Below are 57,671 nucleotides of genomic sequence, written 5' to 3' on the forward strand. Positions count from 1 at the left end.
ACCCCCTCCTACTCGATTGTTATATTTGAATTCAGGTTCCTGTGCTTTTTCATTAAATGTCACGAATAAATCGTGATTATCAAAATACCATAAGTCCTTTTCTTCGATAAAGTAAGTAATTCCGTTTTTTTCGGTCTGCACTCCAGCGTCATGTGGCTGTTCATTCGAGACCCCTAGTGAAAATCCCTGCTGCACAGTGCTGCAGCCTCCATACCTTGCAAAAAAGCGGACATAGTCACCCTTTTTTAAGAGCATTTCTTCCTGATACCATTGGGCAGCCTGACCTTCGATATGTATGTTCATTTGAAATTCCTCCTCCTGGGTGATAGTCATATTATAGGCTAGTTTTTCCCTATGCGCGAATAAAATGTCTGCTTCATTTCTTTTTTGATGCCATGTCAGCATTCAACTAGCCCGGAAAAGATATTAAACCGCTTAATATCATAAATACGTTCATGGCCATATGCCATATGAAGGCAGGAAAGATGCTTTGGGATTTCACTGTGACGGCCGCGTAAAATATGCCGCCGACAGCAAACAGAAGACACAAAATAAATGAGTAGCCAAGCATCATATGAGAAAATCCAAATGCCAGCCCGGAAAAAAGAACTGCTGCCTTTTCTCCTGAAAGTTCAGCCATTCTGGATAAGATAATTCCTCTCCATAAGAGCTCTTCCATTAGTCCATTTACAATTGAGAAGCCAATCAGGAATATTAAAAAGTCCCTTGAAAACGAGTTATCTGCTGAAAAAATAGAATAAGCAAATGCGGCAAAATTAATTACGATAGCAATCATAAGAAAATGCTTTATTTTTATTGAATGGAAACCGCTCCATATGAATGGGAAAAATATGAGGGAATTCCAATCCGGTTTTTGCAGAAAGGGGATAGCCGTTTTATTAAACTTTATTGAAATATAGACCAGAATCAGGATCGGGATTACCAGAAGAAGCCTATTCAATATCAATAAGATATAGTATGGAAGGGGCAGTGCATCAAGCAGCTTATCGCCATAAAGAAACAAAAGGCTGCCTGTTAAGTATCCGGCAGTGGTCCAGGAAAAAACACGCTCCTGCTTTGAGAGAAACAATAAAAAAATGATAAGGCCAAACGAAAGAATGAAAGCGAAAGCGAAAAGCTTCACTTGAAAAAGCAATACGCCAGCGGTGAATACGCTTAGCTGCAAAAAAGGAAGAGATTTATTAACATAAGCGGTTTTCATATTCGAACCTCCCAGTATACAAAATATTTTACCATTCTTTACAAAAAAAAAGCGCTAATAAGCGCTTTACTGAACGTTTCCAGTCATATGTTTCATAATTTCGGCAAATTTGGACTCTGCATGTGGTAAACCAAAGCTGCCCGCATCCTCGAGCGGTACGATCCGGTAATTACTCAGCTGTTTATTGCTGACGTAGGTCGGGACGAATTCCGGATTGGTAAGTGTGATATCGACCCCGTTTTGGTCAATATATTTTGTAACCTCCACAGTGGCAAGCCCGCCTATATCTTTATAATCGCGCATCTGCCCGGATAAAAAATTGCCAAGCGAGTAAACGACCAATGACCGGCCGCCGTCTTTTCTGTCAATCCACTCCATAGGCTGCAGAACATGTGGATGGTGGCCGAAGATAATGTCAACACCTTCATTTACCAGAGTCTCAGCTAATTTCTTCTGCTCCTCTGTTGGCTGAAGCTGATATTCATTTCCCCAATGCATACTCATCACAACGACGTCAGCTTCGTCTTTAGCCCGGTTAATTTCTTTTTTTATGGCGGTTTCATCAATGAGATTAACGAGATATTCCTTACCTTCCGGAACAGGAATTCCGTTTGTGCCATAGGTATAAGAAAGATAGGCAACTTTAATTCCGTTTTTGCTGAGTATTTTCAAGGTTTGCTGCTCACGTGGTGTTCTGCTCGTTCCCACATGCGGCAATCCAATTTGATCCATATAATCCAGAGAGGCTTCCAAGCCCTTTACTCCCTTATCGAGTGAATGGTTATTGGCAGTTGAAACGATATCAACGCCTGCATCAATGAGGGCATTCCCCACTTCCTGAGGGCTGTTGAACATTGGGTAACTGGAAATTCCTATCTTTGGGCCGCCAAGAATAGTCTCTTGATTGGCAAGTAAGAGATCAGGCGTACTTAATAGCGATTTTGCATGTTCAAACATCGGGTTGAAATCATAGCCTGTTTTTGTTTTAGCATCATTATATACCCAATCATGAATAAGGATGTCTCCGATAGCTCCCAAGGTCACCCTTTCAATAAGGATTTTGTTGCCCTCGGCAGTTTCTCTGTTTTCAGCATGCAATTGAACAGGTTTGGCTTCAGCTGCCTCAGCCTTATATTCAGTGTGCATTTTATAGATTAAGAGACCCGAGCAAATTACTAATGTGGTACAGAAAAATGCAGATAACAGGAAGGCTTTGGTGTATTTCATCAAAATTATCCCCTTAATATGAAGCAGAATATATTAATAGTCTAATTTTAATATGAATTTTTGCATTTTTCATCATTTTTCTGCAATTTTCCCATTCAAATTCAATTTTTTTATTTGCTAAATGCCATAGGAAGTTCAATTGTAAAAACACTGCCTTGTGAAAGTGTGGAATGGACTTTAATTCTGCCTTTATGTTCCTCTATTATTTTCCGGCATATGGATAGACCGATGCCAGTCCCTTTTTCTTTCGTTGTATAAAATGGCAAAAATAATCTGCTGATCGTTTCTCCTGTCATTCCCGGTCCATTATCCTCAATAATGATTTGGATTTTCCGGCTGTTTGATTTGGCAGTCAGGCAAACCATTCCTTCTCCTGCATGAGCTTCTTCACATGCCTCCAGTGCATTTTTTATTAAATTAATCAGTACTTGCTTTATCTTATTAGAATCACCATAGATGGCGGGCTCTCCAGGACATAGGTTAACTGAAAGGTTTATATTTTTAATATTTGCCTGATTTTCGAAAGAAATCTTCATTTCCTGAATCAATTTGTTTAAGTCTATTTCCGTTTTCTTGTTTATTCCAGGTTTCGATGCATTTAGAAATTCATAAATCAGATCATTTGCCCTATTAATCTCATCAATCGCAATTTGGGCGTACTGTTCTTTGCCGATTTCAGTTAAATAAGGCTTTAAGAGCTCCATAAACCCTTTTACTGTTGTCAGCGGATTTCTGATTTCATGGGCTAATGCTGCTGCCAGCTGGCCGTCGCTTTCCAGGATTTTTCCTTCAGCTATTTTTAAATTCTTCATTTTTTCCTTTTCCATCTCATTATTCATCCTAACATTAGCGTTTTCGGCAAAATTTAAGCCTAAACTAATGTATGGCGAAAGATATCAATATATGTTCTTTTATGTATAAAGTTTATTCATGTTATTAATTAAAAAATATTTTTTAATCAAAATAAAAAACAGCAGATAAAAGGTCTGCTGTTTTGCATTTACGGCTGGTTTTCAGCCAAGCCATTTTATTTTGGGCTCGGTTTTGTCCCTGATTCGTTTAATGTTTGCCCTATGCCTGTAAATAACAAAGAATCCCAGGATAGAAACGACTATTATCAAGGGTATGTCACCTAGTACAAGTGCGTAAATGATAGATGCTGCTGCTGCCAGAATAGAGGATAAAGACACATACTTGGTTAGGTAAAGGCTTAAGAAGAAAACACCCAATAGGATAAGAAACATGAACGGTACGTAGGCTAATAGCACTCCGCCTGAAGTTGCCACTGCTTTTCCTCCGCGGAAGCCGGCAAACAGAGGATACATGTGTCCAATTACTGCAAAAATCCCGGCAATAAGGTGATGCATATCTGATCCAAAGAACAATGGCAGGGATGCAGCAAGGGTGCCTTTTAAGATATCAGCTATGGTCACGATCATGCCGGCCTTAACTCCAAGGGTCCGAAAAGTATTGGTACCGCCAAGATTTCCGCTGCCATGCTCTCGAATATCCATTCCATAAAAAAGTTTTCCTACAATTAAACCAGAAGGAATGGAGCCAAGTAAATAAGCTAAAATAATGATAATTCCATAAATCATAAGAACTCTCCTTCATACTTTCTATGTTAGTATATTGTACCATGTGAGCAAAGCAGCATACCATGTGCAATTAAAAAGTAGTCCAATTTATTTCTGAGGGGTGCTTCAAACTCTCTGGCTTGTGTTTGATATGTTTGACACCGGGTATACGTAGACTGTCACAGCAATCAAATCCAATTAAAGGAGAGATTCAGCATGGAACAAAATATGAATAACGTAAATGGACAAGCAGCAAATGTAGAGGGAAAGCTGGATAATATGGGGAGCGAAAAGAAAGATGAAATTCTTTCAAGCTTTGACGGATTTAAAGATTATTTAAGCGGAAAGGTTTCCATGGGACAGAAAATGGGCATGGATGAGGAGCAGCTTGCTAATACTGCTCAAAAGGTAGGCGATTATCTGGCTTCCAAAGAAGAACCGAGAAACCGTGAAGAAAAGCTTCTTCAGGAATTGTGGAAGGTAGGAACAGAAGAAGAAAAGCATAAGCTGTCTCATATGCTTGTAAAGCTTGTTGGCTAAAAAATATATATTAATGGCGAAGGCACCGGCCTTCGTCTTTTATTTTGCCTGAAAGCGCATAGATGAGTTTACAATAGTCAAAAATGGTCTATATATAGTTATCGCAGTCTAAGGAGCAGGGGGAGTCTTGGTGAAAAAGGTTCTGGGAAAAGTAAAAACAAAAAAGGTATGGATACCCATTTTGAGCCTTGTGCTGGTATTGGCAGCAACCATTATCTATCAATCCAATAAAACTTTGCCAAAGGGTCTTTCATTTGAGGGGGAAGTATATTCTGCAGAAGATGTTCAGTTCTTATACGATTTAACATATGAAAAAGAAAATGGCAAAAGAGAAAGTGAACAGCAGATCTTTCAGCGTATTATAGAAGCAGTTGACGAGGCAGAGGATTTTATAGTGATGGATATGTTTTTATTCAATAGCTTTAACGACGGTGATAAAGATTATCCTAATATTAGCGGTAAAATAACTGATAAGCTGATCGATAAAAAGCTTAGCCGCCCGAATATGGATATTACTGTGATCACAGATCGGATTAACAGCACCTATGGATCGCATGAAGTTCCGGAATTCCGGAAACTCAAAGAGAATGGCATAAATGTTGTTTATACTTCATTAGTTCCTTTAAGGGATTCAAATCCCATTTATTCGGCATTTTGGCGTGTGTTTATACAATGGTTTGGCCAGGGTGGAGAAGGCTGGCTGCCCAATCCGCTCGCAGAAAATGCACCTAAAGTGACATTCCGGTCTTATCTTGATCTTATGAACATAAAAGCAAATCACCGTAAAGTCTTTGTGACAGAAAAATCAGGGATTGTAACATCTGGAAATCCCCACAATGCCAGTGGATTTCACTCAAATATAGCATTTGAAGTAAAAGGGCCAATCTTAGGTGATCTCGTAAAAACCGAGCAGGCGGTGGCCGATTATTCAGCATCCGGCAAACTGGCAGATTTCAAGCCTGAAAAGAGCAACAAAACCGGCCCGCTTAAGGTCCAGGTACTGACTGAAGGAAAGATTTATAAACACATTCTGCAGGAAATTAATAAAGTTAAGAAAGGGGAAACCATCTGGCTTGGCATGTTTTATCTTGCTGACCGAAAAGTAGTTGATGCACTTAAAGAAGCAGCCGACCGGGGAGTTATAGTAAAAATGATCCTGGATCCCAACCAGAACGCTTTCGGATCTGAAAAAATTGGGCTGCCTAATATACCTGTTGCAGCTGAATTGGATAAACTAGGCCATGAAAACATAAATATCAAATGGTACAATACTGGATTTGAACAATACCATCCGAAAATCATGTATGTAACTGGCAAAGAAAAAAGTTTGATCATAGCTGGTTCAGCTAATTTTACAAAAAGAAATCTGGATGATTTAAACCTGGAGACAAATTTAAAAATCATTGCCCCAGCCCAATCCCAGGTTATAAGGGATGTTGACAGGTATTTTAATAAGCTTTGGAATAATAACGGTGCCATTTATACAAATAACTATTCATCCAATGAGAAAATGCCGGGGGTTAAATATATTACTTACAGACTGCAGAAGTTTACTCACTTTACAACATACTGACAAAAACATGAAACCTTTCTTATATAAATTCCGTTAATATAGGAGGGGTGAAATAATTGGAAAACATTTTAAATTTTCTTCCCATTTTTTGATAATTTCGTTACGATGAATGCAGGGGAGGAAAAGGAATGTATGAAATTGAAACAAGACCACAAAAGCCTTCCGCTAAAAAAATTATTTTTGCGGGGCTTTTGTTTGCTTTTACACTGATAACTTCGAGTGTCATCCTATTATTATATCCTTTTGCTTCAAAAGAGAAGGTATCTTACTTTAAAGGAGATCATCCGATTTTGTTTATGGGCAAACAAGCGGGAAATGCTTATATAGAAGGCAAAACGATCTACCTGCCGTTAACTTTTCTGCAGGAATTTGTTGACGAAGCTATTATTTTTGATGAACATTCACAATCTATCATTATTGCCACTACAAATAAAGTAGTGCAGCTGCCGTCTGAATCTTCGAGCTATTATGTGAATGAGAAACCTGTGAAATTTGACTTTTCTGTTGTTAAACAGATAGAAGGAAACAGGTATTTAGCGATTGAGCCCTTATTGGCTTTCTATCCAATAATTTATTCAATACTCTCTGATACAGGTGCAGTTTGGGTTAAAAAGAATGGAGAGACCTTTGCTGCCGGTAAAGTGCAGGAAAAAGATATTCGTGAAGAATTGCTCCGGCTGCGGACAAAAGCAAGCCTGGATTCTCCATATACGGCCACCGTATCTCCGAAAGAGAATGTATTTATAGAACAGGAAAAAGAAGACTACTATTTTATAAGAAAAGAAGACGGCAGAGCCGGCTATTTGAAAAAGAAATACATAAAAAAGGGAGAGAGAAAGGAGATAGCTATTTCTCTTGAAGAAGCAAAAAACACAGTGCCGAAAATGGAAGGTCCAATTCAGCTGACCTGGGAAGCTGTATATACAAAAAACCCGAATACTTCGAGCATCCCGAAGATGGCTGACGTGAATGTCATTTCACCAACATGGTTTGAGCTGGCGGACGGAAAAGGGGCTATCAAAAACCTGGGTTCGAAGGATTATGCAAAATGGGCCAAAAAACAGGGATACCAAATTTGGGGCTTGTTTTCAAATGCATTTGACCCTGAATTAACACATGAAGCTTTTGGTGTTTTTGAAACAAGGCAGAATATGATTCGCCAGCTTCTGCATTTCAGTCAATTATATGAATTAAACGGGATCAATCTTGACATTGAAAATGTTAATCCTGAAGACGGGCCTTTCATAACACAGTTTGTGAGGGAAGCCACTCCATATTTTCATGACGCAGGTTTAGTAGTGTCGATGGATATCACCTTCATTTCATCAAGCGGCAATTGGTCGGCTTTTTATGAAAGGGATAAGCTTGCCCGGATAGCAGATTACATGGTAGTCATGGCTTATGATGAGCATTGGGGCAGCTCTCAGGTTGCTGGAAGTGTTGCAAGCCTCCCGTGGGTGGAGAAAAACCTGAAACTTTTGCTAGAGGTTGTGCCCAATGAGAAATTAATATTGGGTGTGCCTTTATATACAAGATTATGGGAACAAAAATCAAATGGGGATGTTTCTTCCAAAGCCCTTTCTATGGGAAAAGTGAAAGAATGGCTCAGTCAAAATAAAATTACTCCGGTATACGATCCGGTAAGCGGGCAAAATTATGCGGAGCATTATTCAGAAAAAGATAAAGTCACATACAAAGTGTGGCTTGAAGATGAAATCTCACTGACAAAACGGGCTGAATTAGCAAAGAAATATCATTTGGCCGGTGTGGCAAGCTGGAGCAGGTACTTTGCTGATGAAACAGCCTGGTCTGCCTTAACTTTAACTAATAAGGAAGCAGCTAAAAAATGAAAGAAAGGCCGGAGAACATCCCGGCCTTATTTTTCTGCCTCGGCTTTAATGTGGCTAAAGGATTTTACGGAGAATAGACCTTTATCAGTTAATTTGAGTTCAGGGATAACTGGAAGCGCTAAAAATGAGAGCGTCAAAAACGGGTTGAATTCCATACTGCATCCGATTGTCATAAGTGCATGATTCAATTGGGATAAACGTGCATGGATAAATGAAGAATCCCGATCAGTCATGAGTCCTGCAATAGGCAGGGGCAGTTCGGCAAGAATTTTCCCATCCTGGACAACAGCAAGGCCGCCACTCATTGCTTCGGTATGCTTAATGGCAGCCAGCAAATCTTCATCAGAAGTGCCTGCTGCGACAATGTTATGGGAATCGTGGGCAACTGTTGAAGCAATCCCGCCTCTTGTAATCCCTAATCCCTTAACAATGCCAAGTCCAATGCTGCCTGTGCAATTGTGGCGCTCCACAACAGCCAGCTTTAAAAGATCACTTTGAGGATTTGGCTGGAAATATCCATCAATTGATTCTGTCTTTTCCACCAGGTGTCTGGTCACAATGCTGTTCGGTATAATGCCAATGATATTGCAGTCACCCTTGCCAATGCTAATACTTAAATCTTCATAGTTCAGGCTGCTGATTTTGACACTGTTCAAGATGGGTTCTGCAGGTGCAATTCTGTTTGGAACAGAATTCTTCATGGCCCCGTTTTCTGCAGCAAGTATTCCGCTCTTTAATACTTTATCAACCTTGATATTCCTGAGGTCATTAAGAAAAATCAAGTCGGCTTCATAACCGGGAGCAATAGCCCCTTTATCTTTCAGTCCGAAGCATTCTGCTGCATTCAGAGTAGCGATTTGTACCGCAAGGATAGGATCCATCCCTTCCTTAATGGCCATTCTGACATTATGGTCGATGCTGCCTTCATTGATCAGGTCATCCAGGTGCTTGTCATCTGTAACAAATAAACAGCGCCGTGCGTTTTGTTCGCTGACAGATTTGAGAAGTGACAATAAGTCTCTTGCTGCAGACCCTTCCCGCAGCATAACATACATCCCTTTCCGAATTCGGTCCAGTGCTTCTTCAGGAATGATGCATTCATGGTCTGTTCTTATGCCGGCAGCCATGTAAATATTGATTTCATCCGCATTAAGTCCTGCTGCATGCCCATCAATGCATTTCCCTTTGCTATAGGCTGCTTCCAGTTTTTTCAGCATATCATCAACGTTGTTCATAACAGCGGGATAATCCATAACTTCACCGAGCCCCAGCACTCTTGGGTGACTGTAATACTTTTCTAGATCCGTGTCACTGAGGGACGCGCCGGCATTTTCAAATGGAGTTGCAGGCACGCAGGATGGAAGCATAAAAAATACATCAAGCGGGATATCTTCCGAAGATTCCAGCATGAAATCAATGCCGTCAGTTCCGCTGACATTGGCTATTTCATGAGGGTCTGCAATCACAGTCGTTACTCCATGTGGGAGGACAACATTACTAAACTCGGCAGGAGTCACCATCGCCGACTCAATATGGACATGCCCATCAATAAAGCCGGGGGCGATATAGCTGCCCCCAGCATCAATAATTTCCTTGCCTTCATAGCTTCCTAAGCCAGCTATAAATCCATCGGAAATTGCTATGTCTTCCTCAATGATTTCACGTGTAAATACGTTTATAACTTTTCCGTTTTTAATAACCAGATCGGCAGGAGTTCTTTTGGCCGCCACATCAATTCTTTTTCGTAACGTTTCAATGGTAAGCTTCATTTGTACTCCTCGCTTTTTAAAAAATGGCCATCGTCAGATTAATGTCCGCCCATAATGAAATTAATAATAAAGGCAGCACTGACAAAATACATGATCCAATGGATTTGCTTATGCTTGCCTGTAAGAAGCTTGAGCAGTGTGTAAGAGATAAAGCCGAATGCCAGTCCCTGTGCGATACTGAAAGTTAAAGGCATGAGAACAATCGTTAAAAATACAGGAATAACATCCGTAAAGTCATCAAAGCTAATATGTTTTATTTCACTAAGCATTAAGGCGCCAACAAGAATAAGAATAGGCGCAGTGGCGACAGACGGTATGAAATAGATGAGCGGAGCAAAAATGAGCGAAAGGAAAAATAGTACAGCTACAGTTAAAGAAGTTAAGCCAGTGCGTCCGCCTTCCGAGATCCCTGTGGCGTTTTCCACATAAGCGTTTAAAGCAGTGCTTCCGAAGGCTGCACTTGCCATCGTTCCAACTGCATCTGCCTGAAGGGCACGATCCAGGTTTTCAATTTTTCCATTTTCATCTGTGAGGCCGGCTTTTCTTGATAATCCGATGAGGGTAGCTAAATTGTCAAATAATTCTACGATCGTAAAGGAAAAAATGACTGAGATGATGCCATATTTTACTGCTCCCATAATATCCATAGCTAAAAACGTCTCAGACATGCTAGGGAGATTGAGGGAAACGATGTCACCTACGGCTTTTGGATAGGCAATAAAGCCAACAATCATGGCTGCTGCACTTGTACCCAAGATACTAATAAGCAGGGCGCCTTTTACTTTCTTTGCCATCAGGAGGGCGGCAATAATTAATCCGAATAAGGCAAGAAGCGGTCCCTTGCTTGTGATGCTTCCCAGGCCGACAAATGTAGCTTCATTAGCGACCACAAGTTCTGCATTTTTCAACCCGATAAAAGCAATAAACAAACCAATTCCAACACCTATGGCTGACTTTAAGACATCCGGGACACCATCTACAATCTTCTGCCGGACTCCGGTAACAGTTAAAATTAAAAACACAATCCCCGATATAAATACAGCACCAAGCGCTGTTTGCCAGGAAAGACCCTGACCAAGTACAACTGTATAGGCAAAAAAGGCATTCAGCCCCATACCCGGGGCAACTGCTACAGGGAAATTTGCCCACAGTGCCATTAGAAGAGTACAGAAGACACTTGCGTAAATAGTTGCAGCCAATGCGGCTTCTTTTGGTATTCCTGCATCAGCTAAGATAATCGGGTTGACAAAGATGATATAACTCATTGTCATAAATGAAGTAATGCCTGCCAGTATTTCTGTCTTAACATTTGTGTTCCGTTCGGAAAGCTTAAAGAGCCGTTCTAAGAGGTTCGCATTAGAGGCAGGCGGAAGGCCCGACCCAAGATCCTTTTCAATCATCGACATGAAAGGTCACTCCTTATTCATGGTTAATGTTCATCCTGAGACACGAACTGACTTGACCATGGAATAGGCGGGAGATCTATTTTCTTGAGGTTAGATGGGTTCAATAAAAACATCCATAATTCCACCGCATATTCCGCCATCTTCATAAAACAGCCCTTTTGTTAAATCAACGCGCTTTTGAGTTGGGGTATTTGTTTGTATGACCTGAAAAGCCTTCTCAATTACTTCTGCTTCACCGCAGCCTCCGCCAATTGTTCCTTCGATTCTTCCGCAGGGGAACACAATCATTCGGCTTCCAGTTTTTCTTGGGGTAGAGCCCTTCGTGCGGATAATTGTAGCGAGTGCTGCTTTCTCACCTCCTTTCCTGATATCGAGGGTGCGCTTTATAAGCTGCATTTGGTCCATTTGCCAGCCCCCTCATGGAAACCCATTTTTGCAAATCTTTTAATTTGCGAACTTAAGGAATCTCCTGATTTTTGATTTTTCACTTTCAGAATTTCTGCCATGATACTGACTGCAATTTCTGCAGGAGTTTCAGCACCAATATCGAGACCCACAGGGGTGTATAAATTTTCAAAGCTTTCATCCGGAAAATCCCGCTGAAGTTCTTCAAATACACCCGAAATACGTCTTCTGCTGCCGATCATGCCAATATATCCTGCCTGACATTTCCTTTTTAAAAGTTCATCCAAACTGAGAACGTCATACTTATGTCCCCGGGTAAGAAGGAGAATATAAGTTTTTTCTGAAATGTCGACATGCCTGAAATAATCCAGATAGGATTGGCAAACCACTTCATTTGCATTTGGAAAGCGTTCTCTGTTTGCAAACTCTTTCCGATCATCTATTACTGTCACGAAAAATCCGAGCATACGTCCCATTTCTGCCACGGGTTCACACACATGGCCGGCACCGGCTACTATCATATGAAGAGGAGAAGGGAAGTACTCAGCAAAACATTCAACTAAACGATCCTTCCACATAAATCTCACAGTGCCGGACCGTTTTTTGGTGACCAGTTTATTGCAATGTACCAATAATAAATCCCTCACATCCAGGGGCAGAAGGGAGGCTTCAGTGCAGAAATCTCCGTCTGGCCATAATAAAGCTTTCACTCCAATGAGTTCTTCATCAGGATAATCTGTTATAGTCAGCAGAAATGTATCTTTCCGGTTTTTGATTGATTCTTCTAATCTGGCAAATAAACTGCGGCTCATCAATAGGATCACCTTGAGGATTGGACTTTTTGTTTTTTGAGATCTTTTAATGCATTAAACACTCTTTCTGGAGTAGCGGGCAGATGGCGGATTCTGGCTCCTGTTGCATCATATATGGCTGACATGATGGCAGCAATAATCGGAATCATCACCACTTCTCCGATTCCCTTCGCCCCAAAGGGCCCTGATTGTTCAGGCTCTTCTACCGGAAAGGTCTCAATCAAAGGAGTCTCTCGAATAGTAGGGATGATATAATCAGTGAAATTCCGCGTTTTATGATAACCATTTTCGATCAGTACATCTTCATAAAGGGTATAGCCGATGCCCATTACGGCTCCGCCTTCAGTCTGGCCCTCCAGCCCCTGCGGATTAATGACTTTGCCCGCATCCGGGATGGATACAACCCGCAGAACTTCTGTTTCACCTGTTAAAGTATCAACTTCCACCATCACTACATGTGTCAAATATCCGTATAAATGGTGGGGAGCACCGCCGGAACCTTTGATTTCTTCTTTTTCTTTCGGCAGGTAGAAGTGACCTTCTACTCTAGTTGCCTGATGATGATCATAAAGGTATTTATAGATAGACTTATAAGGTATGATCTCTCCATGGGCTGAAATATGGTTCGGTTTTAAATCAATTTGAGAAGAATCTAAATTCAGCATTTCAGCAGCAGTTTGAATAAGAAGCTCAGTCATCCTGGGTGCTGCTGCCGCAACAGCTCTTCCACCGGTATAGGTAGAGCGGGATGCAGTTACAGTACCGCCATCAAGTGTTTTTTGTGTATCACCTTGAACGATTTTAATATTGCTGATATCACAGTTCAGCATTTCAGCGGCTATCTGGGCATAGGCGGTGCTATTGCCTCCTCCGATCTCCTCGCATCCCACACCTACAAGGAATGTTCCATCCGGCAGAAGTTCAATAGAGGCGGCACCATAGTCAGGAAGGCCAATGCCCATTCCGATGCCATGAAAGGATGTTGCAACGGAAACTCCCCGTTTTTTCCATGGCTCACTTACTTCGGATTTATACTTTTCCCGGTTCTTCCACAGCTCACAATTCTCTGCTGTTTCCAGGGTTTTATAGGTGCCAACACTGGATTTCACAATATGGCCGACACTTGAAACCTCCCCCTGGTGATAGACATTTTTTTTGCGCAATTCGATAGGGTCCATTCCCAGCTTTTCTGCAATCATGTCCATATGTGTTTCAATTCCCATGCATACCTGATTGACGCCAAACCCTCTGAAAGCACCGGCAATGCCATTATTGGTATACACACAGAAGCCTTCGAGATCCACATTGGGAATTTTATAAGGGCCGCATGAATGTTCGATCGCCAATGCAATGACTGCCCCTCCAAGTGATGCATAAGCACCAGTATCTCCAATGGCTTTAACCTGATTGGCAAGAAGTGTCCCGTCTTTTTTAGCAGCGGTCTTCATCTGAACTTTAAAAGGATGCCTTTTTATACCCGCAATGACAGACTCTTCCCGGCTCAAATGGATTTTTACAGGCCGTCCCTTTGTATGCAGTGCAAGGAGGGCAAGGTATATTTGAACCGTGATCTCATCCTTCCCGCCGAAAGCACCGCCAATTGGGCTTGAAATGACTCTTATTCTTTCAGGATTATAAGCCAGGGACCTCGCAATTTGCATTCGATCGCGGTATGCGTATTGGCCAGGGCAGCGAATCGTTAGGAACCCTTCGTCATCCATTACCCCCCAGCCGCCTTCTGTTTCGATAAAAGCATGCATTTGCCGGGGAGAGTAGAAGGTATTCTCTACAATGATGTCAGCTTCCTCGAAGGCCTTCTCAATGTTTCCGTTATTAATTTTGACATGGCTGTGCAGATTGCCATCCGGATGAAGCTTCGGAGCAGAATCTGTCAGGGCATATTCAGCATCTGCGACAACCTCGATGGGCTCATAATCCACTTTAATTAAACTCAAAGCCTGTTCGGCGATTTCCAGTGTTTCTGCAGCTACCAGGGCTACAGCGTCCCCTGTGCACCGGACGACATCAGAACACAGAACAGGCTGGTCGGGAACCACAATCCCAAATCCATTAAAGCCGGGAATATCTTTATGGGTTAGTACGCATATAACACCAGGCAGATTTTTGGCTGCTTCAATATCAATGGAATTAATTTTTGCGTGCGGATACTCAGACCGCAGCACTTTGCCCCAAACCATATTGTCAAAATGGTAATCGGTCATATATTTTAATTCTCCGGTTACTTTTTCCGGGCCATCAATTCTTTTCACCCTTTTTCCAACCCATTTGGTGTTCACTGGTTATTCCACCTCCTGATTAAACGGTACAATCCTCTTTCTAATAAAGCGCTCGCCATATCCCTTCTATATGTAGCGGTTGCTCTTCCATCTGTGATAGGCATGACCTCTTTCCAGGCAATTTTGGCGATATTCCGGATTAATTCATCGTTAAGCGTTCCCAGGGGAAGCATAGATTCACACTTGCGTGCCCGGATAATAGTTGGTGCCACAGATCCGAAAGCGATTTTTCCTTCCCTGCATTTCAGATCCTGGTCCATTGTGAGTGAAATAGCAACATTCACAATGGAAATAGATTGTGCTTTGCGGGGTCCGAGCTTCTGGAAAATGCCTATTTCATTTGGTTTTTGCGGTTTTATGAGGATTTTTGTGATCATTTCATTTTCTTTTAAAACTGTCCTGCCGGGACCAAGGATAAACTCTTCGATTGGAAGGATTCGTTTATTCGACATAGAAGTGAGTTCAAGCCTTGCTCCAAGAACATACAAAGCCGGAAGGGTATCGCCTGCAGGAGAGGCAGTGCCAATATTGCCGCCGATGGTTCCCATATTCTGCATCTGAGTGGCGCCGACTTCCCTCGCTGCATCCACGAGAACATCCGCTTTTCTTTGCAGAAGCGGAGAATGAATAATATCCGTATGTGTGGTCAATGGGCCTATTTGAATACAATCTTCACTTTCATTGATATACCGCAGCTCATTTAAGTTTTTTATATTGATCCAAATCTCCGGCCGCCATTTGCCTTCCTTCATCCGGACTGCAGCATCTGTACCGCCTGCTATCAATCTATGAATCCTGCCTTCCTCGGATAGCTGCATCAGACATTCGGATAGAGAGGAAGGGGTAATCATGTCAATCTCTGAAACAAGCATCGGCTTACCTCCTGGTATATTTATTAAGCGCATTTATATAATCTTCCTGATGATTCAGGTTGAGATGAATCTGCTCATCTTCCACTGGCACCTCAAGGAGGAATTTTTCATGCTGCTGAATTACATGTCTCAAGCCCATTTTCTCTTCCTTTAACGATAAAAGCTCGTTCCTCAATCCAGAGGAAAAGAGGATTGGGTGACCTCTTTTGCCCTGGTGGCTGGGGACTGCAATCAGGCAGCGACTTCTTCTAAGATTCCCGGCGAGCTTATTAATGATGACAGAATGAAGCGGCTGGTCCACGGATGTAATCAGAATCGTTTCTGATAACGTGTCTGCAGCTTTCACCCCTGCAATGATGGACGAGCATTTACCATCTTGAAAATGTTCATTTATTATCAATTTAGCAGAATACTTTTTTGCGATTGAAAGGAATTTTTCAGCTTCATATCCCAATACAACTACAATATCTGTGAACACCGATTTTTTGAGAGTATTGAGCTGATGCTCGAATAATGTCGTTCCATTCCATGGCAGCAGTCCTTTTAGAGTACCCATTCTGCTGGAATGGCCCGCTGCAAGCAAAATGGCTGTATGTGTCATGGACTACCTCATTGTTTCCGGCTCAGATATCTTTTGGCTGGCAGCTGTCTGAACGGCCTTAATGATTTTGGTATAGCCTGTACAGCGGCATAGGTTGCCTCCTAATGCAGTTTTAATATCCTCGACGGATGGAACATGGTCAATTCCATCCAAGAAAGCTTTTGCTGATACGATGATTCCCGGAGTACAATAGCCGCATTGTGTTGCTCCTTCAGCTATAAATGATTCCTGAATCACATCCAGATTTGGTGATAATCCGACTCCTTCACAAGTGGTGATCACCTGGTTTTCAGCCTGGCCAGCGAGGACAAGACAGGAACATACAACCTCATTATCGATTAAAACAGAGCATGATCCGCATTCTCCCTTTCCGCAGCATTCCTTGCTGGCAGTCAGACCCAGATCCTCCCTCAAAACATCAAGGAGCGTTTTCGCAGGCGGGCAAAGGACCGTACATTCCTTTCCATTAACAATAAATTGAATACTTTTCAAATCTTCGCCTCCTCATAGATTATGAAACTATAATGGCAATGAAAAAATAGTGTGAGCAGTTTGTAGGGATATTAGTCTGGCGAGCAAGCAGAGGTATTTAAATTATGATATTATGCTTCTTCTTCTAAATAGACTAATAAGCACAAAAAAATTCCTGCACAAAAGGTTCCCTGTTTGAAGTCCACAGGAAATATACCTTTCGTAGATAGGAATTCCGGTTCCCGGTAGAAACCCTCAAACCGATTATTGAGGTTATACGAAAAATTCTATTTAATTTTTCATAGTGCTGTAGGGAGGTTTTATTGGAACAATTATAGAAATAGAGGGGGAGTTGATTTGTAGTGTAATAGTTAAGTCAATATTTTGTCAAGTACGAATTTTCTGAAAAAAGATATTGACTTATAAAATAGCCTTGTTTAATATATTGATTAACAGGAGGATTACATGACTGTTTCTACCTCAAAATTATCTCAGACCATAAAAAAAGATCTCGCTTATCTCTATAATCGTGTGAACCAGGAGATCTATGGAACAGGCGTAAAAAAACAGCGTATTGAAACTTTTGATGATAGAGTCATCATCTTTGCCCAGCATAAGCGTGTTCAGGCACTGCATATGCTGAGCCAGAACTTCCATCACCTGACCATTTCGGTTGATTCAGCATTGATTGTTGAATTCAAATCGCTTTTTAAAGGGATGATTGAAGATGCTCTTCATTTGAAAGTCAAGACGATTTTAAAAGATTATGATCCTGTTACTGAAGAAGCATGCACCATTATTTATTTTGAAGAATAGCAGTTTTACATTATGTTAGGGAGAGCTGTGCATGCCGCAGTTTTTCTTAAACCTGAATATAGGAGCGGTTCCTTTGTCTTTTGTTTAACGGAAGCTGAATGAAACCGCAGTAATAGAACATCTATGGTTTACTTTGATGTTATCTATTGCTGCGGTTTTTTTTATACAAATTTTTCTTTTGGGAGGTGATGCCGTTTTTTAAAAGCTGGAGTAGGCTATGGCATAACAAAGAATTAAACCTGGGGGGAAAATCTTTGGAGAAGCTAAATCCTTGGAAGGTAGGGACTTTGGGATTTCAGCATGTGCTAGCCATGTATGCAGGTGCTGTCATTGTACCGCTGATTGTGGGACCGGCAATTGGGCTTAATGCCCAGCAGCTTGCTTACTTAATATCGATTGATTTGTTTACCTGCGGGATTGCTACATTGCTTCAAGTTATAGGGGGGAAGCATTTTGGCATTAGGCTGCCTGTCATTCTGGGATGTACTTTTACAGCAGTCGGCCCGATGATTGCCATCGGGAATTTGCAGGGCATTACTGCCATTTACGGGGCTATTATTGCTTCAGGTATTATCGTCATGATTCTATCACAATTTATGAGTAAAATTATGAGGTTTTTCCCGCCGGTCGTTACCGGTTCAGTCGTCGCTATTATCGGGGTATCACTGATTCCTGTTGCCATGAATAATGCTGCAGGCGGGCTGGGATCACCTGATTTTGGAAGCTCGAAAAATCTATTCCTGGCTGCATTTACACTGGTCCTGATTATTTTAATGAACAGGTTTTTTAAAGGCTATATGAAAGCGATCTCTGTCCTGCTGTCATTGGTGGCAGGGACAATAGCAGCTTACTTTATGGGGCTTGTCAGTTTTGCCGAAGTCAGCCAGGCTTCCTGGTTTCATGTCGTTCAGCCGTTTTATTTCGGATTCCCGACATTCAATGCCTCAGCCATCCTTACGATGACTTTAGTAGCAATTGTGAGCATGATTGAATCTACTGGAGTATTTCTTGCTCTCGGAGATGTCTGTGAAAGAAAACTGGACTCTAAAGACATTAAGAAAGGGCTGCGTGCAGAAGGACTGGCTGTTGTTATAGGGGGCATTTTTAACGCGTTTCCTTATACCTCCTTTTCCCAGAATGTGGGGCTGGTAGCTTTGACTAAAGTAAAAACACGGAATGTTGTTATCGCAGCTGGTGTCATATTGATGACTTTAGGTCTTTTGCCTAAAGTGGCTGCTCTGACTACGATTATTCCTATGGCTGTCCTTGGAGGAGCCATGATTCCGATGTTTGGGATGGTTATCTCATCAGGAATCAGAATGCTTTCTGCAGTGGATTTCAGCAAAAATGAAAACTTGCTGATTGTTGCCTGTTCAATAGGAATTGGACTTGGTTCGGCAGTTGTACCGCAGATTTTTGAGAGTCTGCCGACAAGTGCACGCCTGCTGGTTGAAAATGGAATCGTACTGGGAAGCATCACAGCAATTTTATTAAATTTGGTATTTAATTATAAAGATTTAAATATAAGTGAAAGTGAAAGAATCGAACAGCTGAAAGGAGATCACTCAGCTGAAATGATTTAATAGCAGCTGCTGTAACCATCTGCCTCTTATTTTGAGGCAGAAATCAAATTAATAGATAGGAGCAGTGTAAATGGATTTAATTCTGAAAAATGCAAATATTCCGCAGGGAGATCGTCAGGTTTTAACGAATATTCTAGTAAACGAGGGAAAGATTGTTGGCTACACGAATGACATTTCTTTTCTGAATGCAGCCAAGGTTATTGATATTCAAGGAAAATTAGTTGTTCCAGGCTGTATTGATCCACATACCCACTTTATGGATCCCGGGTTTACTCACAGAGAAACATTTGCAACCGGCAGCCGTTCTGCAGCTGCTGGAGGCTTGACAACCATTATCGATATGCCATGCTGCAGCAAGCCATCTGTTCGGGATGGGGATAGCTTCAATAAAAAAATCGGTCCAATCAGAGATCAGGCTTATATTGATTACTGCTTCTGGGGCGGCATGACTGGTGAAGATGCACGTGAAGGCTGGATTGATAATATTTACCCTCAGATAGACCAGGGAGTTGTTGCATTTAAAGTTTACATGACTCCTTCTGTGCCTACCTTCCCTAAAGTATCTGACGCAGAAATGCTGGAGATTTTTAAAAACGTTGCAAAAACCGGTCTTCCTATTGGTGTTCATGCTGAAAACTATGATATCTGCACATTCAATTCGAAAAAACTTGAAAAAGAAGGCCGCCTTGACGGACCGGCATGGGCTGAAGCTCGTTCAAGCCTCGCTGAGAAAGTGGCCATTGAACTGATTCTCAGCTTCGCGGAAGCTACAGACGCACGTGTACATGTCGTACATATGAGCACAAAGGAAGGCGTCGAGCTGGTAAAAGCTGCAAAGAAGCGTGGTGTCAAGGTTACAGCTGAAACCTGCCCTCACTACCTTGTTTTAAATGCTCAGGATTCCATGTCAGAGCGGGGCTCCTATGCCAAAATTGCTCCTCCGCTGCGAGGAAAAGAGGATAACGAATCCCACTGGCAGGCACTGGCTGATGGAACAATCGACTTCGTCGGAACCGACCATGCCCCATATGAAATTGCCACCGAAAAGGATTATCCAGGTGCAACGATTTGGAACACCTTCCCTGGCATTCCGGGTGTAGAAACGATGGTGCCGATCCTTGTCAGTGAAGGCTTAAATAAAGGACGCATATCCTTATCGAGATTTGTAGAAGTAACGAGCCGTAATGCCGCCATTCATTATGGAATTTACCCTAAGAAAGGCTCAATGGAAATTGGCAGCGATGCTGATTTCACGGTTATCGACCTTGAAAAAGAGTATGTAATTGATGAACAGAAAACAGAATCAATGGCTAAATACAACCCGCTGCATGGCATGAAACTAAAAGGGAAGCCAGTACAAACCATTATCCGCGGAAGCGTGGTCTTCGAAGAAGATAAGGGGATAGTTGGAGAAGCGGGATATGGAGAATATGTTCCTCGTCAAAGCATCCAGAGACTTGAAAGAACATTGAAGTATGAAAAATACGAGGCGGTAAATGTGAAAACAAAAGATCCTGTAGCACAGCAATAAATATATATCGAGGGAGGCTGAAGGGATTGGAACTTAGGGGAAAAAAGCACTGTGTAGTCATTATTGATATGTTAAACGACTTTATCGGTGAAAAAGCAGCATTAAGGTGTGAAAATGGCGAAAAAATTGTTCCTAAAATTCAAGAACTTATTGAATTCGCACATAATCACAATATTCAGGTTGTGCATGTTCAGGAAGCTCACAGAAAGAATGACCGTGATTTCCGTGTAAGACCTGTCCATGCAGTAAAAGGAACCTGGGGTTCGGAGTTCATTCCAGAGCTTCAGCCCGATGAGAGCAAAGGAGATTATGTGGTCCAAAAGAGGCGGCATAGTGCATTCAGTTATACTGATTTTGATCTCTTCCTGAGAGAAGAAGAAATTGATACGGTCGTCCTTACTGGAGTCTGGACCAATGTATGTGTACGCAGTACCGCCTCTGATGCCTTGTATCATGGCTATAATGTGATTTGCGTATCAGATGCCACCGCTTCGCAGGATGATGATATGCACGTATCAGGTCTAAGGGACATTGACATTTTCGGAGATATATTATCAACAGAAGAATACAAAGAACTGGCTAAAAAGAAATTCTCCCAAGACGAATCCGTTGTATAACTCTTCTCAAGTTCCAAGGAAAAAACGAATTTTAGTGGGCATAACCGGAGCAAGCGGATCATTGTATGCATATACACTGATCCGAGCTCTTCATCAATTAGAGATCGAAACGCATTTAATTGCTACGGAGATGGGAGAAAAAGTAATGCAATTTGAATGCGGGATCAAGATGGACGAGCTGAAGGAATATGCCGCTATCCACAGCAACCGGAATCTTTTCGCTGCGGTTGCCAGCGGATCCTTTAAAACAGACGGAATGGTGATTGTGCCATGTTCGATGAATACATTGGGTGCTATTGCAAATGGAGTCGGCGATACGCTTCTAAGCAGGGCTGCCAGTGTGGTTTTAAAGGAGAATAGAAAGTTTATTATTGTTCCGAGAGAAGCCCCTTTTAATTTGATTCACCTGCGCAATATGACTCTCCTTGCTGAGAGCGGGGCTTGCATAATGCCAGCATCTCCAGGCTTTTATCATAAGCCGACGGAAATCTGGGAGCTGGCCAACTTTATGGTGGCGAGGATATTGGACATGCTGGATATTGACCATGAGCTCTTGGAGAGATGGGGGGAAAAGGCATGAACCCTGTAACAATGAGGGCTTTGCTGGACAGATGGGATAGCATGGGACTTCTTTATCGGGTGAAAAAAGAGGTGGACCCTCTCTATGAACTGGGAGCAGTGATAAACACGAAAAATGGCAGACAGCCTTTCTTATTTCAGAAAATCAAAGGCTATCAATCTTCCATGGCTGCCGGTTTGGGAGGAGACAGAGAGCTTTTGGCTGACAGCATGGGAATCACCCCATCTGAACTTATTCCTAAAATCATTGAATCAATTGTGAATCCTATTCCGACAACTTTAAGGCAAACTGGTCCTGTCCAGGAGAATCTTGTAACCGGGGAATTCGACCTGGCAGATTTGTTTCCTATCCCAACCTATCATGCAGAAGACTCAGGTGCATATTATGTGGCAGGAATTCTGGTAGTTAAAGACTTATCCGGCAAAAAGAGGTATACCTCGATTCGCAGGATGCAATACCTTGGCGGTAATCGAACGAACATTCTTATAACCTCACCGGAACTGATGGAGCAATATGCCCATTATGAAAGCATCGGCGAACCGATGGAGGTGGCTGTTATGTTTGGTGTTGTTCCAGCGGTTGTCCTAAGTTCTCAGATCAGTACGCATTTGTACCATACCGACAAATTGGATGTAGCAGGTGCACTGCTTGGCCAGTCTCTGGATGTGGTTCAGTGCAAAACGGTCGATTTGGAAGTGCTGGCTGATGCGGAAATTGTTCTGGAAGGCAAGATGCTTCCATTTGAAAGAGAACTGGAAGGTCCGTTTGGCGAACTGGCCGGTTATTATGGCACCAGAACGCCACAGCCGATAGTAGAATTTTCAGCCGTTACTTACCGGAATAACGCTATCTCACAGACTATTTTTCCATCAAGTTATGAAGAAAGGCTGCCAATGGCGCTTGTTAGGGAAGCTACACTTTTAAGCACCGTCAGGCAGGTTGTTCCAAATATCAAAGCTGTACATATCCCGATGGGCGGTGTCGCCCGCTATCATGCAGTCATACAAATTGAAAAGAAGCATGATGGTGACGGCAAACAGGCGGCACTTGCAGCTTTTGCAAGCGATAAGGATTTAAAGCATGTGGTTGTTGTGAATGATGACGTCGATATCTTTGATTCGGATGATGTTGAGTGGGCTATTGCGACAAGAGTGCAGGCGGGGGATGATATTTTTATCGTACAGGGTGCGAAGGGATCACCGCTCGAGTCTTCCCATCATTTAAAAGGAGTCAGTGATAAGATGGGCATCGATGCCACCTATCCGCTTGGAAAAGAAGAGTTATTTAAAAGAACTTCAATCCCCATTGAAGTGAATCTTGAAGACTATCTTTAAGCTTTTGCAGTAGAGGAGGTCAAAAATGAAGGCAATTGGCTTGATAGAAACTAGGGGCTTGACAGCAGCTATTGAAGCGCTGGACGCAATGGCAAAAGCAGCAAATGTCAGCTTAGTAGATTTAAAGAGAGTCGGATCCGGACTTGTCACCGTCATTATTGAAGGGGATGTGGCAGCAGTCACAGCTGCTGTTGAGGTTGGGAAGACTGCTCACACCACGGCTGGAGGAGAACTGGTTTCGGCAAATGTAATACCCCGCCCTCATTCAGAACTTCGTAAAATTTTATAAGAGTATGTGTCAAAAGTGGAGGTGCATAATGTGTGTCTGACTTTATTAAAAGTGTTGTAGAAGAAGTAATGAAGCCCTACAGCAAGCAAAAAGAAAATCCTATTAATGGAGCTCCCAGTTTTCCCCCGCCCCGCAGCCAGCCGGGATTGAAGTCGGGTATACCGGGCATAAACCGGCCAAATTATCAGAAAGAAAAAATGAAAAAAAGAATAGCTGTTAATCATGCGGATGCGCCACAGTCTGCTAATCCACACCAAAACGTTAGAAGGCAGACAGTTTCACTTTCTTCACCCATGCCTTCCGCTAAAGAAAAAATTGCACAGCTTCAGACCCTGTCCCTGGTACAAGGGAAACAGCGGGTTACTGCCAGGGCTGAATCCGCTGAAACAAAACCCGGCCGAAATGCAAGAGAAAGCCAGCTTATCGGACAAACGCCGGAGGGTGTGAAAGTCTGGCTATTCTCTGATCTTCACCCCACCTTGGAAGGCTCCTTCCAGCGGGAATTAAAAACAGCCTCCATCGGGGTAGTGACTGCAAAAAAATGTACGCCCGGACAGCTATTTTTACTGAATGACCTTTTAAGAGAGTTTCCTTCTTTAAAATATTGCCTGTCATGGGACAAAAACAGCGGGCAATCCTTTTCGCTGGAGCTTTATGAAGAGGATTATGAAGTACTGTTAAACGCCTTAAAGAGCTTCTTCAAAAAACTTTCCCAAAAATCATTTAAAACGATTACAGCACATAAAGAAAAATCCCCCAGTCCGTGGCTTACAAAACAATTAGGGATTAACTCGTCAATTGGCGGTGTAGCTGTCATTGAAGGAATTGACTATTATTCGGGTATTTTGCTCCTTGACCGGCACATGAAAAAAAATACGGCTGAACACATCAATTTTTTAATAGAGAAGGAATATGTGCTTCTTCACGGTCAGTTTGATGAGGTATCCCGGATCACGGATCTGCTTTGTAAGGAATTCGACAGGATTAAATAAGGCTTGGCCAGCAGCACAGTCACAGATCAGCTCAATAATTCCAGAAAATTTAGCCGGTCTGACAATTTCATATGAGGAGGATTTTTCAGTTGCAAGCATTGGGTTTGATTGAAACCGTTGGTTATTCAACAGCAGTTTCTGCTGCAGATGCAGCCGTAAAAGCAGCAGATGTAGAAATTGTAGGAATTGAAAAAGTAATAGGAGTGGATGGCTACCTTGGCGTCACAATCCATTTTAACGGTGATGTTGCGGCTGTAAAGTCTGCAGTCGATGCCGGTGTGAGTTCAGCAGAGAGAATAGGAAAAGTAATTTCTGCTCATGTAATCCCGCGTGCACACAGTGAAGTGGCAGGGAAGCTGCTTCCGAATTTCAAACTGAAAGACATGCATCCGGAAGCAGGTGCTGAAAAAGAGGTTAAATCCGTAGATAAGCCACATGAAAAAAAGCAAGTTAAAAAACAAATTGAACCTGATGAAAATGATAATGATAAACCATCAGTTTAATAAACTTAAGGAGGAAACACACAATGGGTGAAGCATTGGGATTAATCGAGACGAAAGGCCTTGTTGGCGCAGTAGAGGCAGCGGATGCAATGGTTAAAGCAGCAAATGTGGAGATCTGCGGATATGAAAAAGTGGGATTTGGTCTTGTAACAGTTATGGTCAGAGGAGATGTTGGAGCGGTTAAAGCAGCGACCGATGCAGGAGCCGAAGCTGCCAGCCGAGTAGGAGAACTCATCTCGGTCCATGTCATTCCGAGACCGCACAGCGAAGTTGAAAGAGCTCTATTATCAAAAAATATCGGTGAATAAGCATGAGGAGCAAAAAGCAGAGTGTTATGGCAAAAAACACTCTGCAGGCGCTTTATATGCGAAATGAAAACTGGAGAGACAGAAAACCTCATATCCTGGCTCTATTAACCTCTCATTTGATAGGAATGGATCCGGGATTTTCTTACTTGAAAAAGTTAACAGAGGAAGATATTACACTTAGAATGACTGCTGAAGAAGAATTGCTGACCCAATTTCCGCTTGAGGAGTTAGTTTCTCTGACCGGAAATGACGATTGGATCTCTGCTTCCATGATTAATGATCAGCTTCTTGATCAGTTTGATGAAATTCTTTTGCCAATTCTATCATTTTCTCTGATAGCAGATCTATTGAACTGTAACGAACAAAGGCCTTTGGTGCGGATTATACTAATGGGTTTATTAAAAGGAAAACGGGTCACGGCGTTGAAGGCTGGAGGTGATCCTTTCAGTCAGTATTGGAAACTGAAAGGAATGGATAAAGGGCCGGACATATTAAAAAGAAAGCTTAATGGGCAGATGGCAGAGCTGAAGGTGCTTGGCATAAGATTAATAGATTTCAATGATAGGGCAGACTTTGCTGTTCATCAAATGAAGAAAACGGTTATTACCGATGAGACAGTCCGGTTTGCCTATTTGAACAATCTTGATCAGCTGACTGTTCCAAAAGGGGCTATCATAACCCCCCTGGCAAAAGATACAGCAAAGGAACTTAAGATCGAAATTATTTTACATTAAGGGGTAGGTCTTTATGCAAATGGGAATAGTGGTTGGCCGTGTAACTGCCACAAGAAAAGATGATAATCTGGTGGGCACAAAACTATTAATTACCCAGCCTATAGGATTGGACGGCTCAATGTTACCGAACCCCATTATAACCGTTGATACTGTTGGTGCCGGCATTGGCGAGAAAGTCATCTATGTGACTGGAAGCATGGCATCAAGAGCGGTTCAGAATAAAGATGCACCTATCGATGCTGCCATTATCGGAATTATTGACAGTGTAGAAGGAATGGAAACAGGGGGTTAATAAATGGATGCAAAAAATATCAAAAAGGCAGTGCAGTACCGCAAGCTTATTGATGTTTTGCTTGATTCCAGCCAGTATGCCGATGTAGTTCTGAAAGGGGGATACTTTATTAATGTAATCACCCGTGAGATCTATGAAGCAGACGTTGCGATGAAAGGCGAATATATATTAATGGCAGGGGACGCAAAAGACTTAATTGGGCCAAAAACGATAGTTGAAAACATTCAGGGGAAATTCGTTTGTCCAGGGTTCATTGATTCTCATATGCATTTTGAGAGTGCGATGCTGACTTGTACGGAATTCTCCAAGCTTTCCATTCCGACAGGAACCACCACGCTGATAGGTGATCCGCATGAAATAGGGAACGTCCTGGGTGTTCACGGAATGCAGGCAATGATTGAAGAAGCTAAGACACTTCCAAACCGGGTATTATTCACGGTACCTTGTGCTGTGCCTGATGCTCCCGGTCTTGAAACATCCGGCTTTGATGTGACATCAAAGGATATGAAAGAGCTCCTGGCAGACCCATATGTGCAGGGAATTGGGGAGATTCAAAGCTTCAGCAATATAGGTCCCGTGTATGAGCATGCACCGGAATTAATAGACGATCTTGTTGCCGCAGTTTCATATGCAAACAGCATAGGAAAAACCGTTGAAGGGAACGCCCCAGGATTGTTTGGCAAAGAGCTTGCCGCCCATATTATCAGCGGAGGTAACCATGTGTCCTGCCATGAAACTACAACGAAAGAAGAAACAGTCGAAAAGCTGCGCAATGGCGTAAGTGTGTTCATGCGTGAAGGATCTTCCCAAAGGAATATGGCAGACTGTATTCGTGCCATAACAGAGGATGGGCTGGATTCCCGCCGTGCAATCCTCGTATCAGATGATATGGTGCCTGCTGATCTATTAAATTACGGACATATGAATGATATCGTCCGCCGAACCATTGCAGTGGGGATTGATCCAGTGGAAGCCATTCAAATGGCGACCATTAATCCTGCCACCCACTTTGGCTTTAAGGATGTGGGGGTCATTGCACCAGGCAAAAGAGCAGATGTCGTTGTGATCAGTGATCTGAACAATATGACAATTGATCAGGTATACCTGGCAGGGAAAAAAGCAGCTGAAAAAGGCGAATTAACTATAGATATTGCTCCTTACATATATCCGGAAAGTGTGAAAAAGTCAGTGAAGCGGAAGCCTGTAACAGTGAAGGAAATCGCCATTGAAGCTCCAGGCAGCCGTGCAAAAGTAAGGGCAATTGAAGCGATACCTTTCCAGAACTTAACCGGCGGAAGCGAATATACGCTGAATGTCAAAGAAGGCATTGTGCAGCCGTGCCTAAAGCAGGATGTTCTGCCTCTGCTGGTTGTTGAGCGCCACGGCAGAACCGGAAAAATCGGCAAGACGTTTCTTCATGGCTTTGATTTGAAAAGCGGAGCCATAGCAGAAAGTGTAGCCCATGATACACACAATATCATTGTTACAGGAACTAACTACGTAGACATGGCCATGGCGGTTAACCGTGTCATTGCCATGGATGGCGGAATAGCGATGATAAAGGATAGCAAAGTAGTAGGTGATCTTCCTCTCCGGATTGGCGGTTTAATGACAGATGAATTAACTGGAAAAGAAATGAGTGAAAAGGTCGACGAATTATCGCAGCTTGCCAAAGAAGTTCTGGGCTGCGGTATGGAAGTTCCCTTTATGCATTTATCATTCTGGTCATTGGTAACAAGCCCCAAATGGAAAATTACAGATATGGGGCTTATTGATGTAGATAAGTTTGAGGTCATTCCGACCATTATTAATTGATCATTAAAGCGGCGTTCTCTGCCGCTTTTCATATATACAGCAGGTAAAGGAGGAATAGCATGGGAGTTAAGCTTGTCGACTTAACACAGGAAATTTATCAGGGGATGCCTGTTTTTCCCCTTCATCAGAAAACAATGATCTTCCCGAATATCTCCCACGAAGAAAGTGAAAAGCAAATTGGATTTATGTTTGCTACTAATAATCTATTAATCAATGAACATGGTCCAACTCATAGTGATGCAACTTATGAGTATGATCCTAACGGCCAATACATCGATGAAATGCCGCTTGAGTATTTTTACGGGCCGGCAGTTTGCCTTGATGTATCCCACATCCAGCCTCATCAATATATAACAGACCGTGATCTCGAGGATGCACTGAGGAAATCACAGCAGTTTATTGAAAAAGGAGATATCGTCCTCCTCTATACAGGCCATTACAATCGGTCTTATGGTACCGACAAATGGCTCACCACTTATACCGGCCTGGATTATCAGGCAGCAAAATGGCTGGCTGATAAAGGTGCAGTCAATATAGGCATTGATGCCCCGGCCATTGACCATCCGGATGATCCAAAGTACTCCGGACATCTTATTTGCCGTGAATACGGAATAACCAATACTGAAAATCTTTGCAATCTCGACCAGATCGCAGGCATGCGATTTCTATATTTCGGACTCCCTCTCAGAATTCGGAAAGGAACGGGATCTCCGATTCGTGCGGTTGCAGTTTTCATTGAATAACAACAAAGGCTGGTGTTCTAAATGAAAGAGGTTTTTAACAGAGGCAAGATCCTGGACGAAATTATTATCCCGCCGTATGAAGGAAGAAGCGCACTGATTCACAAAGGGGAAGAGCTGATTATTATTGATATGGAAGGAAAACAGGTTGGGGACTTTGTCTGTTTTAACTATGAAGATCCCGAGGAACATGTTTCACCTGTCCATATGCGGGCTTCACTAAGCAGCATACGGCTTAAAACGGGAGACTGGCTATACAGCAACCGCCGCCGTCCGCTAATGCAGCTTTTGGAAGATACTGTTGGAAAACATGATTTCTTCTTTCCGGCATGTGATTATTACCGCTACAAAGTTGATTTCGACAAAGAGGACCATCCTAATTGCCATGATAATATTGCGGATGCATTGAAAAAGTATAATATTCATCCTGCTGTTATTCCGGATCCTATTAATATCTTTATGAATAATGTTCTTGATGATGCCGGGGATTATGTCATTGCCGAACCCCTTTCCAAGCCAGGCGATTACATAAGGCTGAAAGCGTTGTGTGATGTTGTCATTGCCTGTACAACATGTTCACAGGACATGGCGCCTGTTAATGGGTTTAAGGTGACCCCTATTAAAATGCAAATTATGGAGGCGGATTCATGAATGATATTCAGTTTCTTCAGCATCTGCTCCAGATTGACAGCTCCAATCCGCCCGGAAACGAGCATTTAGTGACTGAAGCCTTTATTAACAGATGCAAGCAAAATGGTCTGCCGTATAAAGTGACCATGCTTGATGCGACTCGAAGCAATTTTGAAGTTACGCTTCAAGGAAAAAGCGGTAAACAGCTATTCTTATGCGGGCATATGGATACAGTTTCACCTGGAACAGGAGAATGGGTTTACTCCCCTTTTTCAGGAGAAATCGCAAATGGCCGGATTTATGGCAGAGGAGCTTCTGATATGAAGAGCGGCCTTGCAGCAATGTTCTTGGCTTTGGAGCAGCTGTATCTCTCCAATACTGATCTGCCTGCAGACGTTACCTTTCTGGCAACAGCCGGGGAAGAAGTCGACAGCTGCGGTGCCAGGACTTTTTTAAAAGAAAACGATGGCCGAAAAATTGATGCACTTGTCATTGCCGAACCGACAAATGAAAAAATTGTGATTGGACATAAGGGAGCCCTTTGGCTTGAGATCACAGCTTATGGGAAAACCTCTCACGGTTCCATGCCGGAACAGGGAATCAATGCAGTAGATCATATGCTGAAAATAATCCGGGTATTGGATGAAATGAAAATTGAATGGAAGACAGAAAAGAAGCCCCTCGGACAAAGCAGCCTGGCTGTTACTATGATTGAAGGCGGAGTGCAGACCAATGTCATTCCAGATAAATGCAGCATCAGAGCAGATATTAGAACAGTTCCCCCTCAATCCCATTCCCTTTTTATAAACAAGCTAAAATCCAAACTCGATGTTCTCTTGGATCAGGGAGAAATTTATAAATACAGTATTGAAACCCTTCTTGACCGTCCATCTATTTTAACTGATCCTGCCCGGGACATTATTCAAATTGCGCAGATGGTAAAGGACGAATCGGAAGCGGACCATTACGGGGTGTCCTACTATACAGATGGTGCCGTACTTAATCCAAGAAGTGAAATTCCTACCTTGATTTATGGCCCAGGTGATGAAAAGCTGGCGCATAAGCCAAATGAGTGGGTTAGTCTGGCGGCATATCAGCGCTCCATTCAATTTTACAGACAGCTTATTATGTCATATGGGAAGCTGGAGCCGTCAGAAGTCAGTCCAATACGAGGGGGAGGAAGAAATTGAGCAGTATTCTGATAAAAAACGCTGAAATTATTACAATGAATGCAGTTGAAGAAATCATTTTCGGGGATTTATATATTGTAGATGACCGCATTGCCGACATTGGACAGAATTTAACACATAAAGCGGATAAAGTAATCGATGCCACTGGAAAGACGGTCATTCCAGGATTTATTCAGACACATATCCATCTGTGCCAGACATTATTCCGCGGGCAGGCTGATGATTTGGAGCTTCTTGATTGGCTGAAGCAGAAGATCTGGCCGCTTGAGGCATCACATGATGAAGAGTCTATCTATTATTCTGCTATGCTCGGAATTGGCGAATTGCTCCAGAGCGGAACAACAACTGTAGTGGACATGGAAACCGTTAATCATACGGAATATGCCTTTCAGGCCATTGCCGAAAGCGGCATTCGGGCACTTGCCGGAAAGGTCATGATGGATAAAGGGGATGAGGTCCCTATTCCGTTAAGAGAAAATACCTCTAAATCCATCCAGCAAAGCGTGGATCTCCTTGAAAGATGGCATAATCGTGAAAACGGTCGCATACAATATGCCTTCTGTCCCCGATTTGTCGTTTCCTGCACAGAGGAATTGCTGACAAATGTCAGGGATCTCTCAGCCCACTACAACGTAAGGGTCCATACTCATGCATCCGAAAATGCCAGTGAAATTCTCCTTGTTGAAAGAGAGCTTGGCATGCGGAATGTAGTCTATCTGGACAGCATTGGCCTTGCCAATGAAAGGCTGATACTTGCCCATTGTGTTTGGCTTAATGAAGAAGAAAAAAGAATCATTAAAGAACGGGGCGTAAAGGTCAGCCATTGTCCGGGATCCAATCTAAAACTGGCATCAGGTGTGGCAGAGATTCCATCATTACTGGATCAGCAGGCATTTGTCAGCCTTGGTGCTGATGGGGCTCCCTGCAATAACAACCTGGATATGTTTAATGAAATGAGATTGGCTGCAATCATTCAGAAGCCTGTGCACGGCCCAACTGCAATGAATGCAAGAACCGTCTTCCGAATGGCGACAATCGGCGGAGCGAAGGCAGTTGGAATGGAACAGGAAATCGGAAGTCTGGAGCCCGGAAAGAAAGCAGACCTTGCTATCCTTAATCTGAATGATTTTCATATATATCCGTCATTTGATATCGATACTATCTCAAGGATAGTCTATTCAGCCACTCGTGCAGATGTTGAATCCACCATTGTGAACGGCAAAATGGTGATGGAAAATCGGAAGCTGAACACAGTCGATAAAGAAATGGTTTTAAAAGAAGCGAACACCAGCATAAAGAGGCTGCTCAAAAGATTAGAGACAGCAGTTTATTAATCTTCTAATTCGGCTGAAAGCAAATCAGCCGTTTTTTTTATGGTAAAATATAGTAAAGGGGTGTGGTGTTGTGAAAGTGGAAGTTTTAGATCATGCAAATCTTATGCAGGCAGCTGAGTTTATTGCAAAAATGAACATCTTGCCAGAGTGTCATATAGGTTATTTGGGGACCAGTCAAAACGATATTTTTCAAAGTCTGGAAGAAATGAATCGTGATGCCGAGTCAGCTGCGTTCATTGTCCGGGAGGGTGATGCTCTTGCTGGTTTTCTGGGTGCAGATGCCGATCTTAATAAAGGGACAGCTGAGTTATGGGGACCTTTTGGACAGGAAAATGAGCTTATGGGACTACTATGGGAAAAAGCACTCCATTTTTTTGAAGGAAAGCTGCATACATATTTTTTATTTGCTGATACAGCCAACCATGATGCTGCAGAATTTGCATCAAAAAACGGATTCATGCTGCAATCGGCTCAAACATACATGGAACTGAAAGATAATTCATTCAATGGTTTAAGAAAGGTTAGTTTATTGCCGATTCACTGTCATAGTGCATTTATTCATTTGCATGATGCCTTATTTCCTCAAACATATTATTCAGGAAAAGAGATTATCGAAAGAATGAATGATTATTGCAAAGTCTATACATCTCTTGATGCTGACGGATTAAATGGCTATTTATATACAGAATACAATCGTGAAGAAAAAGAAGGAAGCATTGAATTTATTGGTGTGGACCCCTGTAAGCGCAAGAATGGAATTGGACGGAATCTGCTGGAAATGGCGGTTCATGATCTTTTTGTGAATAGTGGAGCCAATAGCATTAAGCTTTGTGCAGGGACAGCAAACGAGAAAGCGCTGTCTATTTATAAAAAAGCAGGGTTTACAGTTGAGAGGTCATTGAATTTTTATAAATTCGATATCCGGGAATAAGAGCAATAAGTTAGTGTGCTTTGGCGATTTTAGGTAAAATATAAATAACCAGATAAAATTGGAGGGAACAAAATGGCTATTGAAAACCCGAGCAGGGACGAAATCGGTGTCCTTTTAAAAAAGTCGAAGCGGATTGCTGTTGTAGGATTAAGCGGAAATCCTGATCGTACATCCTATATGGTATCAGAGGCGATGCAAAAAGCCGGCTATGAAATCATTCCGGTTAATCCGTCGGTTGATGAAGTACTTGGTGTAAAGGCAGTGCCCAGCCTTAAAGACATCGAGGGGCATGTAGATATCGTTAATATATTCAGGCGATCTGAGTTTCTTCCGGAAATTGCACGGGAATTTGCTGAAATAGATGCTGATATCTTCTGGGCTCAGCTCGGAGTGGCAAACCAGGAAGCATACGATTTTCTTAAAGAAAAACGGTACACTGTCATCATGGACCGCTGCATTAAAGTTGAGCATGCTCTGACAAAGTAAACTAAAGCATGAGGTCTATATAAGATCTCATGTTTTTTATTTTTTGTAGAATCCCTGTAAATAAAGGGTTCGTGTAACGGAAATAATCATGATAAATCTCTTAAATCCCAAGATCTTATTTGCCAAAACCAAATAAATAGATAAAATAAAGCATAGACCATCCTAATTTATATGGTAAAATATAAATATAGAACACCTGTTCGAACATTGGTTTTTCAAGATGAAAATTGGCTGTATAGCCGAATTCTTATAGGGGTGTTCCAATGCCGTGTTTTCGGCGGCAAGTGTTTTGCAGGAAATGAAAGGGGTATGTTCGTGGCAAGAAATCAGGAAGCTTTTGACTACAATGATGATGCCATACAGGTACTCGAAGGGCTGGAAGCGGTTAGAAAACGCCCTGGGATGTACATTGGAAGTACGGATGCAAGGGGTTTGCACCATCTTGTATATGAGATTGTCGATAATGCTGTCGATGAAGCACTGGCAGGTTACGGGGATCATATCATTGTCAGAATACATAAAGATAATTCTATTAGTGTACAAGATAAAGGACGCGGAATGCCTACAGGTATGCATAGAATGGGCAAGCCGACTCCAGAAGTCATATTAACTGTCCTTCATGCAGGGGGAAAGTTTGGCCAGGGAGGCTATAAGACGAGCGGCGGGCTTCATGGTGTTGGTGCATCTGTCGTCAACGCCCTTTCCGAATGGCTTGTGGTTAAAATTAAACGTGACGGCTTTGTATATGAACAGCGTTTCGAGCTGGGCGGCAAGCCGGTGACCACATTGGAAAAGACCGGCAAAACAAATCAATCAGGGACAACCATTCATTTTAAGCCGGATCCGTCGATTTTCTCGACAACCACATATAATTACGAAACGCTCTGTGAGCGTCTTCGTGAATCTGCTTTCCTTCTTAAAGGAATGAAAATAGAAATCATAGATGAGCGTAATGATTTTCATGACGTTTTTCACTATGAAAACGGCATAGAAGCATTTGTAGAATATTTAAATGAAGAAAAGGATGTTCTGCACCCTGTCGTAAGCTTTGAAGGCGAAAGCAATGCAATTGAAGTGGATTTTGCTTTTCAATTCAATGATGGCTACTCAGAAAATGTTCTTTCATTCGTCAACAACGTCCGCACAAAGGACGGCGGTACGCATGAGGCTGGAAGCAAAACTGCGATGACAAGGGCTTTTAATGAATATGCCCGAAAAGTGAATCTTCTGAAGGAAAAAGATAAAAACCTGGATGGAGCGGATCTGCGTGAAGGATTCACGGCGATCATATCTGTTCGTGTTCCTGAGGAGCTTCTGCAGTTTGAGGGTCAGACGAAAGGCAAGCTGGGGACCAGTGAAGCACGTTCTGCTGTTGATTCAGTTGTTTCCGAGCATTTATCTTATTTCCTTGAAGAAAACCCTGAGACAAGCTCTCTGTTAATTAAAAAGGCGATAAAAGCTTTCCAGGCGAGAGAAGCGGCCCGCAAAGCACGTGAGGAAGCAAGAAGCGGGAAAAAGAGGAAAAAATCGGAAGCGATGCTTTCGGGAAAACTGACTCCGGCCCAATCGCGGAACCCTCAAAGAAACGAATTATATCTGGTTGAGGGTGATTCCGCCGGTGGGTCTGCCAAACAGGGACGGGACAGGCGTTTTCAGGCTGTGCTTCCGCTTAGAGGTAAAGTAATCAATACAGAAAAAGCAAAGCTTGCGGATATCTTTAAAAATGAAGAAATCAATACCATTATCCATGCCGTTGGAGCAGGTGTAGGCGCGGATTTTAATCTGGATGATGTCAACTATGATAAGGTAATCATCATGACAGATGCCGACACTGATGGAGCGCATATCCAGGTGCTCCTGCTCACGTTCTTTTACAGGTATATGAAACCGCTGCTTGAAGCGGGAAAGGTATTCATTGCGCTGCCTCCTTTATATAAAGTCAGCAGGGGGTCAGGCAAAAAAGAAGTGATTGAGTATGCATGGAGTGATGATGATCTTCAGGATACCATTAAAAAAGTGGGTAAAGGCTATATGCTTCAGCGCTATAAAGGGCTTGGAGAAATGAACGCCGACCAGTTGTGGGAGACAACTATGGATCCGGAGTCGCGCACATTGATCCGCGTTAAAATTGATGATGCAGCCAGAGCTGAACGCCGTGTAACCACCTTGATGGGCGATAAAGTTGAACCCCGCCGCAAATGGATTGAATCGAATGTGGCATTCGGCCTTGAAGAAGATGGAAGCATACTTGAAAATGAAAATATTTCAGTACTAGAGGAGGAGGGTGTTGACTCATGAGTTCTGCTGAAAAATTCCGGGACCTTCCTCTTGAAGATGTATTAGGCGACCGCTTTGGGCGTTATAGTAAATATATTATTCAGGATCGTGCCCTTCCAGATGCACGTGATGGGCTAAAGCCCGTTCAAAGACGGATACTTTATGCCATGCACGTAGAAGGAAACACACATGAAAAGGGCTTTAGAAAGTCCGCAAAAACAGTCGGGAATGTAATCGGCAATTATCATCCGCATGGCGATACTTCAGTTTATGACGCGATGGTGCGGATGAGCCAGGATTGGAAGGTCCGTAACCTTCTTGTGGAAATGCACGGCAATAATGGGAGCATCGATGGAGATCCCCCAGCAGCCATGCGTTATACAGAAGCCCGTTTATCTCCCCTTTCTTCCGAATTGCTGAGAGATATTGAGAAAAGAACCGTTGAATTCATCCCTAACTTTGATGACACGTCTAATGAGCCAACCGTTTTGCCGGCAGTTTATCCGAATTTGCTTGTCAATGGCTCAACAGGCATTTCTGCAGGGTATGCAACTGATATTCCGCCCCATCATCTAAATGAGATAATTGATGGCGTTATTTTACGGATGGATAAGCCTGATTGTTCCATAGATGATCTGATGGAGCATATTAAAGGCCCGGACTTCCCTACGGGGGGCATTATCCAGGGAGTCGATGGAATAAAAAAAGCTTATGAAACAGGAAGAGGCAAAATCATTGTCCGCGGAAAGGCTGAATTTGAGGATTTGCGCGGAGGGAAAAAGCAGATCGTTATCACTGAGATTCCTTATGAAGTGAATAAAGCGAACCTGGTTAAGAAGATTGATGAATTCCGCCTTGACCGGAAAGTTGAAGGCATTGCCGAAGTCCGTGATGAAACAGACCGGACCGGCCTCCGAATTGTAATCGAGTTAAAAAAGGATGCAGATCCTGAAGGTGTCCTTCACTACCTGTACAAAAACAGTGACCTGCAGATCCCATATAACTTCAATATGGTTGCCATTCACAATCGCCATCCGAAATTAATGGGATTACGAGAGCTGCTGGATGCTTATATAGGCCATCGTAAAGAAGTCGTTACACGGAGATCCCAGTATGAGCTGCAAAAAGCTGAGGCGCGCCAGCATATCGTTGAGGGACTCATGAAGGCTCTTTCTATCCTGGACGAAGTGATTGCAGCGATCCGCGCTTCTAAAGACAAACGGGATGCGAAAGATAATCTGATTGCAAAGTTTGAGTTCACTGAACCTCAGGCAGAAGCAATTGTTTCCCTGCAGCTATATCGTTTAACAAATACCGATATAACCGCCTTAAGAGCAGAGGCCGAGGAACTTGCTAAGCTAATCGGCGAGCTTAAAGCTATTCTCGAAAGCGAGAAGAAGCTGCTCTCGGTTATTAAAAAAGAGTTAAGGGATGTTAAAAAGCGCTTTGCGGATGAACGACGTACCAGAATTGAAGCGGAAATCGAGGAAATCAAGATCAATCTTGAGGTTCTGGTAGCAAGTGAAGATGTTATTGTTACGGTAACGAAGGAAGGCTATGTCAAGCGTACCAGCCAGAGATCGTTTGCCGCCTCTAACGGACAGGATTTCGGCATGAAGGATTCAGACAGAATTATTGCCCAGCTTGATATGAATACAACTGATGTTCTCCTTGTATTTACGAATAAAGGCAACTATCTGTACTGCCCTGTTCACCAGCTGCCGGATATCCGCTGGAAAGATCTTGGTCAGCATATTGCCAATATCATTCCGATTGACCGGAATGAATCGATTGTCCGTGCCATTCCTGTAAAAGATTTTGAAACGGAAGAATATCTTTTGTTCATGACCAAGAACGGCATGGTAAAGAAAACCGAGCTGAAATCATATAAGGCACAGCGATATTCTAAACCGCTGGTTGCTGTCAATGTTAAGCGCGATGATGAAGTTCTTGACGTTTATTTAACTGATGGCACGAAGGAAATTTTCCTTGCGACCCACCAGGGATATGGCCTCTGGTTCCACGAGGAAGAGGTCAGCATTGTAGGGGCAAGGGCTGCCGGAGTTAAAGGCATCAATCTCAAAGACGGCGACTTTGTTACAGGCGCTCAGCTTATAGAGGACCCGAAAGAACAGGCTGTTGTGATTGTTACACAGCGGGGCTCCATTAAAAAAATGAAGCTGACTGAATTTGAACGCACCTCACGTGCCAAGAGAGGCGTAGTGATGCTTCGTGAATTGAAATCAAACCCTCATCGCATTATTGGGTGTGTAATTGTCCGCAGCAAAGATGATTTATACATTGAAACAGAAAAAGGCCATATAGAAGCAGTTAATGCTTCGGCAATCCGTTATAATGACCGCTATTCAAATGGATCGTTCATCCTTGACGATTCCGAAAGCGGCAAAGCAAAATGCATCTGGAAAGCTGAGGCAGAAAATACTGTCAATGCAACTGAATAGAATTACTAGCCCCTGTGAATACAGGGGTTTATTTGTCTGCTAAATTAATAATTTCCGGTGTGTATATCATCTTTTTAAATTAAAACTGAATCCAAAATAGTTTGAATAATGTTATTCTTATGAAAGTTTATTTGTATAAAAAATTAATACTAGTTTAAATGAAAGCGATTAAAAATATTTAATTGGCTTGTGCAGAAATCCATTTTAATTCGCTTAATATCAATGTTTTTATTGAATTTTCTCTCCTGCGAATGAATATTCGACTTGTCTATTAAAAATTCTTTTGATAGATTATAAGGAGTGTGTTGTTTTTGCAAGATAATAAAATATTTAGGGGGAATAGCATGGCTTTATTGGAAACAATCGTAGGCTTTCTAAATGATCTTTTATGGACGTACATTTTGATTGCCGCATTAATTATTCTAGGTCTATATTTTAGTTTTAAAAGCAAGTTTGTCCAATTAAGATATTTTGGTGAAATGTTCAGAATATTGGGCGATAAAGCAATGATATCTGCTGAAGGCAAAAGAGGAATATCATCTTTTCAAGCCTTCACTATAAGTGCAGCCTCCCGTGTTGGTACAGGTAATATTGCCGGCGTAGCAACTGCGATTGCTGCAGGTGGACCTGGCGCTGTCTTCTGGATGTGGCTTATCGCATTTATTGGGGGAGCTTCAAGCTTCATTGAAAGTACTCTTGCCCAGATTTACAAAGTCAAAGATAAAGATGGTTTCCGCGGTGGACCTGCCTACTATATGGAAAAAGGACTTAATAAACGCTGGATGGGAATAATCTTTGCAATCATCATTACTTTCTGTTTCGGATTGGTTTTTAACTCTGTCCAATCGAACACCATCTCTTTAGCGTTTAATGAAGCGTTTGGCACAAGCCGTCTAACCATCGGAATTGTACTGGCGGTATTAACGGCGGCTATCATTTTCGGCGGTGTTAAACGGATTGCGTATGTATCTCAAGTCGTTGTGCCAATCATGGCAGTTATATATTTAGTTGTTGCTATTGTGATTGTCATCATGAATATTACTGAAATTCCAAATCTGGTAAGCAGCATAGTGAAAGGGGCATTCGGAATTGATCAGGCTGCAGGCGGAGCAATGGGTGCAGCTGTGATGATGGGTATTAAAAGAGGTTTATTTTCAAATGAAGCAGGTATGGGTAGTGTACCAAATGCCGCGGCAACAGCAGCCGTTTCCCATCCTGTAAAACAAGGACTGATCCAAACCCTTGGAGTATTTGTGGATACGATCTTAATCTGTTCTGCTACCGCGTTTATTATCCTGTTATCAGGTGATTATGCGAATTCAGATCTTACTGGCATAGAATTGACTCAGGCAGCTCTTAGCACACATGTTGGATCATGGGCACCTATTTTTATTGCAATTGCTATTTTCCTATTTGCCTTTACTTCGGTTATTGGAAATTATTATTACGGAGAAACCAATATTGAATTTATTAAAGAGAGCCGCACTGCCTTGTTTACTTATCGCATTGCTGTAATCGGTATGGTCATCTTCGGATCTGTAGTTGATCTTGCCATCGTTTGGAGCCTTGCTGATTTATTCATGGGCTTAATGGCGATTATTAACTTTATAGCGATTATATTGCTTGCTAAAGTTGCTTATGCCGCTTTGAATGATTATAAGGCACAGAGGAAAGAAGGAAAAGACCCTGTGTTTTATGCTGATTCTATCCCAGGTCTAAAAGGGATTGAATCCTGGGAAACAAAAGAAAGTGCTTTAAAAAAAGCAGCTAAATAATTTAGAACTCACAGCCTCTTATCCTTAGGATAGGAGGTTTTTTGTGATTTTACATGTTATTTCCAAAACTGGGTAAGATAATAAAAAAATAGGGAGGATACGTAAATGAAGAAGGAATTGCTTTTTGCGTTTGCGGCTTTCTTTTTTATGTCTTTATCCGCTATAACCGGTGTATATGCAGGTGAACAAGAACAAAAGACTGTAACGCTGTCGAAAGATAAAGTGGATGTTACCGGTGATAATAAGGCAGACACTATCTATATTAAAGGTGTCTATTATGAGGAGGGCGCTTCATTTTTAAAGGAGATTTCACTTGAAGTTAAGGCCTCAGACGGTAATACGTATAATGCGGAGCTTGAAGGTGGATATGAACCTCAAATACAGTTTGAAGATTTAAACCGTGATTCCATCAAAGATATGTATATTAGTATTCCAACTGGTGGAAGCGGAGGGCTGTCAAATTTTTATTTATATACCTTAAAGGACTTGAAGATGGTTGACCTCTCTGTTCCAGATCCTTTAGTTATCAATAGTCAATTTGAAAATGGCTACAAAGCGAATATCAGCATCCAGGATACAAAACAATCGTATACGTTCGATTTACGGGACAGGAGTGAAGAGTATGAACGGCTCGGTCTGTATGTTAACGGCAAGCTTAGCGAGCCAACGGAGCTTATGGTAAATCCATATAGCACTTTGAAGATCATCCCTGTTGAAGGGAAAAAGGGATTAATGGGAATTCAGAGAATAAGCGGGGCATATAATGCAGATACCATTGCCTTTGTAGAGTCCTTTTGGCTGTATGAAGATGGGATATGGAATTTAAAAGACACCAAAGTGATGAAAATGAATTCCCGTAAGCGTTAGTGACTGGGCATTTGTCACGTTTCTATATGGCTCCCATATACTGGGCATAAGGAAATTTGTATAGGGGGCCTTCATGTGAGCAAATTTAATCCATCTAAGCTGTCGGTAAAATATTTGCCTCCTGCGACGGAATTCAGACCCGTAGACAGCAGGAAATATACACTTACACACTCAGATGCAACCGGGGAGTTATTTTTGGCAATAGGCGGATGCTATGATTTTAGTGCCATTAATCCTAAATTCCGTGATGAAGTTTTTGCTGAATGGATACCGCAAATGGGGCAGTATGTTCTGAGTGGGAGGGTGTATATCAGCAGCGGGGAATTTGATCATCAATACTCAAAAATAAGGTTTCTCATTTTCCAGAAAGAATTAGATCTGGCGCTGACAGCCATGGTCTATGGTGACCGGTCATTTTATTCCAACTATCCATGGCTGCTTGATTCGCCAATCTTTATATACTTTGAATCTGTTTATCCGGAATTCAGCAAGCTGATTTATTACGGGACACCCAGAAAGTATTTAACTGCCGCACTGATGCCAGTGTGAAAAGTATTTAGGAAACGTATGTTCTTGTGGCGCTCAAAATGCATTTATTAATGTAAAAGACACTGTACTAAATATCAAAACAATGGAGCGATCGAAATGAAAAAGGAACCAGAGAAAACATTTGAATTAAGTTATGAATCAGATGGGAAAATGGGTGAAAAAGAAAATAAAAATGGAAAGGAAAATAAAGATCAGGCAGAAATATTCTTTAATAGTACACAGGATAGTGAATAAGTTTAGATAAAGGTTGCACGTAAAAATATTATGTAAACTAGATAGGTTAAATATAAAATATAAGAGGGGTTTATAAATCTTCAAAAATATCCCTTAAATAATAAGGACTAAACTAATATCAGCTGGAGCATACGAACATAAAACCAGGAATTTAGTGAAAATGAATCTGGCTGTAAATAAATTCAGCTGAAAATTCATTTCAAAATTCTATAAATGCAAATTAAACAAACAGAATTAATTTGATGAAAAATTTAATACTGTCTCACTATCTTAAGTATACTTTGATAATGAGACAGTATTTTTATTTCATTTCATTACTTCCTATAATATATATTATGTTCGGGGCGTTTTAAGAAAATATAAGAATAAAGCAGCATCTGCTACTCTACCCTGTTCTTATAGCTGCTGTTTTTTATTTTCTCCAGATTGATAAAACGTACACTGTATTCAATAACATCATTAATAAAGAGTCCATGGTTGTTAGCGAAATCTTTAACTTTTTCTAATAAGACCTTATCGTAGGTTGTCTTGTATTGAACTCGATCCTTCGGCCGAGTTTTTTTATCATATGAAATAAAATCCTGATTCAAGACTTCCTGAAGTCCGTTTTCAAGCAAATAGTTAATATGAGTGTCATGGTCTGCTGATAGAGTTTCTAATTGATTCAGTATAGTTTTACTGATATTTGTCCGGAATTTTACTCTTGACTCATCAGTTTTTTGAATTAACTTGCCATTTACTAATTCCCACATTATTAAGCCCGCCTCCTGTTAAATGGCTACTTTTTATTTAAAGTCGAATGTATCAGCATATTTGCCTTCTTTTGTGATTCCAAGTGCTCAACAGCATCATTATATAGAATATTTGCAAGCAAAGGAAGATAGGTTTTTCCTTTTACCCATACTCGATATATGAGGTTTCCCGAGCTGCTCACCTCAATAGTTATTTCGCTTCTTAATTTCCAATTTTGAAAAACAGTTAGTAAGCCTTTGGCAAATGTTTGGCTAGCTGTTGTAATATTCATCACATACCCTTTTTTCTGCACCCAGCCATCTCCATCTATTACGCCTCTTATAAAAGAAGGCATATATTCTTCTGGAACTTTGGGAAATGGAACAATCAATGATTTATTTGATGTAATACCTAACGCTAACAAATCATTTTTTATTTTTTTTGAATTAATGACTAATGTCGGAGTTGCTTTATTTTTTCCTGCAGGTGCCAGGATATAGTCTGCTTCCATATACTTTGCGGCTAATCTTAATGTATCTTCATTTTTTTGAGTTAGAGTTATTGTGTTTATAGTTTTATTTATACACCCGTCTGTAATTATTAATCCCAGGACCCAAGCCATTTCATGAGACCATGTCTTAAAGAAACCCTCGTTAACCCTATTCTTTCTGGGCTGTCCAGATGAACGGCTTCGATTCATTTCTATGTTTATATAGTACATTGCGAATGGCTCTGTCGCTTAAACCTATGATTTTTGTCATTTCCTTAAAACTCATTCCGCTTTTGTACATATTTATGATCTGTTCATCATCAATATCAGGATTTCGAATTTTAAACCCCTCCTTATTATCTCCCATTATAACAAACATATGTTCTTGTTGGTTAAAAAAAATAAAAAACGCCCACAAAATTGTGGGCATTTCCATCTATTGCTTCTTCTTCTCAAAACCAAGCTCATCTGCCATTTCAGTGAGTGCTGACAGGTTTTGGTTCTTAAAAGCATTGTTCATATTTGATTTGCTCATGATTTGCTGCATAGGATGCATATTGGCGTTGTGGTTTCGGTTTCGTGTAAAAGCTACCGCTGCTGTGCTCAGCACTACACTGATCAGCGATCCCCACAGCCATCCCCAGTTGCTCTTTCTTTTTACGCCAAACATATTCATCATTGGCCTGCGCATATTCCCCATATTATTGAAAAGCGCTGAAATCCAGTTATTCAACTGCAAGCACTCCCTTATTTATAACCGATTTTGAAAGAGACGTTTCCTCTTCCAGTTCTTAATTTTCACTTAGTGGAATGCAAATATGCTGGCAATTTTTTTGATGGTCCACTCAGCTCCAGTTAAATAAATACTTCTTGAATACCCAGCAAAAATCAGCAGACTAATCACATATAAAAGTTGAAAAAAGCCAAAATACACGTGTGAATTATTATTACAGAAAGAAGGTAAGACAATGACAGTTGGTACTCAAGTAAAACAAGCCATCGCAGGGTTAAAAAGCGCTCAGGCAAGCCTTGAAACCTTTGCTCTTGCAACCGATAATCAAAATGCTAAGCAGCTGTACCAAAGCGCTGCCCAGCAGACGCAATCCATCATTGATAGCCTTGAACCAAGGCTTCAGGAGATTCAGAAAGAAGAACCTCAATATAATCAATAAAGCAAATGGCTGGCTTTTGCCAGCCGCCTTTATATAAAAACTCTTATGAATGGTGTGATTTTCCCGATGACCATTGCTTCTGATGTCAGTCAATGTCTTGCAGCAATACGTTCTATTGAAGCGCAATTATCCAGCCTTGCATTAACTTCAATGGACGAAGAAGCTAAACGTCTTTTTCATGAATCTATGCTGGAGATAAGCACAATAAAAAATGATCTGGAAAACAGAAAAAAGGTTATTGAGTTAGAGGAGCCTCAATATAAACCAAATTAATCAAATATGGAGATGAAATTATGCCAGAGTGGCTGCTGATTGGTGCTCGTTCTATATTGTTCGTAGGTGTTCTATTCGTTATTACTAAACTGATTGGGAAAAAACAAATTTCTGAGCTTTCATTTTTTGAATATGTATCAGGCATTACCATCGGGAGTATAGCCGGTGAGATTATTATGGGATTAGATAACCACTGGGCCAGCGGAATACTATCCATTATGATTTTTGGTCTTGTAACATTATTTGCTGATATGCTCGCTCTGAAAAGCAAAAGCTTCCGTGATTTTTTTGAAGGAAAAGGAACAATATTTATTAAAGATGGGAAAATATTAGAAGACAACTTAAAAAAGGAACGATACTCCATAGATGACTTATCCTCTTTGCTCCGACAAAAAAATGTCTTTAAGGCAGCCGATGTGGAGTTCGCAGTTCTGGAGCCTCGCGGCGACCTTAGCATCATGCTGAAGAAGGAAAACCAGCCGCTCACTCCAAAAGATCTTCAATTGAACTTGCCTCAGGAAAAAGAACCGCAAACGGTTATTATGGATGGTAATATTCTAAACGATCCATTGGCCGGATCAGGAAAAAACAAAAAATGGCTGAAAGCTGAGATAGAGAAATTAGGCCTCACTCAGGAAAATATTTTTTTAGGACAAATTGATTCTTTTGGTGACTTAACAGTGGATATATATGATGATTCAATTAAGGTTCCTGCACCCCAACAGCGCCCTCTGCTTCTGGCCATGATTAAGAAGTGTGCAGCGGACCTGGAGATATTTTCATTGCAGACTGATTCAAAAAGTGCACAGAAAATGTATGAAAAAAATACTGAAAAGCTGAATCAAATTATTCAGAAACTGGCTCCGTACCTAAAGTAATCCATCGCCTTCCCTCCTTCGTTCTTCTAACCATCAAAAAACAAACACCAGACATTTGGTGTTTGTTTTTAACAGGTTCCTTTTCCTTCGTTCTTCCATACTGCCTTTTGCATAATTAGAGCTGCAATCGCTATTATTGCAACGAAAAGTAAGCTTACGAAAAAACCAAACCTAATTGATTTTTCAAGTAATGTTCCGCTGACCGCAGCAAGGATCAGGATCAGTCCAAAAATGGCAAGGAGCTTGCCAAATATTTTATTCTCTAAAATCCGCAGCGCCGAAATAATGATGAAAGACCAATTAAATAAAATCATGATCCCTGCAGCAGTGGTAATGTATTCATAGATTTTTCCCGGCAAAAGCAGCGCAGTTATAATGGACGCTATTAAACCCGCTGTAGCAAGTGCCAGCGATGGCAGCGGCAGGTCCTTCCACTTTTTTATCTTTTTTGAAAAAAGATTTGGTGCATCGCCATCATTTGCTAGGGTAACCAGCAATGATGTTACTCCAAACAGTGAAGCTGTCATGGTAGAGAAGCCGGCAATGATGATGGCTGCATTAAAAACGTGCGGGAAAAAGTCCAGGTTATAATGTTCCATGGCAGTCACAAACGGACTTTCTTTTTCATTAAATTCCCCATGTGAAGCCATGTATACGGCTAAGCCAAGTGAAATGACATAAATGATGACCAGCACGATCAGCATGATAATGCCGGCTTTGGGAGCATCTTCTTTCTTTTTCAACCTGGTAGCCATCAGCCCGATGACTTCAATTCCTCCGTATGCATAGAAAGCATAAATTAAAGATGACCAAAATCCTTTAAAGCCCTCAGGAAACCAGTCCCCTGCAGAACCTGGGAATCCCGGATGATTAACATCTCCGTCCATTACACCGGTTAAAGCTGCAAAAGCCAGGATGATGAACATGATGATGGCTGCAGTCTTAATAACTGCAAAGAGGTTTTCTGCCTTATCAAAGCCTTTGCTTCCTGTTAGGACGACAATAATCGAAAGAATAGCATAGCACGCTGCAAAAATCCAAAGCGGGACATGCGGCAGCCAAAATCTTGTTAAGATGGATAGAGCGGTTAACTGGCTCCCCATAATTAATATATTTGAGCACCAGTAATTCCAGCCGCAGCTAAATCCTGCCCACTTCCCATACGCTTTATTGGCATAATAGCAGAAAGATCCTTCCTGCGGGTCTTCTGCTGTCATTTTAGCTAAAAGATTATAGACTATATAAGTTCCGATAGCCGCTAATATAAATGAAAATACAATGGCTGGTCCTGTAATCTTGATTCCAATGGCAGACCCAAGAAAAAATCCGGTCCCGATGGTGCAGCCCACACCAATCAGTGATAATTGCCACCATTTTAAATCACCTGATTCACTACCTTTCGAGGAATTGCCGCTTGGAAGAAAAAAATCCATGATGTACCTCCCTCATTGCGTCGCATACTGGCAGAAAAATAAGCCGATTCAGCTGCTGATCGGCTTCCGTTTCGATGCCACATGGAAAATTGCCAAAAAACCTTATTTCTTTTTCTCGGAACTGTCGCTCTTTAATCCTGTTACAGTTCTGAACAGTTGAGTGTGCATGCTTCCCTGGACGATATCCTCAAGGAAAAATTGCTCGATCAGTTTTTTGTATTCCTCATCTTCGAACATCTTTTTGTTTTGCAGCTCCATCTCTGCCAGACCCTCATATGTGGAAAGAAAAGCATATGTATGATCATCGCCTGATATGGGTGATAATAATTCGACTTTATGCTGGTAATTTTCGTTACGGTAATTTTGTATCATTCTGAGATTTTTCAGAGCTTCAACAAAGTTATCCTGTTTTAATTGAAAAGACTGATAAACAAAAACTGACATGATAATCCCCTTCCCAAGAGTTTAAGAGCGTTTTAGTTGAATTCAATGCTATTTTACAGATTTAAATTCCAGGTAGCTTAATGAAATATATTGGAGTGGCACTTCCTGGAGGAGTTCAGTTTGATTTCCTTCCTGTATAGTTTGTTATGTTTGTCAGAAAATATTCTTTGCTGTTTTTCTTTAGGAGGAGTGCTAAGAATATCGAAGGGGCAAATGTCCCGTGAAAAATTATTAGGAGGCTGATTATATGCATACAGTTCAACATGGTATACAGCAGGAACAGCAGAATATCCAAATGCTTGAACAGATTCTGCAACGTGAGAAGCAGGCTGCTCAATTAATTGAACAAAGTCTGCATAGTCACGAGCTGGCAATTCAGCGATGCCAGGAAGTTGTAAATATCTGCAATCAAATGCAAGGGCAGCTCACCGGGCCTGAAATGACCACTCTCCAGCAGCCTTTTAATAATCAGTTTCAGACTGGATCCCTATATAATTATGCAGGCACTTTTCGCCAGCAATAAATGAAAAAACAGCCCGATTAATTCGGGCTGTTACAACTTTACACCATAACTTTGCAGATATCATTCGTAAATTCCACAGGGTCGCTGATTGGCAGGCCTTCAATCAGCAAAGCCTGATTATATAGGAGGTTTGTATAGAGACTTAACTTTTCCTTATCATTTTCCATAGCATTTTTTAAGGCCTGGAACACTTCATGGCTTGAATTGATTTCCAGTACCTTGTTCGCTTTTACATTTTGATTGTCAGGCATGCTGCTGAGGACCTTTTCCATTTCAATGGTGACTTCCCCATCTGCACTAAGGCAAACCGGATAGCTTTTAAGTCTTTTGGAAATCCGGACATCTGTCACTTTTCCTGATAAAATCTCCTTCATGGTGCTGAACAATTCCTTATGTTCTTTTTCTTCTGATTCGGATATCTTTTCTTCCTCATTCTCTATGCCGAGATCGCCGCTTGAGACTGACTTAAATTCCTTCTCTTTATAGGACATCAGCATTTTAATGGCGAACTCATCAATATCCTCTGTAAAGTACAGAATTTCATAACCCTTATCCGCCACCAGTTCGGCTTGTGGAAGCTTTTCGATTCTTTCGTATGACTCACCAGCAGCATAATAAATATATTTCTGGTCTTCCTTCATTCGGGATACATATTCATCAAGTGATACCAATTTCTTCTCTTGTGAAGAATAGAACATCAATAAATGCTGGAGTGTTTCTTTATGGGTTCCGAAATCACTGTAAACACCGTATTTTAATTGTCTTCCAAATGACTTGTAAAATTTTTCATATTTTTCCCGCTCATTTTTCATGAGACTTTGGAGCTCATTTTTAATTTTTTTGCTGATGTTTTTCGCAATAAGCTTCAGCTGGCGATCATGCTGGAGCATTTCCCTTGAGATGTTAAGGGATAAATCTTCAGAGTCCACCATCCCTTTGACAAAACTGAAATAATCAGGCAAAAGGTCTCCACACTTATTCATGATTAAAACGCCATTCGAATAAAGCTCCAGGCCTTTTTCGTATTCCTTTGAGTAATAATCAAATGGAATATTTTCAGGTATATATAAAATCGCATTATAGCGGATTGTTCCATCCACATTAATATGGATATGCTTTACCGGCTTGTCAAAGCCATAATGCTTTTCCTGATAGAATTTTTCGTAATCCTCGTCTGACAGTTCACTTTTATTTTTCCGCCAGATTGGGACCATGCTATTAATGGTCTGCTCTTCAATATTTTCCTCATACTCGTTTTCGGCATCACTTTTAGGCTTACTTACCTTAACATCCATTTTAATAGGATAGCGGATGAAATCAGAGTATTTTTTTATGATCGACTTTAAACGGTACTCCTCGAGGTATTCATCATAGCTTTCATCTTCCGTGTTTTCTTTAATTTTTAATATAATTTCAGTACCGACCGCGTCTTTTTCAAATGGTGCAATCGTATAACCATCAGCACCATGGGATTCCCATTTGTATGCTAGATCACTGCCAAGTGCTTTACTGATCACTGTTACAACATCTGCGACCATGAAAGCAGCATAAAACCCTACTCCGAATTGGCCAATAATATCATGCCCATCTTTAATCTCATTTTCTTTCTTAAATGCGAGAGATCCGCTTTTGGCGATGACACCCAGGTTGTTTTCCAGTTCTTCTTTAGTCATGCCAATGCCGGTATCTTTGATTGTTAATGTCCTGTTCTCTTTATCAGGAACGACTTTTATGTAGTAACTGTCTTTGTCAAACGTTAAAGAATCGTCTGTAAGTGCTTTGTAGTAGATCTTATCGATGGCATCACTGCTGTTGGAAATAAGCTCCCTCAGGAACACCTCTCTTTGAGAGTAAATGGAGTTAATCATCATTTCCAATAATCTCTTGGATTCTGCCTGAAACTGTTTTGTTTCCATGTTAGTCTCTCCCCTTACCATTCTTTATTGCATTAGCACTTAAACCTTAAGAGTGCTAAACAATATTTAAATATCATATTAGCTAACTTGTGTCAATTAGCTTGAACCTACTTTCTTTCTAAATGATTTCTTCCGCACATTCAACAAGATTGCGTATTGTCTCTTTTAATTGCCTCGACAGCTGTTCTGCAGTCCATTTCGCACTCTGATTGTCCAAATCTGATTGTATTAACAGCATCATCCAAACTGAAAAAACAGCTGAAAATAAGTAATATTCCTGTTTGAATTTTACTCTGTCAGGAACAGAGATTTGGGTTTCTTCGCAATAACAGTCCAGAATCTTATTTCGTAAAGTATGGTCATCAGGCTTAGGGAAATCCGGATGTGACATATCGATTAAATGAAATAAATCCCAATTAGGTATGTTTAAGTGGCAATGTTCCCAGTCCAGAACCACCGTCTTACCGCTCGCATACCCAAAATTCCCCTGGTGCAAATCCCCATGGCAAAGAACCTTCGCAGCGGAAAAGGATTTAGAGGTACATGCGCTGAAAAGGATGCTTTCTAATCGTTCAGAAATGTTATGTAACCTGAAAATAGTAAAAACCTTCTCTTTGTTCTGCAGAATATGGTTTGCCATTTCCTCAATAGCCGGTTTAGGACCATTCAGCTCTGTATTGGAAAACCGCTCAGCGGGCAAAAAGTGCCATTTGGCCATTAGAGCAGTTAGTTCCAGTGCAATAGTAGAATCAAAAGTATGAGTGATGTTGCCAAGATCCTCTAAAATAATCCAATTATTGCTTAGTTTATTTTGAACGGAGGACGAAAGGATTTTTGGATACTTTAGCGGGAGTTCTGCCAGTATATTTTCGAAAATCCACACTTCTTTTCCCAGCTGAGTATTGTTTGTCAGAGGTTTGAAAATATAGCTTTTGGTCTCATCAATAAAAAAGCGCTCGACAAACCGGCCGTTCGAGCCCTGATATAAATTCTCTCTTCTTAAAATGTAACGGTCATTTAGTGTCCCGTTTGCAGTCACAATATTAGTAAACAAGCTTTCGTTCCCCCTTATAGGAATCCTGCCTAACAATATATATAAACCGGCTTTTAAAAATAATACTTCTTTACACAAAAAAAGTACCCTCAGAGAGGATACTATTTACAGCAAACTGAATTCGTAGCCTTTTCCCCTAATCTCAGCAATTAACTCAGGCAGGGCTTCTACAGTCTGGCTTAATTCATGCAAAAGAATGATTGCTCCGTCTTCCAGGTTCTCTAGAACATTTGTGATAATTTGTTCAGGGTCTTTTTTGAGCTCCCAGTCCATGGACGAGATTCTCCACAATATGGTGGAGAGCCCGAGCTCTTTGGCTGCAGCAATGGTATGTTCATTATACTGTCCAAATGGGGGCCTGAATAGCTTCACATCTTGGCCCGTGATGGATTCAATCTTTAATTTGCTTCTCCTTAGATCCTGGATTTGTTCATTTGGAGTTAATTTTACATAATTGGAATGCTTTGAAGAGTGGGTTCCTAACTGATGGCCTTCTTCAAGAACTCTTTTCCACGGACGCCCGGGGTATAAAAGCCTTGATTGCCAGAAGAAAACAGCTGGAACCTTTTCTTTCTTCAATATATCCAATAGTTCCGGAAGAACTCTTGCCGGCCCATCGTCAAAAGTCAGCGTTACTGTTTTCTTCGATGGATGACCGGCATTAAATAACTTGATGTCAGGGTCGTTCGAAACGTACACGACGTTCGAGCTATCCACAACTCATGGACAATTGGCCATTCTTCTTCCTCCTGTTCTTAAGTTGATCGGATATATGATTTTTCGCTATAACTTTCTGCATCATATGTAAATACATACATATCATCTGTGAACTGTTCCGGTTTTCCATCAAAAACAACTTCCCCATCTTTTAAAGCAATAATCCGGGTTGCATAGCGTTTAGCCAATTGAACATCATGGACATTAATTATGGTTTGCAGACCATGCCGGTTATGCATCTCCTGCAGCAGGCTGAAGATTCGGTCTGAAGTTCCAGGATCCAGGCTGGCAACAGGCTCGTCTCCCAGCAGGAACCTTGGCTTTTGAAGGAGAGCCCTTGCAATGCCGACTCTCTGTTTCTGCCCTCCGCTAAGATGTTCAACCCTGCGGTCGGCAAAGTCGGTTAAGCCCACCTCTGAAATGACTTGTTTAGCCTGAGCCTTTTCTTCCTCTGTAAACCAGCCAATGAGGTTTTTAAAACTGCTCCTGTAGCCGAACATGCCTGTCAGAACATTTTGCAGGACAGTCAATCGCGGAACTAAATTAAAATGCTGAAAGATCATGCCCATCTCCCTGCGGATTCTCCGAAGCTTTTCATCATTAAGTGCAGAAAAGGATTGGCCATCCCAGATGATTTCCCCTGATGAAGGGGTCTGCAGGCCATTTAGACAGCGGATCAGCGTGGATTTTCCGGCACCGCTTTTACCTAGCACGCAAACAAAGTCTCCAGGGTGTATCGTCAGATTTATTGAATTAAGCGCATGATGCTTCATGCCGGGATAACGGACAGTTATATTTCGAATCTCAAGCATTTCCGGCCTCCTTTATATCACTCGGTTCCTGACATAGCTTCCAAAAAGGTCCACTAGAATAACGATAATCATAATCACTAGGACATCGAGCGAAACTGAATTGTATTGGAAGGTTTTAAAATCATTAAAAAGTCTTTGGCCAATTCCTCCCCCGCCAATGAAGCCTAAGATAAGGGAAGTCCTTATGGCAACCTCAAACCGGTAGAAGTAATTTGACAATACATTTGGCCATATTTGAGGCAGGATGCTGAATAGAGAAGCAAACCAGCTCTTTGCCCCAACAGCTTTCATAGCCTCCTGCGGACCTGGATCGGATGCTTCAACGAGTTCTGAGATCAATTTTCCCAGAACCCCAATGTTATGAAACATAATGGCCAGGACAGCCGGAAAAGGACCTAGCCCAAGAGCCGTCAAAAGAATCAAACCAAAAACAATTTCAGGGATGGAACGGACAAAGCTGAGGCCTACTCTGGTTATATGGTAGACAAATTTTGAGCCGGATGTGTTTTTGGCGGCCATAAAGCTTAAGGGAAGCCCGATAATAAGCCCGAAGAAGCTTCCCAGAAAAGCCATCGCCAATGTTTCCAGACTGTCTTCGAGTATCCTTGGAAGGAGTGAAAAATCCATTGGGAACCAATGGGACAGGAAATCAATCATGTTGCGGAAGTCTTTGAATTTCGATAAGTCGAATTCTGTCAGCTTCATGCTTAGAAAAATAAATAAAGCCAACACGGTATATGTTAATATGCTGCGTTTTTTAAACCACAATCTTATCAGCCCTATTCTTTAATAAGTCCCTCTTTTAGGGCAGCCTGACGGATGCTTTCATAATCTTCGTTGCTTGCTTCAGTAAATCCGCTTGCACCGAATGCATCCAGAATTTCGGGATCTTCAATTGCCAGAAATGCTTCCTTCAATGCTTTAATTGTTTCTTCATCGGTGTTTTCATGTACAGCCCAAGGGTACTGGAAAAGCTTTTCTGATTTCCAGATCGTTTTAATCTGCTCTCCATCTACTTTTCCTGAATCTACTAATTGATTGTAAATGGCACTGTCGATCGCACCGGCATCCACCTGTTTATTTTGAACTGCCAATGCAGTAGCATCATGTGAGCCCGTGAATCGGACGGATTTAAAGCTGTGGTCATCCTCGGATTTATATACTTCGCGGTCCTTCAATTCAATGGATGGGATAAGAGATCCTGAAGTTGAATTGATATCACCGAAGGCAAAGTCAGCTTCACTGCTGTTTTTCAGTAAATCTTCTAGTGAATTCCATGGATTGTCTTTGTGGGTGATGATATATGAATAATAGAATGGCTCTCCATCAATCAGCTGTGTAATGATGGCTTTTGCGCCGCTCTTCTCATGGGCAACAACATATGTTAACGGGCCGAAATAGGCCATATCAATTTTATCGTAGTTCATGGCTTCCACTACCCCGTTATAATCCGGATAAACTTCGACAGCTACCTCCCGATCGAGTTTTTCAGATAAGGTTGACTGCAATTTTTCCATGGCAGCTTCCATGGATCCCTCTGTTTGAACAGGGATGACCCCAATGGTGAACGTTTCTTTCGACTTTTCTTTTCCATTCTCGTCTGTATTTTTTGAGTCTGAGTCGTTTCCGCTGCATGCAGACAGAAGCATCAGTGAAAAGATGGTCAGGAGCATTAAGAATTTTTTCATTTTTGCACTTCCTTGTTTATGTTTTGTAGTAAAGGTAAAAAAGGACTCTTTTCGAGTCCTTTTTTAGATAACAGTAATCCTTCCGGGATTCTGATCTGTGACTGTCCCGATGATGGAAGCCCATTCTACCCCTTTTTCCTTTAGGTCATTTAGGAGGGGTTCAGCTTCTGATTCAGGAACGGTTATTAAAAGTCCTCCTGATGTTATAGCATCACAAAGAATCACTTGGTCTACGTCATCAATATTTTCATATTGAATCCGGCCGGACAGCCATTTATGATTCTTTTTAGAGCCGCCGGGAATAATGTTCTGCTCGGCAAGCTCCCTGGTTTTTGGAAGAACAGGCACGGCTGTGCTTTCAATGGTTATTCCTGTGCCGCTTCCTTCTGCGATCTCCATGGCATGGCCCAGAAGGCCAAAACCAGTAATGTCTGTGCAGGCATTAACCTGGTAGTTATCCATTGCTTCAGCTGCTTCTTTATTCAAAGCAGCCATAACTTCCATCACACGGTCAATGCCTTCCTGATCCAGCATATCCCTTTTAATTGCTTGAGTAAGAATGCCAACGCCAATCGGCTTGGTTAAGATCAATTTGTCGCCTGGCTTGGCTCCAGCATTTGTTCTTACCCGCTCAGGGTGTACGGTTCCAGTCACAGATAAGCCGAATTTTGGCTCCTGGTCGTCAATGGAGTGCCCACCAACTAACACAGCACCGGATTCTTTCACTTTATCGGATGCACCAGCCAGAATGTCTGCAAGTATGCTTTTATCCAGTTTGCTGATAGGGAAACCTACAATATTCATGACGGTTATAGGCTTGCCGCCCATTGCGTAAATATCACTCAGCGAATTGGCTGCGGCGATTTGGCCGAACATATATGGATCATCAACGATAGGAGTAAAGAAATCCAGTGTCTGCACAAGGGCAGTTTCATCATTTATTTTATATACGCCTGCATCATCCGATGTATCCAATCCTACGAGGAGGTTCGGGTCAGGTACAGACTTAGGCAAATGACGCAGAACCTGCGCCAGGTCTTCAGGACCAATTTTGCATCCTCAGCCGCCTTTTGTTGATAAAGAAGTTAATTTTACGATTTCTTCTCTCGACATATTTCTCTCTCCTTACTTATTCAATGTTTACTTGGGGATTTTTCTAAGATGGTTTCATAAATTTTTTGAAGTGCCTTGGCTTCATATTCCGAAGAATGACTGCCCTCAACGTAGAGTTTGGCAGCATGCCCCAATTTAATCCTCAATTCGTTATTATTCACTAGTTTGTCTGCATAATCAAGAAATTCGACCGGATTAGTGTAGATTAAACCGGTTTCCTGATGTGAAATGATATTCCTGTTGCCCAGGTTATTGGCTGCAAGAACTGGAAGGCTATACTCCATTGCTTCTAAAATGGCAGCAGGCTGGCCTTCAGAATGGGATGTGTTCAATACGGCATCCGCTTGCCTGTACAGCTCTCCCATATGGTGATACGGGATCTGGCCAAGATATTGAACCCATTCTTTATTTTTTTCAGTGAGGGTCTTTACGCTATTTCCCTCTTCTTCTTCAATAACAGGGCCCGCCAGCCAAAGACGGATGCGGGGATTCTTTTCATATAATACTTTAAGTTTTTCTATGGCAAAAGGAATATTCTTCACCTTGCGGATTCCTGCCGGCAGCAAAAATAAAAAAGTGCCGTGTTCTTTTTTATAGTCGGCACAAGCTCTAGAAAATATTACAGTGCCCTGATGGATAACGCTGATTTTATCCTTTGCTTCAGGAATTTCACCTGCCAGTACAAGCTTAGCTTCTTCATCAAATACATGTATAGCTTCGGCATTGATAATGGTTTGAATGACTTCGGTTTTCTTCACCGGATCATTAAGGTCGATATTCAAATCAGTGCCGGTCATCGTTACGACGTATCTTTCAGGAATTTCACCAAGCTTCTTAATAAATTGACCAAACCGATAAGCATTAAAGCCATGCACAATATCGGCTTTGGGCAGGCTGGTTAATTTGCAGCGGTCTGTGATATTGATTATTTCAGTCTCAATGCCCAGCTTATTGAGGCTATCAGAAATACGCTGAACGGTAACTGTATTTCCTCTTGCCTGATGAAAATTCGGGCTTGCCAGAAGTACTTTCATCCTGTCATCCTTCACAATTGTATTTGCTCTATCTTCGTTTTAATTAAAGTTTGCATCAATTATTGCAGGAATATTTCATCCTGTCCATTAATTGTATTTCAGCAGGCTGTTCTTTTAATTATGACTGTAAAAAAGCCTGTTTCTAGAAACAGGCCATCCTTCTATTGGTTTCCGAATTCTTCTACAAGATCTTTGAATTTCTGAAGGGAGTTTTCAATCGGGTATGGGGAAGTCAGATCCACTCCGGTTTTCTTTAGCAGCTCCAGCGGATAATCGGCGCTTCCGCTTTTTAAGAACTCCAGATAGTTTTGCAGCGTTTCATTGTCCCCTTCAAGAATTTTCGCTGCCAAATGAATGGCAGACGCAAATCCGGTTGCGTACTTATACACATAAAATGGACGGTAAAAATGAGGGATCCTGGCCCAGCCGAATTTCACTTCTTCATCAAAAACAATTTCATCCCCGTTATATTCGCGGAATAAACGTTCATAAATTCCGCTGAAAACCTCAGCGTTAAGCGGCGCTCCCCTTTCCGCTAATTCATGGGTTTTCATCTCAAACTCAGCAAACATTACTTGAGTGAAGAAGGTTCCTTTAAACTGATCAATAAAATGATTAAGGAGATGCCTGCGGACATCTTTATCCTTCTCCATGTTCAGCAGATAATGAATCAGGAGTACTTCGTTCACTGTGGAAGCGACTTCCGCCACAAAGATGCTGTAGCGGGCGGTAATCTGCGGCTGGTGCTGTGAGCTCAGTTTGCTGTGGACACCATGCCCGCATTCATGAGCAAGTGTAAAAAGGCTGTCCAGATCATCACGGTGATTCAGAAGGATATAAGGATGAACACCATAAATGCCCAGATTATAGGCGCCTGACCGCTTCCCTGGAGTTTCACGCACATCAATATAGCGGCCTGACTTAAACTCCTTCAGAATAGAAATATAATCATCCCCAAGAGGCTTGAGCGCTTTACACATTGTGTCATAAGCTTCTTCATACGATATTTCAGGTTTGACTCCCTTTACTAAAGGAACACTTAGATCATATTGCCTCAGCTCGTCAACGCCTAACTTTTCCTTGCGGATCGCAGTATACTGATGCATTGCCCCGATATTCTTTTTAGTCGTTTCAATTAGATTGACATACACCTCCTTTGGCACCTGATCACCGAACAATCCTTTTTCAAGTGCTGAAGGATAATTGCGGATTTTGGCCATAGTAACATTGTTTTTTATCGCAGCAGAAAGCGTGGAAGCAATGGAGTTCTTCAGCTGCACATAAGGCTGGTAATAGGCCTTATAGGCTTCTTTCCTCTTTTCCCGGTCTTCTTCTTCCATGATTTTCGCATACATGCCCCGTGTCAGTTCAACCTTCTCGCCATCCTCAGTTGTTACATCGCCAAATTTTATATCTGCATTATTCATCATTCCGAAAGTATGGCTGGGAACCGAAAGTGCTTCGCCAAGATGGGACAGGACTTCCTCCTTGTCCTTATTAAGGACATGCGGCTTATAGCGGAAGGATTCAAGCAGGTCCTCCTCAAAGTATTTCAAGCCCTTTTCTTCAGCAATATAGCCCTTCAGTGTTTCCTCATCAAGGCTTAAGAGAAAAGGCATAAAAAAAGAAGTGGAAGAACTGACTTTAACGCTTAATTGCTTTGCCCTGTCTACATAGGCCTGAGAATCTGTCACACGTGTGTCTTCATCGGTTTTCAGCATCGCATAAGCAAACAGCTTATTAAATATGTAAGAGAGTTTTTCTTTTTTTTCAAGGTATTGATAAAGGGAGTTGCCATCGTGAATCTGTCCGTCGAAGGTTTTCAGCTTATCGGCCAGTTGTTCAATATGTTTGTAATCTTCTTCCCATGTCTCCATGCTTGGGTATATGTCTTCCAGATT

General features: G+C 41.7%; 60 protein-coding genes and 1 riboswitch (1 of these 61 running past the window's edge). Of the genes, 32 read left to right on the forward strand and 28 right to left on the reverse strand.

Annotated elements, in window-relative coordinates:
- The 5 genes from CE058_RS21445 to plsY all read right to left on the reverse strand — a co-directional run.
- On the reverse strand, positions 1 to 303 hold a 303-nt coding region (locus tag CE058_RS21445), incomplete at its 3' end, for a HesB/YadR/YfhF family protein (protein ID WP_163145011.1).
- Between the two features lie 106 nt (positions 304 to 409).
- Complete coding sequence (locus CE058_RS21450; RefSeq protein WP_163145012.1) at positions 410 to 1,222, reverse strand: CPBP family intramembrane glutamic endopeptidase; 813 nt, start codon at positions 1,220 to 1,222, stop codon at positions 410 to 412.
- A gap of 66 nt (positions 1,223 to 1,288) precedes the next feature.
- Positions 1,289 to 2,449: a CapA family protein gene (locus CE058_RS21455; RefSeq protein ID WP_048010104.1), complete on the reverse strand. Its 1,161-nt coding sequence runs from the start codon at positions 2,447 to 2,449 to the stop codon at positions 1,289 to 1,291.
- A gap of 110 nt (positions 2,450 to 2,559) precedes the next feature.
- The gene (locus CE058_RS21460) at positions 2,560 to 3,276 is read right to left on the reverse strand and encodes a sensor histidine kinase (RefSeq protein ID WP_226619254.1); all 717 of its coding nucleotides are present in this window, start codon (positions 3,274 to 3,276) and stop codon (positions 2,560 to 2,562) included.
- A 186-nt stretch (positions 3,277 to 3,462) separates the two neighbouring features.
- Complete coding sequence (gene plsY / locus CE058_RS21465; protein ID WP_163145014.1) at positions 3,463 to 4,047, reverse strand: glycerol-3-phosphate 1-O-acyltransferase PlsY; 585 nt, start codon at positions 4,045 to 4,047, stop codon at positions 3,463 to 3,465.
- Between the two features lie 195 nt (positions 4,048 to 4,242).
- Here plsY and CE058_RS21470 point away from each other — a divergent pair, with 195 nt between their 5' ends.
- The 3 genes from CE058_RS21470 to CE058_RS21480 all read left to right on the forward strand — a co-directional run bounded on the left by CE058_RS21470 (position 4,243) and on the right by CE058_RS21480 (position 7,989).
- On the forward strand, positions 4,243 to 4,566 hold the full coding sequence (locus tag CE058_RS21470) for a DUF3243 domain-containing protein (RefSeq protein ID WP_048010102.1): 324 nt from the start codon (positions 4,243 to 4,245) through the stop codon (positions 4,564 to 4,566).
- A gap of 130 nt (positions 4,567 to 4,696) precedes the next feature.
- The gene (locus CE058_RS21475) at positions 4,697 to 6,139 is read left to right on the forward strand and encodes a phospholipase D family protein (protein WP_163145015.1); all 1,443 of its coding nucleotides are present in this window, start codon (positions 4,697 to 4,699) and stop codon (positions 6,137 to 6,139) included.
- A gap of 128 nt (positions 6,140 to 6,267) precedes the next feature.
- Entirely contained in the window at positions 6,268 to 7,989 is a 1,722-nt protein-coding gene (locus CE058_RS21480; protein ID WP_163145016.1) for a glycosyl hydrolase family 18 protein, read from the forward strand.
- Positions 7,990 to 8,015: 26 nt separating this feature from the next.
- On the opposite strand, the gene ade is transcribed toward CE058_RS21480, so the two are convergent.
- The 8 genes from ade to CE058_RS21520 form a co-directional block, all read right to left on the reverse strand.
- Positions 8,016 to 9,758: an adenine deaminase gene (gene ade, locus CE058_RS21485; protein ID WP_163145017.1), complete on the reverse strand. Its 1,743-nt coding sequence runs from the start codon at positions 9,756 to 9,758 to the stop codon at positions 8,016 to 8,018.
- 38 nt (positions 9,759 to 9,796) lie between these two features.
- Positions 9,797 to 11,164, reverse strand: a complete 1,368-nt coding sequence (locus tag CE058_RS21490; protein ID WP_163145018.1) for an NCS2 family permease — start codon at positions 11,162 to 11,164, stop codon at positions 9,797 to 9,799.
- Positions 11,165 to 11,254: 90 nt separating this feature from the next.
- Entirely contained in the window at positions 11,255 to 11,569 is a 315-nt protein-coding gene (locus CE058_RS21495) for an XdhC family protein (protein WP_163145019.1), read from the reverse strand.
- The gene (locus tag CE058_RS21500) at positions 11,548 to 12,381 is read right to left on the reverse strand and encodes an XdhC family protein (RefSeq protein WP_163145020.1); all 834 of its coding nucleotides are present in this window, start codon (positions 12,379 to 12,381) and stop codon (positions 11,548 to 11,550) included. The genes CE058_RS21495 and CE058_RS21500 overlap by 22 nt, the downstream gene beginning before the upstream one ends.
- An 8-nt stretch (positions 12,382 to 12,389) precedes the next feature.
- Positions 12,390 to 14,678, reverse strand: coding sequence for a xanthine dehydrogenase family protein molybdopterin-binding subunit (locus tag CE058_RS21505; RefSeq protein WP_163145021.1), 2,289 nt, complete (start codon positions 14,676 to 14,678; stop codon positions 12,390 to 12,392).
- Positions 14,675 to 15,550, reverse strand: coding sequence for an FAD binding domain-containing protein (locus CE058_RS21510; RefSeq protein ID WP_163145022.1), 876 nt, complete (start codon positions 15,548 to 15,550; stop codon positions 14,675 to 14,677). Before CE058_RS21510 ends, CE058_RS21505 begins: the two co-directional genes overlap by 4 nt.
- A gap of 4 nt (positions 15,551 to 15,554) precedes the next feature.
- Positions 15,555 to 16,151: a nucleotidyltransferase family protein gene (locus tag CE058_RS21515; RefSeq protein WP_163145023.1), complete on the reverse strand. Its 597-nt coding sequence runs from the start codon at positions 16,149 to 16,151 to the stop codon at positions 15,555 to 15,557.
- Positions 16,152 to 16,154: 3 nt separating this feature from the next.
- Positions 16,155 to 16,643: a (2Fe-2S)-binding protein gene (locus CE058_RS21520; protein WP_163145024.1), complete on the reverse strand. Its 489-nt coding sequence runs from the start codon at positions 16,641 to 16,643 to the stop codon at positions 16,155 to 16,157.
- A gap of 182 nt (positions 16,644 to 16,825) precedes the next feature.
- Positions 16,826 to 16,923, reverse strand: a riboswitch (purine riboswitch).
- Between the two features lie 164 nt (positions 16,924 to 17,087).
- On the opposite strand from CE058_RS21520, the gene CE058_RS21525 reads away from it, so the two are divergent.
- The 25 genes from CE058_RS21525 to CE058_RS24870 all read left to right on the forward strand — a co-directional run bounded on the left by CE058_RS21525 (position 17,088) and on the right by CE058_RS24870 (position 41,491).
- Entirely contained in the window at positions 17,088 to 17,438 is a 351-nt protein-coding gene (locus CE058_RS21525) for a Na-translocating system protein MpsC family protein (protein WP_163145025.1), read from the forward strand.
- Between the two features lie 254 nt (positions 17,439 to 17,692).
- Positions 17,693 to 19,021: a nucleobase:cation symporter-2 family protein gene (locus CE058_RS21530; protein WP_163145026.1), complete on the forward strand. Its 1,329-nt coding sequence runs from the start codon at positions 17,693 to 17,695 to the stop codon at positions 19,019 to 19,021.
- 70 nt (positions 19,022 to 19,091) lie between these two features.
- Positions 19,092 to 20,552 carry an allantoinase AllB gene (gene allB / locus CE058_RS21535; RefSeq protein WP_048010090.1) on the forward strand — a complete coding sequence of 487 codons (1,461 nt, stop codon included), beginning with the start codon at positions 19,092 to 19,094 and terminating at the stop codon, positions 20,550 to 20,552.
- 26 nt (positions 20,553 to 20,578) lie between these two features.
- A complete protein-coding gene (locus CE058_RS21540; RefSeq protein ID WP_035332403.1) occupies positions 20,579 to 21,169 on the forward strand; it encodes a cysteine hydrolase family protein in 591 nt (196 codons plus the stop codon).
- 34 nt (positions 21,170 to 21,203) lie between these two features.
- A complete protein-coding gene (locus CE058_RS21545) occupies positions 21,204 to 21,749 on the forward strand; it encodes a UbiX family flavin prenyltransferase (RefSeq protein ID WP_048010089.1) in 546 nt (181 codons plus the stop codon).
- Positions 21,746 to 23,083, forward strand: coding sequence for a UbiD family decarboxylase (locus CE058_RS21550; RefSeq protein ID WP_048010088.1), 1,338 nt, complete (start codon positions 21,746 to 21,748; stop codon positions 23,081 to 23,083). Before CE058_RS21545 ends, CE058_RS21550 begins: the two co-directional genes overlap by 4 nt.
- Before the next feature lie 25 nt (positions 23,084 to 23,108).
- Entirely contained in the window at positions 23,109 to 23,372 is a 264-nt protein-coding gene (locus tag CE058_RS21555) for a BMC domain-containing protein (protein ID WP_048010087.1), read from the forward strand.
- A gap of 32 nt (positions 23,373 to 23,404) precedes the next feature.
- Positions 23,405 to 24,364 (forward strand): hypothetical protein, encoded by a 960-nt coding sequence (locus CE058_RS21560; RefSeq protein ID WP_048010086.1) that lies wholly within the window; start codon positions 23,405 to 23,407, stop codon positions 24,362 to 24,364.
- A gap of 89 nt (positions 24,365 to 24,453) precedes the next feature.
- On the forward strand, positions 24,454 to 24,867 hold the full coding sequence (locus tag CE058_RS21565; RefSeq protein WP_035332393.1) for a BMC domain-containing protein: 414 nt from the start codon (positions 24,454 to 24,456) through the stop codon (positions 24,865 to 24,867).
- A 23-nt stretch (positions 24,868 to 24,890) separates the two neighbouring features.
- The gene (locus CE058_RS21570) at positions 24,891 to 25,175 is read left to right on the forward strand and encodes a BMC domain-containing protein (protein WP_009334686.1); all 285 of its coding nucleotides are present in this window, start codon (positions 24,891 to 24,893) and stop codon (positions 25,173 to 25,175) included.
- Positions 25,176 to 25,201: 26 nt separating this feature from the next.
- Positions 25,202 to 25,909 (forward strand): hypothetical protein, encoded by a 708-nt coding sequence (locus tag CE058_RS21575; protein ID WP_227887022.1) that lies wholly within the window; start codon positions 25,202 to 25,204, stop codon positions 25,907 to 25,909.
- Positions 25,910 to 25,922: 13 nt separating this feature from the next.
- Positions 25,923 to 26,201, forward strand: a complete 279-nt coding sequence (locus CE058_RS21580; RefSeq protein WP_048010084.1) for a EutN/CcmL family microcompartment protein — start codon at positions 25,923 to 25,925, stop codon at positions 26,199 to 26,201.
- A 3-nt stretch (positions 26,202 to 26,204) separates the two neighbouring features.
- Entirely contained in the window at positions 26,205 to 28,016 is a 1,812-nt protein-coding gene (locus CE058_RS21585; RefSeq protein ID WP_048010083.1) for an adenine deaminase, read from the forward strand.
- A gap of 59 nt (positions 28,017 to 28,075) precedes the next feature.
- Complete coding sequence (locus CE058_RS21590; protein ID WP_048010082.1) at positions 28,076 to 28,759, forward strand: cyclase family protein; 684 nt, start codon at positions 28,076 to 28,078, stop codon at positions 28,757 to 28,759.
- A 21-nt stretch (positions 28,760 to 28,780) separates the two neighbouring features.
- Entirely contained in the window at positions 28,781 to 29,407 is a 627-nt protein-coding gene (locus tag CE058_RS21595) for a DUF1989 domain-containing protein (protein WP_048010081.1), read from the forward strand.
- A complete protein-coding gene (locus CE058_RS21600) occupies positions 29,404 to 30,576 on the forward strand; it encodes a M20 family metallopeptidase (RefSeq protein WP_163145027.1) in 1,173 nt (390 codons plus the stop codon). The genes CE058_RS21595 and CE058_RS21600 overlap by 4 nt, the downstream gene beginning before the upstream one ends.
- The gene (locus tag CE058_RS21605; RefSeq protein ID WP_163145028.1) at positions 30,573 to 31,910 is read left to right on the forward strand and encodes a 5'-deoxyadenosine deaminase; all 1,338 of its coding nucleotides are present in this window, start codon (positions 30,573 to 30,575) and stop codon (positions 31,908 to 31,910) included. Before CE058_RS21600 ends, CE058_RS21605 begins: the two co-directional genes overlap by 4 nt.
- A gap of 70 nt (positions 31,911 to 31,980) precedes the next feature.
- Positions 31,981 to 32,841, forward strand: coding sequence for a GNAT family N-acetyltransferase (locus CE058_RS21610; protein WP_163145029.1), 861 nt, complete (start codon positions 31,981 to 31,983; stop codon positions 32,839 to 32,841).
- Between the two features lie 72 nt (positions 32,842 to 32,913).
- Entirely contained in the window at positions 32,914 to 33,327 is a 414-nt protein-coding gene (locus CE058_RS21615) for a CoA-binding protein (protein WP_048010077.1), read from the forward strand.
- A 315-nt stretch (positions 33,328 to 33,642) separates the two neighbouring features.
- Positions 33,643 to 35,625 carry a DNA topoisomerase IV subunit B gene (gene parE / locus CE058_RS21620; protein ID WP_048010076.1) on the forward strand — a complete coding sequence of 661 codons (1,983 nt, stop codon included), beginning with the start codon at positions 33,643 to 33,645 and terminating at the stop codon, positions 35,623 to 35,625.
- Positions 35,622 to 38,066 (forward strand): DNA topoisomerase IV subunit A, encoded by a 2,445-nt coding sequence (parC, locus tag CE058_RS21625; RefSeq protein WP_048010075.1) that lies wholly within the window; start codon positions 35,622 to 35,624, stop codon positions 38,064 to 38,066. Before parE ends, parC begins: the two co-directional genes overlap by 4 nt.
- 344 nt (positions 38,067 to 38,410) lie before the next feature.
- Entirely contained in the window at positions 38,411 to 39,841 is a 1,431-nt protein-coding gene (locus tag CE058_RS21630) for an alanine/glycine:cation symporter family protein (RefSeq protein WP_163145030.1), read from the forward strand.
- Positions 39,842 to 39,946: 105 nt separating this feature from the next.
- Positions 39,947 to 40,708 carry a hypothetical protein gene (locus CE058_RS21635; protein WP_163145031.1) on the forward strand — a complete coding sequence of 254 codons (762 nt, stop codon included), beginning with the start codon at positions 39,947 to 39,949 and terminating at the stop codon, positions 40,706 to 40,708.
- A 75-nt stretch (positions 40,709 to 40,783) separates the two neighbouring features.
- Positions 40,784 to 41,257 carry a staygreen family protein gene (locus CE058_RS21640; RefSeq protein ID WP_048010072.1) on the forward strand — a complete coding sequence of 158 codons (474 nt, stop codon included), beginning with the start codon at positions 40,784 to 40,786 and terminating at the stop codon, positions 41,255 to 41,257.
- Between the two features lie 96 nt (positions 41,258 to 41,353).
- Positions 41,354 to 41,491, forward strand: a complete 138-nt coding sequence (locus tag CE058_RS24870; protein WP_197087684.1) for a hypothetical protein — start codon at positions 41,354 to 41,356, stop codon at positions 41,489 to 41,491.
- Between the two features lie 380 nt (positions 41,492 to 41,871).
- Here CE058_RS24870 and CE058_RS21645 read toward each other — a convergent pair whose 3' ends face one another.
- The 4 genes from CE058_RS21645 to CE058_RS21660 all read right to left on the reverse strand — a co-directional run bounded on the left by CE058_RS21645 (position 41,872) and on the right by CE058_RS21660 (position 43,446).
- Entirely contained in the window at positions 41,872 to 42,243 is a 372-nt protein-coding gene (locus CE058_RS21645) for an rRNA methyltransferase (protein WP_163145032.1), read from the reverse strand.
- Between the two features lie 26 nt (positions 42,244 to 42,269).
- On the reverse strand, positions 42,270 to 42,734 hold the full coding sequence (locus CE058_RS21650) for an LAGLIDADG family homing endonuclease (RefSeq protein WP_163145033.1): 465 nt from the start codon (positions 42,732 to 42,734) through the stop codon (positions 42,270 to 42,272).
- A 148-nt stretch (positions 42,735 to 42,882) separates the two neighbouring features.
- Complete coding sequence (locus CE058_RS21655) at positions 42,883 to 43,149, reverse strand: hypothetical protein (protein WP_163145034.1); 267 nt, start codon at positions 43,147 to 43,149, stop codon at positions 42,883 to 42,885.
- Positions 43,150 to 43,446: a hypothetical protein gene (locus tag CE058_RS21660; RefSeq protein ID WP_053071363.1), complete on the reverse strand. Its 297-nt coding sequence runs from the start codon at positions 43,444 to 43,446 to the stop codon at positions 43,150 to 43,152.
- 235 nt (positions 43,447 to 43,681) lie between these two features.
- Between CE058_RS21660 and CE058_RS21665 the strand changes: the two genes are divergently transcribed.
- From CE058_RS21665 to CE058_RS21675, 3 genes are all read left to right on the forward strand, one after another.
- Positions 43,682 to 43,885 carry a DUF1657 domain-containing protein gene (locus tag CE058_RS21665; RefSeq protein WP_048010071.1) on the forward strand — a complete coding sequence of 68 codons (204 nt, stop codon included), beginning with the start codon at positions 43,682 to 43,684 and terminating at the stop codon, positions 43,883 to 43,885.
- Positions 43,886 to 43,951: 66 nt separating this feature from the next.
- Positions 43,952 to 44,158 carry a DUF1657 domain-containing protein gene (locus tag CE058_RS21670; RefSeq protein ID WP_048010070.1) on the forward strand — a complete coding sequence of 69 codons (207 nt, stop codon included), beginning with the start codon at positions 43,952 to 43,954 and terminating at the stop codon, positions 44,156 to 44,158.
- A 20-nt stretch (positions 44,159 to 44,178) separates the two neighbouring features.
- Positions 44,179 to 45,036 carry a DUF421 domain-containing protein gene (locus tag CE058_RS21675; protein WP_163145035.1) on the forward strand — a complete coding sequence of 286 codons (858 nt, stop codon included), beginning with the start codon at positions 44,179 to 44,181 and terminating at the stop codon, positions 45,034 to 45,036.
- Positions 45,037 to 45,104: 68 nt separating this feature from the next.
- Here CE058_RS21675 and CE058_RS21680 read toward each other — a convergent pair whose 3' ends face one another.
- Entirely contained in the window at positions 45,105 to 46,469 is a 1,365-nt protein-coding gene (locus CE058_RS21680) for an amino acid permease (RefSeq protein WP_048010068.1), read from the reverse strand.
- A gap of 102 nt (positions 46,470 to 46,571) precedes the next feature.
- Positions 46,572 to 46,913 (reverse strand): hypothetical protein, encoded by a 342-nt coding sequence (locus CE058_RS21685; protein ID WP_048010067.1) that lies wholly within the window; start codon positions 46,911 to 46,913, stop codon positions 46,572 to 46,574.
- Positions 46,914 to 47,160: 247 nt separating this feature from the next.
- Between CE058_RS21685 and CE058_RS21690 the strand changes: the two genes are divergently transcribed.
- Positions 47,161 to 47,436, forward strand: coding sequence for a hypothetical protein (locus CE058_RS21690; RefSeq protein WP_457990086.1), 276 nt, complete (start codon positions 47,161 to 47,163; stop codon positions 47,434 to 47,436).
- Between the two features lie 38 nt (positions 47,437 to 47,474).
- Here the strand turns inward: CE058_RS21690 and htpG are convergent, their stop codons facing one another.
- The 9 genes from htpG to pepF form a co-directional block, all read right to left on the reverse strand.
- Positions 47,475 to 49,352 carry a molecular chaperone HtpG gene (gene htpG / locus CE058_RS21695; protein WP_163145036.1) on the reverse strand — a complete coding sequence of 626 codons (1,878 nt, stop codon included), beginning with the start codon at positions 49,350 to 49,352 and terminating at the stop codon, positions 47,475 to 47,477.
- A gap of 118 nt (positions 49,353 to 49,470) precedes the next feature.
- On the reverse strand, positions 49,471 to 50,406 hold the full coding sequence (locus tag CE058_RS21700; RefSeq protein ID WP_163145037.1) for a phosphotransferase family protein: 936 nt from the start codon (positions 50,404 to 50,406) through the stop codon (positions 49,471 to 49,473).
- Between the two features lie 105 nt (positions 50,407 to 50,511).
- A complete protein-coding gene (locus CE058_RS21705) occupies positions 50,512 to 51,123 on the reverse strand; it encodes a polysaccharide deacetylase family protein (RefSeq protein WP_082138989.1) in 612 nt (203 codons plus the stop codon).
- 38 nt (positions 51,124 to 51,161) lie between these two features.
- Positions 51,162 to 51,935, reverse strand: a complete 774-nt coding sequence (phnC, locus tag CE058_RS21710; protein WP_163145038.1) for a phosphonate ABC transporter ATP-binding protein — start codon at positions 51,933 to 51,935, stop codon at positions 51,162 to 51,164.
- Between the two features lie 12 nt (positions 51,936 to 51,947).
- Positions 51,948 to 52,703: a phosphonate ABC transporter, permease protein PhnE gene (phnE, locus tag CE058_RS21715; RefSeq protein WP_163145039.1), complete on the reverse strand. Its 756-nt coding sequence runs from the start codon at positions 52,701 to 52,703 to the stop codon at positions 51,948 to 51,950.
- An 11-nt stretch (positions 52,704 to 52,714) separates the two neighbouring features.
- Positions 52,715 to 53,623: a phosphate/phosphite/phosphonate ABC transporter substrate-binding protein gene (gene phnD / locus CE058_RS21720; protein ID WP_048010061.1), complete on the reverse strand. Its 909-nt coding sequence runs from the start codon at positions 53,621 to 53,623 to the stop codon at positions 52,715 to 52,717.
- A 63-nt stretch (positions 53,624 to 53,686) separates the two neighbouring features.
- Positions 53,687 to 54,736: a selenide, water dikinase SelD gene (gene selD, locus CE058_RS21725; protein WP_204260566.1), complete on the reverse strand. Its 1,050-nt coding sequence runs from the start codon at positions 54,734 to 54,736 to the stop codon at positions 53,687 to 53,689.
- Positions 54,737 to 54,756: 20 nt separating this feature from the next.
- Entirely contained in the window at positions 54,757 to 55,770 is a 1,014-nt protein-coding gene (locus CE058_RS21730; RefSeq protein ID WP_204260567.1) for a glycosyltransferase, read from the reverse strand.
- A 161-nt stretch (positions 55,771 to 55,931) separates the two neighbouring features.
- Positions 55,932 to 57,671, reverse strand: partial view of an oligoendopeptidase F gene (gene pepF / locus CE058_RS21735; protein ID WP_163145040.1) — the 3' portion only. Its footprint extends 48 nt past the window's final position; only the last 1,740 of its 1,788 coding nucleotides appear in the window; its start codon lies off the right edge, out of view; its stop codon occupies positions 55,932 to 55,934.

The organism is Bacillus sp. 22-7 (assembly GCF_010628845.1).
Taxonomy (GTDB): Bacteria; Bacillota; Bacilli; order Bacillales; family Cytobacillaceae; genus Cytobacillus; species Cytobacillus firmus_B.

Excerpts from the sequence above, each read along its gene's own strand:
- CE058_RS21450 (WP_163145012.1), bottom strand. The coding sequence starts at position 1,222 with ATGAAAACCGCTTATGTTAATAAATCTCTTCCTTTTTTGCAGCTAAGC.
- CE058_RS21570 (WP_009334686.1), top strand. The coding sequence starts at position 24,891 with ATGGGTGAAGCATTGGGATTAATCGAGACGAAAGGCCTTGTTGGCGCA.
- CE058_RS21525 (WP_163145025.1), top strand. The coding sequence starts at position 17,088 with ATGACTGTTTCTACCTCAAAATTATCTCAGACCATAAAAAAAGATCTC.
- CE058_RS21580 (WP_048010084.1), top strand. The coding sequence starts at position 25,923 with ATGCAAATGGGAATAGTGGTTGGCCGTGTAACTGCCACAAGAAAAGAT.
- allB (WP_048010090.1), top strand. The coding sequence starts at position 19,092 with ATGGATTTAATTCTGAAAAATGCAAATATTCCGCAGGGAGATCGTCAG.
- CE058_RS21515 (WP_163145023.1), bottom strand. The coding sequence starts at position 16,151 with ATGACACATACAGCCATTTTGCTTGCAGCGGGCCATTCCAGCAGAATG.
- CE058_RS21595 (WP_048010081.1), top strand. The coding sequence starts at position 28,781 with ATGAAAGAGGTTTTTAACAGAGGCAAGATCCTGGACGAAATTATTATC.
- CE058_RS21675 (WP_163145035.1), top strand. The coding sequence starts at position 44,179 with ATGCCAGAGTGGCTGCTGATTGGTGCTCGTTCTATATTGTTCGTAGGT.
- CE058_RS21615 (WP_048010077.1), top strand. The coding sequence starts at position 32,914 with ATGGCTATTGAAAACCCGAGCAGGGACGAAATCGGTGTCCTTTTAAAA.
- CE058_RS21600 (WP_163145027.1), top strand. The coding sequence starts at position 29,404 with ATGAATGATATTCAGTTTCTTCAGCATCTGCTCCAGATTGACAGCTCC.
- CE058_RS21575 (WP_227887022.1), top strand. The coding sequence starts at position 25,202 with ATGGCAAAAAACACTCTGCAGGCGCTTTATATGCGAAATGAAAACTGG.
- CE058_RS21685 (WP_048010067.1), bottom strand. The coding sequence starts at position 46,913 with ATGTCAGTTTTTGTTTATCAGTCTTTTCAATTAAAACAGGATAACTTT.
- CE058_RS21670 (WP_048010070.1), top strand. The coding sequence starts at position 43,952 with ATGACCATTGCTTCTGATGTCAGTCAATGTCTTGCAGCAATACGTTCT.
- ade (WP_163145017.1), bottom strand. The coding sequence starts at position 9,758 with ATGAAGCTTACCATTGAAACGTTACGAAAAAGAATTGATGTGGCGGCC.
- CE058_RS21510 (WP_163145022.1), bottom strand. The coding sequence starts at position 15,550 with ATGCTTGTTTCAGAGATTGACATGATTACCCCTTCCTCTCTATCCGAA.
- CE058_RS21645 (WP_163145032.1), bottom strand. The coding sequence starts at position 42,243 with ATGTGGGAATTAGTAAATGGCAAGTTAATTCAAAAAACTGATGAGTCA.
- CE058_RS21650 (WP_163145033.1), bottom strand. The coding sequence starts at position 42,734 with ATGGAAGCAGACTATATCCTGGCACCTGCAGGAAAAAATAAAGCAACT.
- CE058_RS21460 (WP_226619254.1), bottom strand. The coding sequence starts at position 3,276 with ATGGAAAAGGAAAAAATGAAGAATTTAAAAATAGCTGAAGGAAAAATC.
- CE058_RS21635 (WP_163145031.1), top strand. The coding sequence starts at position 39,947 with ATGAAGAAGGAATTGCTTTTTGCGTTTGCGGCTTTCTTTTTTATGTCT.
- phnC (WP_163145038.1), bottom strand. The coding sequence starts at position 51,935 with ATGCTTGAGATTCGAAATATAACTGTCCGTTATCCCGGCATGAAGCAT.
- CE058_RS21470 (WP_048010102.1), top strand. The coding sequence starts at position 4,243 with ATGGAACAAAATATGAATAACGTAAATGGACAAGCAGCAAATGTAGAG.
- CE058_RS21585 (WP_048010083.1), top strand. The coding sequence starts at position 26,205 with ATGGATGCAAAAAATATCAAAAAGGCAGTGCAGTACCGCAAGCTTATT.
- parC (WP_048010075.1), top strand. The coding sequence starts at position 35,622 with ATGAGTTCTGCTGAAAAATTCCGGGACCTTCCTCTTGAAGATGTATTA.
- CE058_RS21490 (WP_163145018.1), bottom strand. The coding sequence starts at position 11,164 with ATGTCGATGATTGAAAAGGATCTTGGGTCGGGCCTTCCGCCTGCCTCT.
- phnD (WP_048010061.1), bottom strand. The coding sequence starts at position 53,623 with ATGAAAAAATTCTTAATGCTCCTGACCATCTTTTCACTGATGCTTCTG.
- CE058_RS24870 (WP_197087684.1), top strand. The coding sequence starts at position 41,354 with ATGAAAAAGGAACCAGAGAAAACATTTGAATTAAGTTATGAATCAGAT.
- CE058_RS21590 (WP_048010082.1), top strand. The coding sequence starts at position 28,076 with ATGGGAGTTAAGCTTGTCGACTTAACACAGGAAATTTATCAGGGGATG.
- CE058_RS21495 (WP_163145019.1), bottom strand. The coding sequence starts at position 11,569 with ATGGACCAAATGCAGCTTATAAAGCGCACCCTCGATATCAGGAAAGGA.
- CE058_RS21730 (WP_204260567.1), bottom strand. The coding sequence starts at position 55,770 with ATGAAAGTACTTCTGGCAAGCCCGAATTTTCATCAGGCAAGAGGAAAT.
- CE058_RS21480 (WP_163145016.1), top strand. The coding sequence starts at position 6,268 with ATGTATGAAATTGAAACAAGACCACAAAAGCCTTCCGCTAAAAAAATT.
- CE058_RS21500 (WP_163145020.1), bottom strand. The coding sequence starts at position 12,381 with ATGAGCCGCAGTTTATTTGCCAGATTAGAAGAATCAATCAAAAACCGG.
- htpG (WP_163145036.1), bottom strand. The coding sequence starts at position 49,352 with ATGGAAACAAAACAGTTTCAGGCAGAATCCAAGAGATTATTGGAAATG.
- plsY (WP_163145014.1), bottom strand. The coding sequence starts at position 4,047 with ATGATTTATGGAATTATCATTATTTTAGCTTATTTACTTGGCTCCATT.
- CE058_RS21555 (WP_048010087.1), top strand. The coding sequence starts at position 23,109 with ATGAAGGCAATTGGCTTGATAGAAACTAGGGGCTTGACAGCAGCTATT.
- CE058_RS21665 (WP_048010071.1), top strand. The coding sequence starts at position 43,682 with ATGACAGTTGGTACTCAAGTAAAACAAGCCATCGCAGGGTTAAAAAGC.
- CE058_RS21680 (WP_048010068.1), bottom strand. The coding sequence starts at position 46,469 with ATGGATTTTTTTCTTCCAAGCGGCAATTCCTCGAAAGGTAGTGAATCA.
- CE058_RS21690 (WP_457990086.1), top strand. The coding sequence starts at position 47,161 with ATGCATACAGTTCAACATGGTATACAGCAGGAACAGCAGAATATCCAA.
- CE058_RS21455 (WP_048010104.1), bottom strand. The coding sequence starts at position 2,449 with ATGAAATACACCAAAGCCTTCCTGTTATCTGCATTTTTCTGTACCACA.
- CE058_RS21550 (WP_048010088.1), top strand. The coding sequence starts at position 21,746 with ATGAACCCTGTAACAATGAGGGCTTTGCTGGACAGATGGGATAGCATG.
- CE058_RS21630 (WP_163145030.1), top strand. The coding sequence starts at position 38,411 with ATGGCTTTATTGGAAACAATCGTAGGCTTTCTAAATGATCTTTTATGG.
- CE058_RS21655 (WP_163145034.1), bottom strand. The coding sequence starts at position 43,149 with ATGGAAATGCCCACAATTTTGTGGGCGTTTTTTATTTTTTTTAACCAA.